Source organism: Brevibacillus sp. M2.1A (genome assembly GCF_013284355.2).
Classification (GTDB): domain Bacteria; phylum Bacillota; class Bacilli; order Brevibacillales; family Brevibacillaceae; genus Brevibacillus.
In genome coordinates this window covers 461,372-519,042 of record NZ_JABSUY020000001.1, presented here as the reverse complement: position 1 = coordinate 519,042, position 57,671 = coordinate 461,372, and the positions used below count along the sequence as shown (strand labels likewise).

The 57,671-nt window shown below is 45.8% G+C and carries 53 protein-coding genes and 5 pseudogenes (2 of these 58 running past the window's edge); 35 read left to right on the top strand and 23 right to left on the bottom strand.

Going from position 1 to position 57,671, the window contains the following annotated elements; translation table 11 throughout:
• From HP567_RS02305 to HP567_RS02285, 4 genes and pseudogenes are all read left to right on the top strand, one after another.
• Positions 1-663, top strand: partial view of a DUF6138 family protein gene (locus HP567_RS02305; RefSeq protein ID WP_229087863.1) — the 3' portion only. It extends 399 nt beyond the left edge of the window; only the last 663 of its 1,062 coding nucleotides appear in the window; its start codon lies off the left edge, out of view; its stop codon occupies positions 661-663.
• A gap of 15 nt (positions 664-678) precedes the next feature.
• Positions 679-1,195 (top strand): annotated as a pseudogene (locus tag HP567_RS29945) (DUF4303 domain-containing protein).
• Positions 1,196-1,223: 28 nt separating this feature from the next.
• Positions 1,224-1,640: a hypothetical protein gene (locus HP567_RS02290; protein ID WP_229087859.1), complete on the top strand. Its 417-nt coding sequence runs from the start codon at positions 1,224-1,226 to the stop codon at positions 1,638-1,640.
• A 52-nt stretch (positions 1,641-1,692) separates the two neighbouring features.
• Positions 1,693-2,115 carry a tetratricopeptide repeat protein gene (locus HP567_RS02285; RefSeq protein ID WP_173611663.1) on the top strand — a complete coding sequence of 141 codons (423 nt, stop codon included), beginning with the start codon at positions 1,693-1,695 and terminating at the stop codon, positions 2,113-2,115.
• 154 nt (positions 2,116-2,269) lie between these two features.
• Here the strand turns inward: HP567_RS02285 and budA are convergent, their stop codons facing one another.
• The 3 genes from budA to HP567_RS02270 form a co-directional block, all read right to left on the bottom strand.
• Positions 2,270-3,127 (bottom strand): acetolactate decarboxylase, encoded by an 858-nt coding sequence (gene budA / locus HP567_RS02280; protein WP_173611664.1) that lies wholly within the window; start codon positions 3,125-3,127, stop codon positions 2,270-2,272.
• A 35-nt stretch (positions 3,128-3,162) separates the two neighbouring features.
• Complete coding sequence (locus HP567_RS02275; protein ID WP_173611665.1) at positions 3,163-5,187, bottom strand: methyl-accepting chemotaxis protein; 2,025 nt, start codon at positions 5,185-5,187, stop codon at positions 3,163-3,165.
• A 229-nt stretch (positions 5,188-5,416) separates the two neighbouring features.
• Positions 5,417-6,256 carry a helix-turn-helix transcriptional regulator gene (locus HP567_RS02270; protein WP_173611666.1) on the bottom strand — a complete coding sequence of 280 codons (840 nt, stop codon included), beginning with the start codon at positions 6,254-6,256 and terminating at the stop codon, positions 5,417-5,419.
• A 172-nt stretch (positions 6,257-6,428) separates the two neighbouring features.
• On the opposite strand from HP567_RS02270, the gene HP567_RS02265 reads away from it, so the two are divergent.
• From HP567_RS02265 to HP567_RS02255, 3 genes are read left to right on the top strand one after another with little or no spacing between them, the layout of a single operon-like run.
• Positions 6,429-7,598 carry an MFS transporter gene (locus HP567_RS02265; protein ID WP_229087858.1) on the top strand — a complete coding sequence of 390 codons (1,170 nt, stop codon included), beginning with the start codon at positions 6,429-6,431 and terminating at the stop codon, positions 7,596-7,598.
• Positions 7,585-7,995: a carboxymuconolactone decarboxylase family protein gene (locus HP567_RS02260; protein WP_173606386.1), complete on the top strand. Its 411-nt coding sequence runs from the start codon at positions 7,585-7,587 to the stop codon at positions 7,993-7,995. The genes HP567_RS02265 and HP567_RS02260 overlap by 14 nt, the downstream gene beginning before the upstream one ends.
• Positions 7,992-8,777, top strand: coding sequence for an amidohydrolase family protein (locus tag HP567_RS02255; RefSeq protein WP_173611667.1), 786 nt, complete (start codon positions 7,992-7,994; stop codon positions 8,775-8,777). The genes HP567_RS02260 and HP567_RS02255 overlap by 4 nt, the downstream gene beginning before the upstream one ends.
• Positions 8,778-8,926: 149 nt before the next feature.
• On the opposite strand, the gene HP567_RS02250 is transcribed toward HP567_RS02255, so the two are convergent.
• The 4 genes and pseudogenes from HP567_RS02250 to HP567_RS30100 all read right to left on the bottom strand — a co-directional run.
• On the bottom strand, positions 8,927-9,445 hold the full coding sequence (locus HP567_RS02250; protein ID WP_173611796.1) for a DUF4062 domain-containing protein: 519 nt from the start codon (positions 9,443-9,445) through the stop codon (positions 8,927-8,929).
• A gap of 282 nt (positions 9,446-9,727) precedes the next feature.
• Entirely contained in the window at positions 9,728-10,318 is a 591-nt protein-coding gene (locus HP567_RS02245) for a TetR/AcrR family transcriptional regulator (protein ID WP_173611668.1), read from the bottom strand.
• A gap of 21 nt (positions 10,319-10,339) precedes the next feature.
• Positions 10,340-10,915 carry an HD domain-containing protein gene (locus HP567_RS02240; RefSeq protein ID WP_173611669.1) on the bottom strand — a complete coding sequence of 192 codons (576 nt, stop codon included), beginning with the start codon at positions 10,913-10,915 and terminating at the stop codon, positions 10,340-10,342.
• Positions 10,916-11,209: 294 nt separating this feature from the next.
• Positions 11,210-11,528 (bottom strand): annotated as a pseudogene (locus tag HP567_RS30100) (IS4 family transposase); the annotation flags it as partial.
• Positions 11,529-11,873: 345 nt separating this feature from the next.
• Here HP567_RS30100 and HP567_RS02230 point away from each other — a divergent pair.
• From HP567_RS02230 to HP567_RS02195, 8 genes are all read left to right on the top strand, one after another.
• Entirely contained in the window at positions 11,874-12,383 is a 510-nt protein-coding gene (locus tag HP567_RS02230) for an SRPBCC family protein (protein WP_173611670.1), read from the top strand.
• Positions 12,384-12,645: 262 nt separating this feature from the next.
• Positions 12,646-13,473, top strand: a complete 828-nt coding sequence (locus HP567_RS02225; RefSeq protein WP_173611671.1) for a helix-turn-helix transcriptional regulator — start codon at positions 12,646-12,648, stop codon at positions 13,471-13,473.
• Positions 13,474-13,560: 87 nt separating this feature from the next.
• On the top strand, positions 13,561-14,544 hold the full coding sequence (locus HP567_RS02220; RefSeq protein ID WP_173611672.1) for an ABC transporter substrate-binding protein: 984 nt from the start codon (positions 13,561-13,563) through the stop codon (positions 14,542-14,544).
• A 29-nt stretch (positions 14,545-14,573) separates the two neighbouring features.
• The gene (locus tag HP567_RS02215) at positions 14,574-14,912 is read left to right on the top strand and encodes a cupin domain-containing protein (RefSeq protein WP_047070248.1); all 339 of its coding nucleotides are present in this window, start codon (positions 14,574-14,576) and stop codon (positions 14,910-14,912) included.
• 287 nt (positions 14,913-15,199) lie between these two features.
• Positions 15,200-15,844, top strand: a complete 645-nt coding sequence (locus tag HP567_RS02210) for a DUF6138 family protein (RefSeq protein ID WP_229087855.1) — start codon at positions 15,200-15,202, stop codon at positions 15,842-15,844.
• On the top strand, positions 15,756-16,160 hold the full coding sequence (locus HP567_RS02205) for an imm68 putative immunity domain-containing protein (protein WP_229087854.1): 405 nt from the start codon (positions 15,756-15,758) through the stop codon (positions 16,158-16,160). Before HP567_RS02210 ends, HP567_RS02205 begins: the two co-directional genes overlap by 89 nt.
• A gap of 71 nt (positions 16,161-16,231) precedes the next feature.
• Positions 16,232-16,654: a tetratricopeptide repeat protein gene (locus HP567_RS02200; protein ID WP_173611673.1), complete on the top strand. Its 423-nt coding sequence runs from the start codon at positions 16,232-16,234 to the stop codon at positions 16,652-16,654.
• A gap of 36 nt (positions 16,655-16,690) precedes the next feature.
• Positions 16,691-16,912 carry a hypothetical protein gene (locus tag HP567_RS02195; RefSeq protein WP_370647950.1) on the top strand — a complete coding sequence of 74 codons (222 nt, stop codon included), beginning with the start codon at positions 16,691-16,693 and terminating at the stop codon, positions 16,910-16,912.
• Between the two features lie 115 nt (positions 16,913-17,027).
• Here the strand turns inward: HP567_RS02195 and HP567_RS02190 are convergent, their stop codons facing one another.
• The gene (locus HP567_RS02190) at positions 17,028-18,074 is read right to left on the bottom strand and encodes a zinc-binding alcohol dehydrogenase family protein (RefSeq protein WP_173611674.1); all 1,047 of its coding nucleotides are present in this window, start codon (positions 18,072-18,074) and stop codon (positions 17,028-17,030) included.
• Between the two features lie 125 nt (positions 18,075-18,199).
• Here HP567_RS02190 and HP567_RS02185 point away from each other — a divergent pair, with 125 nt between their 5' ends.
• Positions 18,200-18,595 carry a winged helix-turn-helix transcriptional regulator gene (locus tag HP567_RS02185; RefSeq protein ID WP_173611675.1) on the top strand — a complete coding sequence of 132 codons (396 nt, stop codon included), beginning with the start codon at positions 18,200-18,202 and terminating at the stop codon, positions 18,593-18,595.
• A gap of 78 nt (positions 18,596-18,673) precedes the next feature.
• The gene (locus tag HP567_RS02180; protein WP_229087852.1) at positions 18,674-19,807 is read left to right on the top strand and encodes a response regulator; all 1,134 of its coding nucleotides are present in this window, start codon (positions 18,674-18,676) and stop codon (positions 19,805-19,807) included.
• Positions 19,808-19,824: 17 nt separating this feature from the next.
• On the opposite strand, the gene HP567_RS02175 is transcribed toward HP567_RS02180, so the two are convergent.
• Positions 19,825-22,896 (bottom strand): hybrid sensor histidine kinase/response regulator, encoded by a 3,072-nt coding sequence (locus HP567_RS02175; protein ID WP_173611676.1) that lies wholly within the window; start codon positions 22,894-22,896, stop codon positions 19,825-19,827.
• Positions 22,897-23,060: 164 nt separating this feature from the next.
• On the opposite strand from HP567_RS02175, the pseudogene HP567_RS29940 reads away from it, so the two are divergent.
• Together HP567_RS29940 and HP567_RS02170 are read left to right on the top strand one after the other, a co-directional pair.
• Positions 23,061-23,153 (top strand): annotated as a pseudogene (locus HP567_RS29940) (hypothetical protein); the annotation flags it as partial.
• Positions 23,154-23,163: 10 nt separating this feature from the next.
• Entirely contained in the window at positions 23,164-23,508 is a 345-nt protein-coding gene (locus HP567_RS02170) for an S-layer homology domain-containing protein (RefSeq protein ID WP_173611677.1), read from the top strand.
• A 98-nt stretch (positions 23,509-23,606) separates the two neighbouring features.
• Here the strand turns inward: HP567_RS02170 and HP567_RS02165 are convergent, their stop codons facing one another.
• Complete coding sequence (locus HP567_RS02165; protein ID WP_173611678.1) at positions 23,607-23,981, bottom strand: hypothetical protein; 375 nt, start codon at positions 23,979-23,981, stop codon at positions 23,607-23,609.
• Positions 23,982-24,033: 52 nt separating this feature from the next.
• Between HP567_RS02165 and HP567_RS02160 the strand changes: the two genes are divergently transcribed.
• The 3 genes from HP567_RS02160 (at position 24,034) to cysI (ending at position 28,691) form a co-directional block, all read left to right on the top strand.
• Positions 24,034-24,837 carry a class I SAM-dependent methyltransferase gene (locus HP567_RS02160; protein ID WP_255675265.1) on the top strand — a complete coding sequence of 268 codons (804 nt, stop codon included), beginning with the start codon at positions 24,034-24,036 and terminating at the stop codon, positions 24,835-24,837.
• 275 nt (positions 24,838-25,112) lie between these two features.
• Positions 25,113-26,936, top strand: a complete 1,824-nt coding sequence (locus tag HP567_RS02155; RefSeq protein ID WP_173611679.1) for an assimilatory sulfite reductase (NADPH) flavoprotein subunit — start codon at positions 25,113-25,115, stop codon at positions 26,934-26,936.
• A gap of 33 nt (positions 26,937-26,969) precedes the next feature.
• Positions 26,970-28,691 carry an assimilatory sulfite reductase (NADPH) hemoprotein subunit gene (gene cysI / locus HP567_RS02150; RefSeq protein WP_173611680.1) on the top strand — a complete coding sequence of 574 codons (1,722 nt, stop codon included), beginning with the start codon at positions 26,970-26,972 and terminating at the stop codon, positions 28,689-28,691.
• Between the two features lie 92 nt (positions 28,692-28,783).
• Here the strand turns inward: cysI and HP567_RS02145 are convergent, their stop codons facing one another.
• On the bottom strand, positions 28,784-30,163 hold the full coding sequence (locus tag HP567_RS02145) for an SMI1/KNR4 family protein (RefSeq protein WP_173611681.1): 1,380 nt from the start codon (positions 30,161-30,163) through the stop codon (positions 28,784-28,786).
• A 155-nt stretch (positions 30,164-30,318) separates the two neighbouring features.
• Between HP567_RS02145 and HP567_RS02140 the strand changes: the two genes are divergently transcribed.
• A complete protein-coding gene (locus tag HP567_RS02140) occupies positions 30,319-30,765 on the top strand; it encodes a DMP19 family protein (protein WP_173611682.1) in 447 nt (148 codons plus the stop codon).
• Positions 30,766-30,803: 38 nt separating this feature from the next.
• Here HP567_RS02140 and HP567_RS02135 read toward each other — a convergent pair whose 3' ends face one another.
• A complete protein-coding gene (locus tag HP567_RS02135; RefSeq protein WP_173611683.1) occupies positions 30,804-31,352 on the bottom strand; it encodes a hypothetical protein in 549 nt (182 codons plus the stop codon).
• 361 nt (positions 31,353-31,713) lie between these two features.
• Between HP567_RS02135 and HP567_RS02130 the strand changes: the two genes are divergently transcribed.
• The 7 genes from HP567_RS02130 to ptsP all read left to right on the top strand — a co-directional run bounded on the left by HP567_RS02130 (position 31,714) and on the right by ptsP (position 40,281).
• Entirely contained in the window at positions 31,714-33,213 is a 1,500-nt protein-coding gene (locus HP567_RS02130) for a malate:quinone oxidoreductase (RefSeq protein ID WP_173611684.1), read from the top strand.
• Between the two features lie 216 nt (positions 33,214-33,429).
• Positions 33,430-34,395 (top strand): ABC transporter substrate-binding protein, encoded by a 966-nt coding sequence (locus HP567_RS02125; RefSeq protein WP_173611685.1) that lies wholly within the window; start codon positions 33,430-33,432, stop codon positions 34,393-34,395.
• A gap of 201 nt (positions 34,396-34,596) precedes the next feature.
• Positions 34,597-35,352, top strand: coding sequence for a DeoR/GlpR family DNA-binding transcription regulator (locus HP567_RS02120; RefSeq protein ID WP_142497324.1), 756 nt, complete (start codon positions 34,597-34,599; stop codon positions 35,350-35,352).
• Positions 35,349-36,260 carry a 1-phosphofructokinase gene (pfkB, locus tag HP567_RS02115; protein ID WP_173611686.1) on the top strand — a complete coding sequence of 304 codons (912 nt, stop codon included), beginning with the start codon at positions 35,349-35,351 and terminating at the stop codon, positions 36,258-36,260. Before HP567_RS02120 ends, pfkB begins: the two co-directional genes overlap by 4 nt.
• A 16-nt stretch (positions 36,261-36,276) precedes the next feature.
• On the top strand, positions 36,277-38,217 hold the full coding sequence (locus HP567_RS02110) for a PTS fructose transporter subunit IIABC (protein WP_173611687.1): 1,941 nt from the start codon (positions 36,277-36,279) through the stop codon (positions 38,215-38,217).
• Positions 38,218-38,233: 16 nt separating this feature from the next.
• Positions 38,234-38,494 carry an HPr family phosphocarrier protein gene (locus HP567_RS02105; RefSeq protein ID WP_173611688.1) on the top strand — a complete coding sequence of 87 codons (261 nt, stop codon included), beginning with the start codon at positions 38,234-38,236 and terminating at the stop codon, positions 38,492-38,494.
• A gap of 59 nt (positions 38,495-38,553) precedes the next feature.
• Positions 38,554-40,281, top strand: coding sequence for a phosphoenolpyruvate--protein phosphotransferase (gene ptsP, locus HP567_RS02100; RefSeq protein WP_173611689.1), 1,728 nt, complete (start codon positions 38,554-38,556; stop codon positions 40,279-40,281).
• An 87-nt stretch (positions 40,282-40,368) separates the two neighbouring features.
• On the opposite strand, the gene HP567_RS02095 is transcribed toward ptsP, so the two are convergent.
• The gene (locus HP567_RS02095; RefSeq protein ID WP_173611690.1) at positions 40,369-43,482 is read right to left on the bottom strand and encodes a S8 family serine peptidase; all 3,114 of its coding nucleotides are present in this window, start codon (positions 43,480-43,482) and stop codon (positions 40,369-40,371) included.
• Between the two features lie 231 nt (positions 43,483-43,713).
• Here HP567_RS02095 and HP567_RS02085 point away from each other — a divergent pair, with 231 nt between their 5' ends.
• The gene (locus tag HP567_RS02085; protein WP_173611691.1) at positions 43,714-44,802 is read left to right on the top strand and encodes an ankyrin repeat domain-containing protein; all 1,089 of its coding nucleotides are present in this window, start codon (positions 43,714-43,716) and stop codon (positions 44,800-44,802) included.
• Positions 44,803-45,189: 387 nt separating this feature from the next.
• Positions 45,190-46,665, top strand: coding sequence for an RtcB family protein (locus HP567_RS02080; protein WP_173611692.1), 1,476 nt, complete (start codon positions 45,190-45,192; stop codon positions 46,663-46,665).
• Positions 46,666-46,863: 198 nt separating this feature from the next.
• Here HP567_RS02080 and HP567_RS02075 read toward each other — a convergent pair whose 3' ends face one another.
• From HP567_RS02075 to HP567_RS02065, 3 genes are all read right to left on the bottom strand, one after another.
• Positions 46,864-47,751, bottom strand: coding sequence for a TIGR01777 family oxidoreductase (locus tag HP567_RS02075; protein WP_173611693.1), 888 nt, complete (start codon positions 47,749-47,751; stop codon positions 46,864-46,866).
• 85 nt (positions 47,752-47,836) lie between these two features.
• Entirely contained in the window at positions 47,837-48,475 is a 639-nt protein-coding gene (locus HP567_RS02070) for a GNAT family N-acetyltransferase (protein WP_173611694.1), read from the bottom strand.
• Positions 48,472-49,041, bottom strand: a complete 570-nt coding sequence (locus HP567_RS02065; RefSeq protein ID WP_173611695.1) for a hypothetical protein — start codon at positions 49,039-49,041, stop codon at positions 48,472-48,474. The genes HP567_RS02070 and HP567_RS02065 overlap by 4 nt, the downstream gene beginning before the upstream one ends.
• A gap of 156 nt (positions 49,042-49,197) precedes the next feature.
• On the opposite strand from HP567_RS02065, the gene HP567_RS02060 reads away from it, so the two are divergent.
• Positions 49,198-49,794: a TetR/AcrR family transcriptional regulator gene (locus HP567_RS02060; protein WP_173611696.1), complete on the top strand. Its 597-nt coding sequence runs from the start codon at positions 49,198-49,200 to the stop codon at positions 49,792-49,794.
• Between the two features lie 52 nt (positions 49,795-49,846).
• Here HP567_RS02060 and HP567_RS02055 read toward each other — a convergent pair whose 3' ends face one another.
• From HP567_RS02055 to HP567_RS29935, 7 genes and pseudogenes are all read right to left on the bottom strand, one after another.
• Positions 49,847-50,476 carry a DUF1266 domain-containing protein gene (locus HP567_RS02055; protein ID WP_173611697.1) on the bottom strand — a complete coding sequence of 210 codons (630 nt, stop codon included), beginning with the start codon at positions 50,474-50,476 and terminating at the stop codon, positions 49,847-49,849.
• A gap of 24 nt (positions 50,477-50,500) precedes the next feature.
• The gene (locus tag HP567_RS02050) at positions 50,501-52,342 is read right to left on the bottom strand and encodes a tetratricopeptide repeat protein (RefSeq protein WP_173611698.1); all 1,842 of its coding nucleotides are present in this window, start codon (positions 52,340-52,342) and stop codon (positions 50,501-50,503) included.
• A 243-nt stretch (positions 52,343-52,585) separates the two neighbouring features.
• Complete coding sequence (locus HP567_RS02045; protein ID WP_173611699.1) at positions 52,586-53,644, bottom strand: LLM class flavin-dependent oxidoreductase; 1,059 nt, start codon at positions 53,642-53,644, stop codon at positions 52,586-52,588.
• Between the two features lie 15 nt (positions 53,645-53,659).
• The gene (locus HP567_RS02040; protein ID WP_173611700.1) at positions 53,660-54,601 is read right to left on the bottom strand and encodes a ring-cleaving dioxygenase; all 942 of its coding nucleotides are present in this window, start codon (positions 54,599-54,601) and stop codon (positions 53,660-53,662) included.
• 52 nt (positions 54,602-54,653) lie between these two features.
• Positions 54,654-55,097, bottom strand: a complete 444-nt coding sequence (locus tag HP567_RS02035) for a MarR family winged helix-turn-helix transcriptional regulator (RefSeq protein WP_173611701.1) — start codon at positions 55,095-55,097, stop codon at positions 54,654-54,656.
• 156 nt (positions 55,098-55,253) lie between these two features.
• Positions 55,254-55,559: a LysR substrate-binding domain-containing protein gene (locus HP567_RS02030; RefSeq protein WP_370648065.1), complete on the bottom strand. Its 306-nt coding sequence runs from the start codon at positions 55,557-55,559 to the stop codon at positions 55,254-55,256.
• Between the two features lie 168 nt (positions 55,560-55,727).
• Positions 55,728-56,034: pseudogene (locus HP567_RS29935) on the bottom strand (hypothetical protein); the annotation flags it as partial.
• Positions 56,035-56,239: 205 nt separating this feature from the next.
• Here HP567_RS29935 and HP567_RS02020 point away from each other — a divergent pair.
• Together HP567_RS02020 and HP567_RS02015 are read left to right on the top strand one after the other, a co-directional pair.
• The gene (locus HP567_RS02020; RefSeq protein ID WP_173611702.1) at positions 56,240-57,391 is read left to right on the top strand and encodes a serine hydrolase domain-containing protein; all 1,152 of its coding nucleotides are present in this window, start codon (positions 56,240-56,242) and stop codon (positions 57,389-57,391) included.
• 93 nt (positions 57,392-57,484) lie between these two features.
• Positions 57,485-57,671, top strand: a pseudogene (locus HP567_RS02015) (Tn3 family transposase); its annotated part runs 272 nt beyond the window's last position; the annotation flags it as partial.

Genomic DNA, 57,671 nt, shown 5'->3' with positions numbered 1-57,671 from the left:
GAAGAGAAAAAGCGGCAGATTCTGGAGCGAATTCAGTCCTATATGGAGGAAAAACTGGAGAAGGGCTCTAACCCGACAAACAGGCTGGAAACCTTCTTTTTGGCGCGTCATCTGCTGGATCCGTATTTGTTCCCCGAACCGGAAGCCGCAAAGACGATAGCTTTATTTGACCGGATTCAGGAGTTGAATAAAGAACAGGTTGAGACTCTCGCGGAGCATCGAAGAGATATCATTAGGGCTTTGACCGACTGGGTCGAGAATGTATTTTTGCCGCGATACTATGATTTCACCCGTTCCGAATACAGGACCAATGAGTATGTAATCAAGTCAGATGCTGTTTTTGAGGACAAGGATGAGCCGAATCAGCCTATCGACCTTTTGTTGTACGGAGCGGTAATGATTATTCGTTACGAGCCGGACTTCAACAAAAACAAGGGTCAGACTTTTCTGGAGCTGGCGAAGCAGCTTGGCAGCGGTAAAGCCGCGCGTATGCTAAAGGATGGCAGCGATAGCTTCTCGCAAGAAGACGTTCATTTGCGCCATGAATTGGTCGAATGCAAGGCTAACGATGTTTTTTCCCTCTTCACAATCGTTATTCGCAAGGAAGAAGCCGGAGGGGGGAAGTCTCCTCCAATCCTGTCGTTACAGGCTCGACTAAAGTAGGACAAAGGAGAGAACATGGATTTTCAAGTGCTGCAATTAAAAATCGAGGCGGCTGCGAAGGCTGCATTCGAGCAAGTAAGAAACAAATATGCAGGACAAAGCTTTTGCGGTTACGCCTTGTATTCCGACTCGGATGCAATCACCGTATGTCCGGCGGTAAACTCAACCGATCACTTGAACAAAATGATTGCTGAAGACCCTGATGATGCGATTTATTATCGCTGGAGTCCAGGTGAATGGGATCATGAATTTGAAGGTGCTGAGTGCTTTAAATATATCCAATCAATTGTATAACGAAGTGATGAGTATGCAGTCGGCGGAAAGACACAGGGACTTTAAAGAGAAGGTTTATGAGTGTTGCGTGGCTGCACTTGAAGTACTGAAAAAGGAAGGTTTTTTCTCCGATATGAGCGAATCGGGAGTATTGGTCTTTACTGTATCGGATGACACAAATGCACTGGAATGTGATTGGATTGCCCGATTGAACCGAAATGAACTTGCTCAAGAATTTCAGAATTGGATTGGCAGTTGAGAATATCCAGTATGATTGGGGAGATATTATGTCCGTAATACATGCCTACCTTGCGAAGTCTTCCAATCCTTACTCCCATGAGCGTCTTGCTTCTGAGTTAAGCGACTATTTTGATTTTGAAAGAAAGAACGGACTGGAAATTGGAGTATCAGCAAATCCGTTTACGAGAGAGAAATACTTGATTCTCCGTTGGCCGGGATGGAATTTTACAGCTCATTTTGAAACTGGCCGTAGTGTAGCTGAAGATGTAAATTACATTGTGAGCGTCACCAAGGATTGTCCGCCTGAAATCAAAGACTGTGCAGAACGCATTCGTTTCGTATTCTCGCCTGATGAAGGACGGGAATTCACGAATCATATCATTTGGGCGATAGACTATTTGGCGGAAATACCAAGCGCAATCATTTTTGATGAAAGTCAAAAAACAATAGTGAGTTGCTGGTAAAGAGGCGAATACCTACAGCGGCTTCAAATCCCACAGGATAGGAGAGACGACAGTGCAACTTTCAGATTCTACCCATATCGAAATTACCTCGCTGTGTAAACAAGGCGATGATTTGGTGAAAGCAGGCAATCTTGAGGAGGGCAAGAATAAGTACGTCGCGGCCCTCCGATTACTCCCGGAAAATCATCGAGAATGGGAGGCCGCAACGTGGATATATGTGGCTATTGGGGATGTCCATTTTCAAATGAGAAATTACGATAAGGCATTCAAGTGTTTCTTTAACGCTGCACAGTGTCCGGAGGGGTTGGGGAATCCCTACATTCATCTTCGGTTAGGGCAATTGTATTACGAACAGGAAAACCTTGAAAAAGCGGCAGACGAGCTGACCCGGGCTTACATGGGTGCAGGGATTGCGATCTTTATGGAAGATGACCCAAAATACCTTGAGTTTTTGGAGACAAAAATAGAGATTTGAAGTTTCAGGATTAGAAAAACACTATTGATACAGGAAAGAGCACCAATTACCAGGCAGAAGTCCAAGCTGAGGGGACTCCTAGATATGAAAAAGCTGGCACTTATAATAGGCCAGCTTTTTCATGTCCTCGCTAAATTTCTCGCATGAGGCTGCTTTATTTTCTTTCTGACTCAGCTTGGTGTACTTGGCTAGTAGTAACTTGTGTCAGATCAGAGTGGGCAAAATCATCTGTGTGCGGCAATTGTACATCAAACTCATGGATCGGAGAAATTTCCAGATTCGCGTTGTCAAATTGCAGATTTAATACGTGTCCGCCACCTGTTTTATCCTCTGTGATGAAGTGGAGATGGAATCCGGGAACATTCAGGGCTGCTGCATAATTTGGCGTATAGAAGCCAATCAGGGTTCCCTTAACATTTTTAAATTCAAACTCGGATTGTTTTTTGGTTACTTCAGTCAGCTGCGGATAAGGTCTGGTTTGTTTTGGAACTGTTCTAGCCTTTACCATCTTAAAGGTACCGGTCAGCTTTACGGCATAAAAGACGTTCTTGTTTTCAAATTTCTCCTCAAGCATTTTTGTTAATTGATTGTAATCTTGCACATTGGTTAATGTAGTTTTTTCTTTCGGCTCGAAATGTGTAGTAACCGCAAATGGAGTTTTCACACTTTCTGGCAGCTCCGATAATTTTCCGGTGCTGTCGATCTGGTAGAATTTTGTACCCATCTGAATCATCTCTCCATCGAGATCATTGATGGTACCAAGCCCCATATCGCCTCGCAGCTTCAGGTCTTTCAAAGTCAAGTCCCCTTCAAACTGTCCAAGCATGAGTGCATTGATCGTTGAGTATTGAAACAGTACATTTTTTGGTGCCGGATTAGCGGCAACCGCAGGTTTGGATTCCTGCTTGGCAGGTGGTGCTGGTACAGTAGCCGTTGTAGCTGCAAAAGCAGTCAAAGACAGCCCGGCAACCAGAGCCAGAGATGTGATAGAAGTGATGATATTTTTTTTCATGTTTTTCACTCCACCTTTATATATAAAATTTGTTGCTAACGAAGTTTGTAGTTTTGCACATTATTCCTGATTTGTTGTGCGGTATCCAGGACAATTTTCACTTGTTCCATTAATTCATGCAAAGATTCTTGTTGTTTTTCAATATTGGACAGAGTATCGCTGGAATCTCTGGAGTTGGAATTGGCAATATTCGAAAGATCTTCAACCGATGCGCTCACTTCCTCGGAACCCGCTGCAACCTCTTCCGAAATGCTGCTGAGATTTTGTATTTCATCATTGATTTTAGCCATATCTTCAATGATATCGGAAAGCAGGGTTTCCACTTTGGAGCTTAGGGTCAATCCGTCTTCAACTTCCTGCTGCACCATCGTCAACGATTCCACAGATTTTCTGGTTTCTTTATTGATCTCCAAAATCAGATTGGTAATTTGTGTAGCAGAATCAGCGGATTGTACGGCAAGCTTTTTCACTTCTTCAGCAACAACGGCAAAACCTCTGCCATGTTCTCCCGCACGCGCTGCTTCTATGCTGGCGTTGAGAGACAAGAGATTGGTTTGATTGGCGATTTCATTAATGACAGTGGCAAAATTATCGATTTCCATTGTTTTTTGCATGAGTGTTTCCACGAGATTGGAAGAGTGCAAAACAGCGGAATTGATTGTCCTCATTTGATTCAGTGAATCTGAAACAATCGAAGTTCCTTCTTTTGCTCTCTGATGCGTTTGTTCCGTAATCTCCCCGATTTCTGAAGCTACTTCGGCAAAATTGCTCACAGCAAGCACGCTTTCTTGCATCGTCCGGGATATCTCCGAAATTCCCTGGGCCTGATCCATCGAACCCTTGGTAACCCGGCTGTTCATTTCAGCGATTTTTGAGGAGGCATTGGCAACCTCAGTCACTTCCGAATTTAACACGTCCGTAACTTGATTAAGATTTTGCGCATTTTTCAGCAGGTCTTCGATGAGTTGGTGCAATTGGAGGGCAAGAGAGTTGAAGGCTTGCGCCAAATCTCCCAACTCATCTCTGTTTTTCACAGTAATGTGGGTCTCTGCAAGGTTCCCTGCTGCCAATTGCTTGGATAAACGCGTCATTTGTTTTAACGGGTGTACAAAAATCCGGTTGATCACGTACAAAATGACAAGCGACAATAAAACGGAGATGATAATCATCCCAACTGTTTGTGTAATAATTGGCTTCTTCAGCTCGTCAAGTTCGCTGTCATAAAGCACGCCGGCGATTTTCCAGCCGGTTATCTTGTTCGTGGTAAAGACGATCCGGGAAGGTTTTCCGTCGATTTGAGATGACAGTACTCCCGATTGCTGCTCATAAAATGATTTGTAGCTGTCATCTTGGGGCACTTCTCCAGCAGCAATGGTTGGATGGGTAATAACCTTCTGACTCTCATCCAGGATAAACGCGAAACCTTGCGTCCCTACTTTTGCCGCATTAACGGTATCAGTCACATACTTTTTCAACGATAAATTTACTACGGCAACTCCATGGCCATCGTCCGTAGTTTTTGCTACCGATACGACAATATTTTTAGAGGCGGCTGATACATAGGGTTTGGAAATAATCACTTGACCCTTCTGTTCCATCGCTTTTGTGTACCATTCTCGCGTGCGAGCATCATACTCTTTTGATAATGGACTTTGCGGCTCCATCGCAAAGCGTCCATCTTCGGTGGCAATTCCAATCACTTCGGTATCATCGGTATGCACAGCTTTAAACTGCTTAAGGGTTGATTGCACCTGTTGATTTGACGCCAAATTCGTCTTTTCATCCTTTATCATGTCTTGATAAACGCTTTGAGGCAGTGATCTTGCTAGAACATCTGTGTCTTTCATGATGGGCACAACTACACGATCAATAATCGTGCTGAGGTTTTCGACCTGTTTATTAGCTGAATTGAGTAGTTGAACATCTAATGTTTGAGTAGCTGAACGATACGAGAAGTAGCCAATCAGAATACTTGGGACCAAAACTAAAATGAGAAAAACCGCAAATAATTTTTGGCCAATTTTCCACTGAAACCCTTTTTTAATGTCCACTCCAGCCATAATGAATTCTCTCCATCCAGATTTGTTTATTTATCTTTATATTTCAGTGTATCGGTATAAAAGTTTACAAAAATTAGACTTTTTTGTATGAAATTTGAATGAATTGTTACAATGTACCAAATTGGATGTCCTCACCGATCTTTTGGTGAGGGTCTAAGGTGTGGGAAGCTACCTTATGTAAAATTCTCATTTTCCTTTATCTCTTCTATGAGGAAGGAAGGCACAGACTTTACCCACCATTCATCAAGAGGTTCAATTTTTTTATTGAATCGTTCTCTTTCAAAGGGCGATAAATGGTTAATTTCAACTCGGGGGCATCGTACACCCGAAATGTCATATGCTCCATCGTCATCGTACCCGCAGTCGGATGATTGATCTGTTTTGTCCCGATGGGAGTACCCTGTATATCGTAACGCGGCCACCATTCTCTGAATTCAGGACTGAGTTCCATCAGTTCGCCGACGAGCTCTTTAAACCAGTCCTCCCCGACGAACGGTGTACTGGTAGAACGAAATTGCCCTAGAAGACGTTTGGCGTGGCTTTCCCAATCGCCCATAAGTTTTCGATAGTCGGTTGACGCGAAACATCGCCAAACTGCGTTACGTTCTTTCTTATTCATTTTTTCAAAATCCCCGAACACCAACTGTGCAGCTTTATTCCACATCAATATGTCCCACCGCTGATCCGTTGCATAAGCCGGACACATTTCGAAATCGTTCATGAAGTTTTGCATGATCTTTGTAATTCCTGCTTCAAATGAGGTTGTTTGTTCAACAGGCAGTTGCCCGTGGGCGAGCATAAACAAATGATTTCGCTCCTCAGTATCGAGCTTCATTACCGTCACAAGACTATCAAGCACCTGGGTCGACACTTGAATGTCTTTTCCCTGCTCCAGCCACGTATACCATGTAAGCCCGATCCCAGCAATCTGCGCTAATTCTTCTCTCCGTAAGCCTGGAACCTTCCTTCTTGGACCTTTGGACAAGCCAAATTGCTCTGGAGAAAGCCGGGAACGCCGCGATTTTAAAAACAACCCCAATTCTTTTCGTTTGTCCTTATCGCTGTTCATCTAATCCCTCCGCCTAATCCTGTTACTTTTAATACTATGATTAATAGGCTTCTATTTGTAGGTTTGTTCGTACTTTAATCTTACAACTGTAAGGTTTACGAATAAAGACAAGGAGCTGATCGTTCTGGAAGACTTAATCAGATCTGGTCCATCGAAAGGTCTGATCGCTCTTATGGTGATAACCTGCGGGTTTACCGTGGCAAACGTTTATTTAAACCAGACCTTACTAGTCGATATGGCGAAAACATTCGACTCAACCGTAGCAGAGATAGGAGGTGTGACGACTCTTACCCAGGTAGGCTATGCAATCGGGAACCTCCTGTTAGTGCCATTGGGAGACATGTTTGAAAGACGTCGAATGATTGTCTTCTTGTTGTTGGCGGTTTCATTGTCGCTATTATCGGCCGCACTATCTAGTTCTTTAACATGGTTAATCGTGAGTCATTTTGCGATAGGCATAACGACGATTATACCGCAGCTTGTCGTTCCATTAGCTGCCAGTATGGCAAATGATCGCAATCGGGGGAAGCTACTAGGGACAGTGGCGATCGGTCTTGTCTGCGGAATATTGGGGGCGAGGATAGTTAGCGGCATTGTTGATAGCATATGGGGCTGGAGAGTGATGTATTGGATTTCCTTTGGCTTCATGTTGTTGCTTACTCTCCTAATTCGGTTTCGGCTTCCCCAAAGCCAAGGTGAGACAGCATTACCATACCGCCAGTTGTTGCTTTCGTTGGGGCCTCTGTTCGTGAAGCAAAAAGCACTCCAGAGTGCCTGTTTGAGTCAAGGTATGGTGTTTGGATCGTTTAGTGTCTTTTTTACTACTATAGGATTCTTGCTTCAATCACCCCCGTACGAATACGGCAGTGCCATTGTTGGATTGGTGGGGTTGGTCGGAATCGGAGGGGCTGTCGCCACTCCATTGATTGGACTGATCATTGACAGGAAAGGGGCAGCACTCGCCAATAAAATTTGCATGCTTGCAGCTATGGCTTCGTTCCTGATCTCCGCGGTTGCAGCTTATTGGCTGCCGGGATTGATTGGCAGCGCATTGTTGCTAACGGTTTCCACACAAGCAAATCAGGTTGCCTGTCAAGCGAAAATATTCGAACTTTCTGCTGCTGCTAGAAGCAGATTGAACGGGTTGTATATGGTTTTCACCTTTATAGGGGGTGCAATTGGGTCCTATGTGGGAGTGTGGGCATGGAGCAACTGGCAGTGGTCCGGTGTTTGCGTGGTTGGATTGATCATGGTCTTTGTCGGAATGAGTACATCGGCGGGCATAAAAAATGTAAACGATACGAAAATTGGAAGGATGAAAAATAAAAATGCAAATTCATGATGATACCTATAATAAAGGAATGGAAATTTTGAAAAAAATAGATAGCGTGCATTACCAGAGCATTGTTGATAGTTTTAAAGACACAGTGGCCCCAGATTTGGGACAGCTCGCTGTAGAATTCAATTACGGCCAAATATTTTCCCGTCCAGGTCTGGACTTGAAATCTAGGCTTCTCGCTACAGTGGCAGGTCTGACGGCGATGGGAAATACGCAGCAGTTGAGGTTTTATATTAACGGAGCATTAAACCTTGGATGGACGGAAGAAGAGATTGTGGAGTGCATGATGCAAATGTTAATTTACGCTGGTTTTCCTGTAGCTTTAAATTCGATTCTGACCGTTGCTGCAGAAGTGTTTGCAGAACGAAAAACAAAATCAAATAAGGGGGGCTCCGAATGATTATTGACAGCCACTCACACGTTCATTCGTCGGTAGAATCTCACTTGAATATCATGGACGAATCGAACATCGATAAAACAGTTTTGTTCTCGACGCTTGTTCATCCGGAAAAAAGCGAGTCGTATTCTGAGTTTGTTGAAGAGATGGGAAAATTGTCAAACATATTGGCCAATCGGATAAATAGCTCAGAGGCACGTATAAAGGCAATGGACGAATTGATTCGGACGGTGCGGCAATATCCCGATCGCTTTATCGGTTTTGGAAGCGTACCGCTCGGTTTTTCCGAGACGGAAACGATGGAATGGGTGGAAACCAAAATCGTCAACAACGGGTTGAGAGGGTTTGGTGAATTTACGTTGGGGTCAGGCCAGATCGGATTGCTCGACCCCGTATTCAAGGCTGCGAACGAGTGGCGTGGCCTTCCGATTTGGGTTCATACGTTCGAACCATTAAAAATGGTAGATATTCGGGACCTTGCCTATCTTGTTCAAAAGAATCCGAATGTGCCAGTCATTTTCGGACATTTGGGTGGTTTGAACTGGTTGGATACAATCAACTTAACGAAGGACATAGACAATGCTTATTTGGATACCTCAGCGGTATATACGGTTTTTGCCTTGAGCCTTGCGATGAAAGAGCTTCCTGACAGAACGTTGTTTAGTTCGGACCATCCATACGGCGATCCTTACTTGGCAAAAATCGCAGTTCAACGTTGTGCACCGAGCAAAGAGGTCGAGAGAAGAGTGCTCGGTGAAACGATAGCGGAATTGCTTGAAATCTAATCTAAGTCCCTATTCATGGTGTACCGTATCGTCTCATTAGCAGGTTGATTGGTAATTATATCCACTACCCCAAAAACCCGCAATATTGTCATTCAAGGAGAATATTACTGGAAGACGGAAGAAAGGGGTTGGTTATGCCAGCCCCTCTTTCATTTCTTTTTCTCCAACTCCGCCTTTAATCTTGCATTCTCTTCCAACAGCTTTTGAACGTCCGGGACATCCTTGCCGGAAAACCAGCCATACAAATCGTCTCTTGCTGCATACTCCGGCAATTGATCACGAAGTACCATTTTAATGTGCCGTACATCTTTAACATAAAAGGTGGGAACTTGTTCCATGACCGATAGCTTAAACTCTTGAAACTTCTGATAGTATTCAATTGCTGTGAAGTCGTATGGCTTTTGTCTCAATGCTTCATCTGTGACAACAAAAGCAAATCTAGGTTTGCCTGCTTCTCCGGCATACTCATATTCCCAATGCGTATAACTCATGGATTCATTAGGAAGCGTTAAACCATAGAATCCTCCGAGAATCAGGATATATACATCCGACTCGTCGATCCATCTCTTCCTCATTTTCATTGGACTTTCCTTGAAAAACTGCTCGGTTCCGGCAGGGATATGACCGGCTTGAAGTACGGCTTCAACAGCGGTGTGTCTTTCCTCAATAAGATCGCCGCTGTTTTTGTTGAACTAGCGCTTTCCGTTACTCCAAAGGATTAGCTTTAAGTATTAGTTGTCACTAGCGAAGTTTGAGTTAAAAATCCCTTGGCTCCAGGATCGATAATATAGTTTTTTACAATGACGTAAAGGACCAATAACATACTGATTCCGACCAATAGTCGGTAACGTGATTTGGTGTTATGCAATGGATCGTAACCTTCTGTTTCAATTTTTGACAAGATGCTGTTCTTCCCGGGGTCAGCGCTCTTGTCAACTAAATGCAGAGGCTTAGGCTTCCAATGTCTTCAAAAAAACAGATACATGATCTTTAATGTAATGAATATGCCGATTATCAGCTTCCAGTTTGCTCAACATAATCCCGCCTTCAAGCGCGGCCATAAGAAAAGAGGCTGCGCCATCTTGATCGATGCTCGATTTGAATTCCCCATTCGTTATGCCCTCATGCAAGATGTTCTTGATAAATGATATAAAGTCTCGCATGTGATTCTGGGTTTTCTCGCGCAGCAATGGATGCCCATCATCGTACTCAATGGCCGCGTTCATCACGGGGCAGCCTCCCACAAATGGAGGAGAGTCAACCACATTGCTGTACAGTTCAAACATACTGATCAGTTTTTCCATAGCAGATTGCCGAGAACTGACAGCTGCTACAAATTGCTCGAATACAGTGTCGGCGGCATATTCAAAGGCTTCCATCGCAATTTCATCCTTATTGACGAAATGTTTATAGATGCCCCCTTTCTGAATTCCCGTAGCATTTATGATTTCGTTGAGAGAGACACCAGCATATCCTTGAAGGTTAAAAAGCTCGGCTGATTTGCAAATGATGTGTCTTCGGGTTTGCTCACCTTTTTTCATATCCTTCACCTCCAGTTTGCATCATTCACTGAAATGGGAGTGATGTTTCGCTGCTTCGATAATCGGAATCAATTTCGTATCGTTTTTTTTCTGAAGTTGGTAAGTAAAATGCTCGATCATTTTTTGATTAATCCCGAGTCGTGGATAGTCTTCGATGATCTGCTGGAGAAGATCCTTTGGAAAAAGATCGACCCGAAAACCTGCATCAACCATAACTCCTAAATGTACCAGAGCAATCTCTGGTTGGTTTTTTTCTGCTTCGACCGTGGCGTGCAGTTCGACCGCTTTTTGTACGATTTCCGCTTTTTCGATTGGATAACCATGTTGAACCAAGAAATGGCAAGCCGCCTCTCCGCCCTCGATTTCAAAAGTACGCTCTCTGTCTGCAAATGGTTCGGTCAAGCCCAAGTCATGCATGATGGCACCGAGATATAGCAATTCCATGTCAATGTTCAGATCATTCTTCTGAGCGATCATATATCCAAAAGCATATGTTCTCATCAAATGATTGAATAGTGTTTGGGTTGAAAGTTCTCGCACATAATGAGTGGCATCAACCGACAGCTTGCTTTCTGGAATAATAAACAGTGAAGTCATGTGTTACTCTCCTTTGTGTTAGAAAAATGTGTGCTTCTGTGCTAACGTAAAAAGATACCGATCGGTCTCTTTTTACGTTAGCACATCTCTATTTCGTTTTCAATAGTTGAGTTGCGTCGTCTAGTATCGCTGGCTTCCACAAATGCTTGCTTACGGAATCTAAGATCGAAAGCCCGGTCAATGTGGTAGAAGCTGCCGCTAGCATCAAAATTGCCGCCATACGCGTTAATTCTCGCTTATGTAATCATAATTTTCTTGTTGCAGCCAGCTATCATGCAACCATTTCTCAGTAACTCAAACTTCGCAGCTTGAAATAGGCAGATAAGCCTTGAGATAACTTGACAAGCCGGCAATCCATTGTTGAAGTTGACTTTGGATCAGTTTTGTAAGCTTCTTGATAGCCTTGGTTACTTCATTGATCAATTCAGAAGTTATTGCAAGGCTACCACCCAATCTAAGGCGCTAACTTCATCGTAAAGCAAATAAAACAACCCTCCGAGTGTACGGTGGTAGATGCTTTGTCGATGCAGCTATGCGAGCAGAATGTAAATCTGGAAAATACGATTGTCGTATGACTGACGAGCAGATTGTATGAAAGTCCTTGAAAGTCTTTGAAACACCCTCCCGGATTTGATCGGAAACAGTTTCATGAGGTGGTTCAATGCAGAAGCATTATATTGATATTGCAGTCATCAAAAATCTATTTGGTCTTACTGTTACATGCTATGCGGTGAGCCTTATCATAAGTAACGGCAAGTATTTACAAGCATTAACAAAGTAGTTGCTTTGAAATAAAGTTCGTAATGATTAGATCTATATATTTAACTGGGTGGGTATGTTTAAAGGTATTAACTTTGTTTAATAATATTGGCGGTGTTAGTAATCGCGGTTGGGCACGGCATCTCGTCCAAGCACTTATATAAATTAAAAGTGAATACTGATTGATGGAGGAATCGATATGACGCCCAACTCGGAAAGCAAAGAGTTAGTAATAACGCGTGAGATTCATGCGCCACGCGAACTTGTATTTCAAGTATGGACTGAAGCAGAGCACCTGAAGCACTGGTGGGGGCCGAAAGGGTTTGAAATAAGTGTAAAGCATCTCGATTTTCGTGAGGGCGGATTTTTCCACTACAGTATGCAAGCTCCTGATGGCAGTCAAATGTGGGGTAAATTTGTGTACCAGGAGATCAAGGCTCCCGAGAAGATTGTCTGGATCAACTGCTTTTCAGATGAGGCAGGAAACATTGTCAGGTCTCCATTCAGTGATTGGATCCCGCTCGAAATTCGCAATGAGGTAACAATGAGCGATAATAATGGTACAACCCAAATAACCCTTTGCAGCAGACCGATAAATGCTACTGAAGAAGAGCGCAACTTCTTTGAGGGGATGTTCGATTCCATGAAGCAGGGCTTCGGAGGAACTTTTGATCAGCTTGAACAATATTTGTCGGAGGAAAAAAACTAGCCAAAGCGTCCAATAGGATGTCTTTTTTGGTCCAAAGTTCCGTGAGCAGAAAAGTTATCTTTACACTTGCCGTTACCCGCTGTTTGAACATTAGTGGGTGCGGCGTTTTTATTGTCTGCACAGATTAATAATGATAATCGTTATCAATAATGCTAAAATAAACAAGAGCCCTCATCTGCTTCTGATCAAGAAGCTGCACAGGATGTACAACGATCGATCTTACGTATTACTGGCAAACGACTATTGAAATGAGGTATGCAACGTGAAAATCGACGTTAATCAGTTAGCGGAGCATTTGGCACACATTCCTTTTCAAGTAGAAGGAGTATATCGATATGCGAAAAATCTAGGTGTACCTTACGCTGAATATACAGATTCTTTTCCGGGGTTTGTGTTTCCACTTACAGGGAAGGTACAATTTCAATTTAATGGAACGCCTTATATCTTTTCGCCAGGAAAAGTTGTGCATGGCGGTGCAAGAATGAAACTAGCTCAAAAAATGTTCGGTAACACAAACTGGGAATATATCCTTGTTTTATACCGGATATATAACTCAGAACTAGAAGAGACAAGCTTTTCCCATCAGCATTTTGAATTATCAACGGGTCAATCTCCTCGTCTGATTGAATTAATTATGCGTCTTTGGCATGTGTATAATCAGCCTGGTGGCATTTCGATGTTTCAGACCGAAATGCTGTTTCGTGATGTACTGAATGAAACCTTATTATGTGTTGTGAATAGGCAGAATAGCTGTGAATCACAAACTTTGTTCGAACGGGTATCTCATTATATTCATGAATACTATGATCAAAGCCTTACAATAGCATCGCTTGCAGAACAATATAACGTGAATCGAAATCGACTGTCTTATGTATTTAGAAGACATGCAGGTATGGGACCAGCGGAATACATATTAAAACATCGTATAAACATGGCGCAAGAAATGCTATTTACAAGTGAAGCGTCTGTACAACAAATTGCACAAACGGTTGGAATTGCTGACCCGTTTTATTTTAGTAGAGTGTTCAAGAAACAACTTGGTATCTCTCCTACTGAATATCGAGAGAAGTTCATCAATAATCCATGCTAATTTCAACAGGCATCCATTCTCATCTAAAAATTCCTTTTCTATACTAATGGCAAACGAAAGATAACATGATGTTGGAGGAATTTTCGTATGCAAAAGATGAAAGGCCTGCTAATCTCCATGTTATTAGTAGCAGGCATACTGGCAGGTTGTAATGAAACACCTGCTGAAAATAAAGGATCAACGACAGAAGGCGCATCTACAACAGCAGGTAAGGTAGATACAACTGAATGGCCAAGAACATTTAAGGATGCCTTAGGTAAAGAAATTGTTATTGAGAAAAAACCAGAAAATATTGCTTCATTATGGTATTTTTATCCTGAAATACTAGTTGCATTAGGTGAGTCGCCTGCTGCTTCTACTGAAAAAGAGTATCTATCTTCTTTAACCTATTTAAAAGGAAAGCTGGATTCTGCTGATGAATTAGGAGAAAAATTATCACCTAATATTGAAAAAATCCTATCGATAGAGCCTGACATTATTTTAGCAACTGAGAATCATGAAAAAATGTATGATTCACTAGGAAAGATTGCGCCAGTCATTACGTTAAAATCCAAGGACATCTATGACGATTGGCAATATGGACTCCGAACAGTAGCCGAGATTATTGGAAAAGAAGATGAAGCGGAAAAAGTCATTGATAAAATGATGAAAGAAATCATAACTGGGCGCGAAGCATTAAAATCGATTGAAGGAGAGTCAGTAGCCCTTATATTGTCGTGGGATGGAAAAACGTTTAATGTCCTGGGTGAAGGAAATCCGGTCTATATACTTGCGTTTGATAAAGAGAAGGGACTGGGACTTACACCAGACCATATATTTAAAGGTACGACTAATAAATTTACTACGTTTGAAGGAATATCAACGGTTGAAGCAGACCATATTTTCCTTATCGGTGACATTACCAAAAAGGAAAAATTAATGAATGACTTAAAACAAAGCAATGTGTGGAATAATCTCAATGCCGTTAAGAAAGGAAATGTTCATTTAATGGATACGTCCGCTATTACTGGTGGCCCATTAGCTATCGAATACGCTTTACAAAATATAACAAGTGCCTTGCGTAAGCTCTAAAAAGTCGAGAAAAATGAGGAGGGATTCACATGCATTACCAAGCTATTAATCTGAATGAGAAGCTATCTACATTCAACGATCTCTGGTCTCCGAAAGTCGTTGCTGAAATAAATGACTATCAATTTAAGCTCATTAAGATTGCTGGGGATTTTATGTGGCACGGGCATCAAGGGACGGATAAGGTATTTATTGTGCTCGAAGGTGAGATGTTCATTGCTTTTCGTGATGGCCAAGTAAAAATTTCCAAGGGTGAGATGTTTATTGTCCCGGGGGGAGCCGATCATAAGCCTTTCGCCGAAAAGGAATGCCATATCATGCTGGTGGAGCCTAGAGGCGTAATAAATACTGGCGGTACTGAGTCCGAATGAACAGCAGCCAATGCGAAAACGCTATTCATAGACACACAGCTAAAACTACTTTTGCTGGAATGAGAAGCTCTGTGGCAGCTCCTTCTTACTTTTCGCCGATAGATCCGTTAAGGTGAGCCTTATCATATGTCAGATAAACTAAAGGGAGAACGACCATATGGCCTTCTCCCTTTTGCTATTGAGCTTTAGCCAACCCAAGGCAGAGGTATACAATTCCAACAAAGTTTTCCATTCTCATAGTATGATTATATTGAGCTAAGATCGAACACGCAAAAGGGCGGGAGACAATGAACGAATTACAAAAAGAAGCGCTGGAAGAGATGAAAACGGCGATTCATAAATGGTTTGATGAACAAGAGAATCGAAAGAACGCAGAAGAACTGGTCTTACGCACCACGCTGCAAGTAGGCATCTTTAACTTTATCCAGCTGGATTATCGGCCGGGCAGGACTAGGGTTGAGAGTTCGAAATCTGTGGGGAGTGCCGCAGGCAAAAAGTCGATGAAAGCTTCACCCTTTACGCGGGAGCAGATATTGCATGAAGTTCATCCCCTGCTGGTGGAAATCGTAAGGGAGAGGCTGGACAAGCTGGAAACGTTGCCGTTGATCAACTACCGTTTTACCTTGCAAGGAACTTTCGCAACGACGGACGGGCTGGTGGAATTAACGGTGCTGGAAACTGTATATGAAGAGAAAAAGCGGCAGCTTCTGGAGCGAATTCAGTCCTATATCGAGGAAAAACTGGAGAAGGGCTCTAACCCGACAAACAGGCTGGAAACCTTCTTTTTGGCGCGTCATCTGCTTGATCCGCATTTGTTCTTTGGAACAACTGGACTCAACCCATGTGACGCTCAATCAGATTTTAAAGGACTTGGGTCTGGATGTTCTGCTTTCCGAGGGAGACTTGAAAAACGGCGGAAGTATTGGATTTGATATAAAAAATGCTAACGGCACGTTTCGAGCAGAAATTGATATTGCCTGCTCAGCTCTAATCGATCTTTCAGCCATTGTGTTGGAGTCTCAAAAATCAGGCTATGTCGATTTGCATGATTTGGATGAGGATAGGCAGCCGCGCAAACTTTATATAGATGCCTCCGAAGAAAAAAGGAACCTGCTTCGGGATGAATTGTACAAGTTTTCCCGTGACCCGCTGGCTTACGAATTAGCCGAGCTTGTTCCGGCCGATGAAATGAGAGAGCTTGCGGAAAAGGCAAAAATGATCGCAGATGAGCTGGCACCGTTAAGCTGAACCATACCACAAGTAACGGCAAAATTTTTGATACAGCGGCTTCAAATCGCACAGGATAGGAGAGAATTACGGTGCAACTTTCAGATTCCACCCATGACGAAATTACCGTGTTGTGCAAACAAGGCGATGATTTGGTGAGAGCAGGCAATCTTGAGGAGGGCAAGAATAAGTACGTCGCGGCCCTCAGATTATTGCCGGAAAATCATCGAGAATGGAAGGCCGCAACGTGGATATATGTGGCTATTGGGGATGTCCATTTTCAAATGAAGAATTACGATAAGGCATTCAAGTGTTTCTTTAATGCTGTACAGTGTCCGGAGGGGTTGGGCAATCCCTACATTCATCTTCGGCTAGGGCAATTATATTACGAGCAGGAAAACCTTGAAAAAGCAGCAGATGAACTGACCCGGGCTTACATGGGTGCCGGGATTGCGATCTTTATGGAAGATGACCCAAAGTACCTTGAGTTTCTGGAGACAAAAATAGAGATTTGAAGTTCCTGGATTAGAAAGGAGCTGCACCACAAGAGAATGGATCATCCCTATGTAATCTTACCTGAAGAACAAGCGCCCAATGGTATAGAGCATTGTGAGATTTGCGAACTATCCAAGCAGCGGAATCGTGTCATCTGTGGTGAAGGAAATCCGAAGGCTCCACTTATGATGATTCTGGATAATCCCGGAGCACGGGAGGATCGAGAAGGAAATTCAACACGGCAGGATATAGTTGACGAATTGCCGTATCATAAGTAAAGGAAAGTTTTTACCGTTGTATTCAAAAAGGCCCCATAGTAGCAAGGGGCCTTAGCGTTGTTTATTCACATTACTGCTTTTTGGAACCAAACATACCTACTTCGCCTTCATAGTATCAGAAGTTCTCTAATACAATTTTTCCAATAGCCCGTCCAGATTCCAACTTCTCATGCGCGAGACGCAGGTTTGCTGCATTGATAGGCTCCAGTCGTTCAGTCAGCGTAGTTTTTATTTTTCCATCATCGATGAAGTCTGCCAGTTCATTCAACAAGTCGTGTTGTTTGATCATGTCATTGGTTTGAAGCAAGGACCGTGTAAACATGAACTCCCATACAAACGTTACACTTTTAGAAAACAGCAAGTCCATTTTCAAGCTCCCTGCCCAGGTAGCCTTATTTGTAGGAACAATAGAGCAAATTTTACCTTGGGGGACAATGACTTCCGCCATATTTTCAAGATGTTGAACAGTATCATTCAAGCAAAAGATATAATCGACGGCGTCAATACCAACTTCTTTGAGTTGAGGGAGAAAAGGGTTGTTGTGGTTTATGATAAAATCTGCGCCGAGACCTTTAGCCCATTGAATTGACTCTGGACGTGAAGCAGTACCGATGACGGTCAAACCTGCTAATTTTGCAAGTTGAATAGCAATCGATCCTACTCCTCCAGCTGCACCGATAATCAGTATGCTTTTGTTTTCACCTGCATTATTTAGGCTAATTCCTAAGCGATCAAAAAGGCCCTCCCATGCAGTTATCGAAGTAAGTGGTAATGCGGCGGCGGCAGCGAAATCCAAGCTTCGCGGCATATTTCCCACAATTCGTTCATCAACTAAGTGGAATTCACTGTTGCTGCCTGGTCGAGACACACTGCCCGCATAATAGATTTTGTCCCCAGGTTTAAACAATTGGCAGTCAGGACCGACTTGTTCTACGATTCCAGCGGCATCCCAACCAAGAATTTTCGGTGAATCGGCTTCGTAGTTATGACTTTCGCGGACGCCTACGTCTGCTGGGTTGACGGAGATTGCTTTTACCCGTACAAGCAAATCGCGGCCTGTAGGTTCCGGTTTATCCAAGTGCAGATCAACAAGGCTTTCCGGATTGGATATAGGGAGGTACTGGTAAGCACCGACAGCTTTCATCTTTTGGTGAGTATTCATGTGTATTCATCCTCTCAAATAGGAAATGTTGTATAGTTGCATTGTAAATCGATTCAATTACTTTAAGTAAGTACGCATATTTTTATGGTATAGTATTAAAAATCAAACCATTGGGGGATAAGCTGATGGGAGACCGAAGAAAGAAATATGGAGCAAGTCCAGATATGCAAGCATGTCCGGTTGAAACAACGCTGGATGTTATTGGTGGGAAGTGGAAGGGGATCATTCTCTATCAGCTCCTGAACGGAACGAAAAGATTCAATGAATTCAGGCGCCTCAATCCGGGAATCACGCAGTTTATGCTCACATTGCAGTTAAGAGAGCTTGAACGGGATGGCATTATCCATCGCGAAATATATAAAGAGGTTCCTCCAAGAGTGGAATACTCCCTTACTGATTTCGGAAGGACTCTGGAACCAGTCATTATGTCAATGAAAGTATGGGGCGAGTCCTATAAAGTCCGGCTTAATGAAAATCCAGCGATACAAGAGGAAGAGAGTGAAAGGCAAGTTGAGCAGTAACCGAAGAGCGGGAATGTTTGAGTAAAAGTTCAGGGAGGGAATAGTTTAGAAAATAGGTAGAATATTAAAGTGGGGAACATGATGAAAGCGATCTTAATCGACGATGAAGAGTTGGCACTAAATTATTTAGAGCATCAGTTATTAAATATCGGCGATTTTGAAATTGTTGGCAAGTTTACAGATCCGATGATTGGTAAACGTGAGATTGAAAAAAATGAGATTGATATTGTCTTTTTGGATATTCAAATACCAAAGCTAAACGGTATCGAGTTGGCCGAACAGCTTTTGGAAGTGAAACCTCAATTACAAATTGTCTTCGTCTCCGCATATGAGCGATATGCGATTAAAGCATTTGAGCTGAACGCCCTTGACTATGTCTTAAAGCCAGTAGGCAAGCAACGTCTGCAAAATACAATGAAACGAATTCAATCGATGATGGAGGAACAGGCGACCTTCTCCCTTCAGAAATCGGAGAATTTACAAATGACTCTGTTTCAACAAGTAACGATTGTAGATGGAGGCCAGGAAATCCCACTTCGTTGGCGAACTGCCAAGGTGCAGCAGTTGTTTTTATATTTGGTTCAACACAGGGGAACAGCGGTTAATAAAACGGCGATCATTGAGTTGCTTTGGCCAGAGCTTGAACCGGAAAAAGCCTATCATCAATTGTATACGGCTATCTATCATATTCGCAAAACGTTGGCGCCATTTAGTAAATACTTCCAAATCAGCAATACATCAGAAGGGTATAAGGTAAGACTAGATCAAACCATCTTGGATGTGGATCAGTTTGAGCGTTTTTTTCGCTCAGATTTATCCTTATCTGCGGAGACGATTGGCGAGTATGAACAAGCCATAGCTTTGTGCAAAGGAGATTATTTGCAAGAGCATCATTACATATGGGCAGAAAGCGAGCGTCAAAGATTACAACTGCAATGGGTGCAAACCGCCGTGAAAATGGTGGATTGGTATTACGCCAATGATGAATGGGACAAAGCCATCACGCTATGTTTGGACATTTGTCAGCGTTATCCGCTCGAGGAAGAAGCTTATTTTTTCCTTATGAAAATATTTGCTGACATGGGAAGGCACTCTTCCGTTCACAAGCAATATGATCAATTAACGAGTGTGTTATGGAACGAATTGCAAGAACAGCCTAATCCGGCTATTACAGAATGGTATGAACTTTGGAAGCAGAAAAATAAGGAATAAACCAAGTGGCTTATTCCTTATTTCGGGATTCTAAAAGTGACGTTCGTACCTTGTTCAGGTGAACTATCAATCATTAATCCCTGGTTATATAGTTGTTTTAGACGCCGTTCAATATTTCGCAGACCTACGCTTGCTCTTTTTTTGCCATGCCTTGTTTGGCTGAAAAGTTGATTCAGATCTTCCTCTGTTATCCCTTCCCCATCGTCTTGGATTGAAACTTCGAAATACTCCTCTTTGTCTTTGATGTGAATCGAGAGTGTTCCTCCACTTGTGCGTTGCATTAAGCCGTGTTTGATTGCATTTTCGACTAGTGGTTGTATGGATAAGGGCGGTAAGCCAAAATCAAGATCAGGGTCCAGATCCCATTCCACTTGCAATCGATCGCCAAATCGTTGCTTCTCGATATACAAATAAGATCGAACGAGATCAAGTTCATCGTGAAGCGAAATAATGGGTTCAGAATTATGAAAGTCGAAGCTCAAACGCAAATAGTTGCTAAACTCATCAAGCAGTGCCTGCATTTTCGTGAAGTCCTGGAGTCCCAAGGCGGCAATTGAATTCAATGCGTTAAATAAAAAATGAGGTTCGATTTGTGATTGTAACCATGCTCCTTCCATACGCAAACGTTCATCGAAGGATATTTTAAACTCTGTTAAGGCTTTTACTCTCGCCTTTAATTCCCAAGCATCGACGGGTTTCTTAACATAGTCGTTCGCCCCTGCTTGAAAGCCGGCTACAATATCCTCGGAGCGATTGCGCGCGGTCAAGAGCAGGACAGGCAGTTCTAAAACAGAGAATCGTTCCCGGATGATGCGTGTTAGTTCATAGCCGGATACGTGAGGCATCATGACGTCTGAGATGACCAGATCCACCGGTTTGCGTTCCAGTATGGACAGGGCTTGCTGAGCGCTGGTTGCCGTACTTACTTCATATTGATCTGATTCAAGCATTTTGCGGAGGATGTTCAGGTTAATACTGTCGTCATCCACAACGATAATTTTTGCTTTTCTATTCATAGAAGAAACCGTTTCTATCGGTGTCGTGATTCGATCCGTCGTTGCAGCGACCATTTCTAGGGAAGTCTGCATCCATGTCTGAGCGCTGTTTTCTTCTATTGGAACGGAATCTGTAGCTAGTGGGAGTGTAAAGGTAAAGGCAGAGCCTTTTCCCAGGGTGGACTGAACCGATAGCGTACCGCCGTGCAGCTCGACCAACTGTTTGGAAATATGTAAGCCAAGCCCGAATCCGCCACTTGCTCTGATTGAATTCAGTTCCGCTTGTTCATAAGGTTGAAAAATGGTTTGCAAAGCTTTTTCCTCGATACCAACCCCAGTATCCTCTACTTGGATATGCGCAAATCCGTTAGACGTTGTCGCGCGAATTGTGATGGTTCCTTCATCTGTAAATTTAATGGCGTTATGCACCAAATTGAAAAGAATTTGAATCAGCCGGTTTTCATCTCCCCGAACAGAAGGAAACGAATCGTCTATTTCCACTTTTAAAGCAATCGGCTTTCCGTCCAGCATCAGTTTCGCCATATCGAAAACACCAGCGAAGATAGACTGCAGGTTTAATTTTTTCTCATGCAGGCGAATGGTGTTCTCTTTTAATCGGGTTACATCCAGCAGATCATCTAGCATGAGCGTCAGACGTCTACTGACATGCAGGAGAATATCCAGACGCTTTTTGTGTTCTTCATGAAGGGGATTGTTTTTATCCTCGATAATCGCTTGTGTGATATTGATGATGCCGTGTAATGGGTTTCTCAGTTCATGAGAAGTATTCACCAAAAATTCGTCCTTGCGCTTATCCTCTTGCTGTAATTTCTCAGCAAGATGTTTCGTCTCAGTCGTTGCCCGGAAAAATCGTCTAAACCAATATGCCGCAAAAGCAAGTACGGCAAAGATCAGGTTGAAGGGGTAGTGAATAAATTCTAAGCCTAATATGCCATAAGCAATTGTCCAGATCACATTCACCCCTACAAACAAGCAAGCTAGCAGGAGAAATATAATGTCTTCCTTGTCCCGAATGGCTTTCCAGAGTATGTAGGCAGAAAGAATGACGGATAGAAGCATGACGATAGAGAGCATTCTCACCGCTAAGATAGTTCCAGCAGGTACGAAGAGGATGAACATGGCGTATAAGCTGCACAAGCCACCGAAACCTTGTAAAATCCTTCTGTTCAGATAGGCAGGAAGTAGATGATGAAACAAGGCAGGTATGAAGGCGACTGCACCAACATAGACGAGATACGTCAACTTAACTGTCCAATCATAATCGAGTTGCAACCAGACAAATAACAACTTGTCATCGGCTGTCACCACAGTCAATATTCCACAAATCATGACCAAAGAGAAATATACCAAGCCTTTATTTCTGGCACCCAAGAAGTACAGGAGCAAGGCATATAAACTATGGATCAGAAACACGACGAGTAATAATAGTTGCAAACTGATGGAGAGGATCGTCCGCATCTGTACAGCTTCTATCGTACCGAAGCGAATAGGTTTTGTGATTCCTCCTGCCCCGGCATCATTGGAAGCATGGATAACCAACTCTATTTGGCCTTGTTCTGGTGTCAGTTTGACAGTATAGGGAATATTGCGTGATTGATGCTCTATGAAGCTGGTTGCCGGGTGTCCCACCTGAGAGACTAATTTCCCATTGGCATAGATGGCCGAGGCAGTTCGAAGCTCATTGATCCTGATCCCAAGTGTCTGTTCCTGTTCCGGATCAAGCAAGATGCGTAGTCGATATGTACCGAAGTGGAACGAGTCTGGTATACCTTCCTTCTCAACAAATGCTTCATCCCATCGATTGGGCACTTGGAGGTATGTCTTTTCCTCAGGTTTCTTCAGATCGTTTCCCTCTATGAACTGAGAAGGGAAGAACTCCCACTCCCCATCCAACCGTAATGTTTGGTATCCCGAGAATTCCCACCCGCGTAAATCAAGCACCCCTTGTACAGCGACTGGTTTTTCAGCGTAGTCAAAGGTGGTGAGAAAACTCATCCAGAGTAAGCGAATGGCTGTCACCATTAGTAGAGCAACAACGATCATTTTCGTCCATTTCCAGGCGACTGTTTTCATATCATTTTGTACCCTCAATTCGTAATAGTAGCAACCTCTTAATCCCCCAATTATGGATGTAAGTCATGCCCCCCTCTAGGTTCGGTTATTAGCAAGTTGAAGAACAGGTTGGCAATAAACAATACTTGTCTATGTTTGGGACAGTTTCATTATTCTCATAAAGAATAGTTTTCGACAAGATATTCAGGACACCTCTTAAAAACAATCCTTGGGCGGCAGATGCGATTAGAAGAGCGAATGAAGCAGGGCTGATGAACGATTTTTCGAATGGCACGTTCAATCCGGGAGGCGGAATCACGCAAGGAAATGGCGACCATCGTATACAAATATCTGGGATTAAATGGAGACGGCATGCCGAACAACTTCTACGATGTGCCAGCAGATCACTGGGCAACTCAGATTATTGCGGCAGTAAGTAAAGAAGGCTACTTGGCCGGCTATCCTGATGGTACATTCCAACCCCAAAAGACATTGACTCGAGCAGAAACGGTCACCATCATCAATCGTTTGCTGAACCATTCGCAATTAAGTTCAGTAATAGGACAAAGCTGGCCGGATGTACCTCCAACTCATTGGGCGTACAAAGATATTGAAGCAGCAACCAAAAAGTAAAAAGAACTCTCTTTCCTAATCCAAGAAGACCGGAGTGCATATTTTATATGCTTCTCCGGTCTTTTTTGACTACTCTCATAATCGCTATGTATGAAGATTCATTCACATATACTGCAATTCGGGAAATTCCCTTGCAGGTAGGAATCCCATAGGTTATTGATAAATTCAATATTGATCTTGTTTTCAAACGCCTTGGAAATAAGACCAAAGTCATCTGACGCATACCCTGCCAGCTCTGAATTCTGGGTTATCCGAAAAGTTTGCTTGAATACAAATTCCCTAATTTCTCTGATCACAGTATTTTCAGAGGGGTCAATTTCATCAACTTTTTTGTAACCAGAACTCCATGCCGTATCAAATTCAACAGCATCCCTAGCGTCTAATTCAGCGTCCCAATCAACATCTTTATGGAAGACATTCTCTAAAAAACGGTCATGACTGATGATCGAAAGTATCTCACTCGCTGTTTTCAACGGAATTCTACCCCCTTCCATAATATACTAATGGGGATCGCTTTGTAGCACAATGGGATGTGACTCAGTTTTTGCAAACCTCAACAGGATCATTCATGGGTATCCGGCTTCTTTTACGTACTCGTTGCCGCGATCTGGGACATGGCAAATTCCCCTTGATTATAAGGGGAGCACTAGCGGATTTCGAGCATCTATTGTGGCCCGTGCTCGTTTTATTGAGGATTTGGTCACCGAACAGCTCGGGCAAGGCGTCACCCAGTACGTCATCCTCGGCGCTGGCCTCGACACCTTTGCTCAGCGCCGACCGAAAATCGCCTCTCAGATGCGGATCTTCGAGGTCGATCAGCCAGACACGCAGGGTTGGAAGAAGCAACGCTTGAGCGAGCTGGGCTTTGGCATCCCCGAGTGGTTACGATTTGTGCCTGTTGACTTTGAGGCAGGCTGGTCCTGGTGGGAGCAACTCAAGAACTCCGGCTTTGATGCTAGCCGACCAGCTGTGGTAGCATCCACTGGTGTCACTCAGTACCTTACCCAGGATGCGATTGTGGCTTCGCTGCGTCAAGTAGCGACGCTTGCTCCGGGCTCCACGCTGGCTATGACGTTTTTGCTCCCCTTCAACTTTACAGAAACTAAGGAGCGGCCCGAAGTTGAAGAGGCAGAAAAGGGAGCGCGGTCAAGCGGCACGCCTTTCATTAGCTTTTTCACACCGCCGGAGATGCTGGCGCTGGCCCGCGAAGCAGGTTTTCGAGAAGTCCGGCATGTTTCCTCCGCAGAACTTAACCAGCGTTACTTTACTGGCCGCACCGATGGTCTTTCACTGCCAAACGGAGAAGAATTCCTGATCGCCACTACATAGAGTCGAGACTTATTTTGGTAGGGGATAGAAAACTGCATATAACTCTATTTGATTAGCTACGGTGTCTTTCAGATAACCGTAGCTTTTTCTATGGTACCACCCCGGTTCCTACTCTGTGGACCGGACCTTTTTATGCTGTTTTCCAACGATTAGTAAAACTTATGATGACAATAACGAATTCCAATTGCTCGGATTCTACTCGCTGTGGTAGCTTAAAGTAAATAATCATATAAGATTACTCGGAATTAATTTTTTCTCGTGTGAGGTGCATATCGTTGGTACTTAAGGTGACAGACAGTCCTTTCAGTCAGGAACAAGTAGAGCTCCTAAATCGGTTGTTGCCTACGCTTTCGGAGGTGCAAAAGGTTTGGCTGAGCGGGTATCTTGCAGCTCTTCACAAAGTGGAAGCACCGATGTCCGCTGGGTTTCAAGCCACTTCAGCTACGAATGGGCAAGTCATTTCCAAAGAGGTGACAGTGCTTTTCGGGTCTCAGTCCGGGAACAGCCAAAAGCTGGCCAAGGTGCTGACTGGAAAGCTTCAGGAGCACGGCTTCCACGTAACTCTTTCCTCTATGAGCGACTTCAAGACGAATGCGTTGAAAAAGGTTGAAAACCTGCTTGTCGTGGTAAGCACACACGGGGATGGTGAACCACCCGATAACGCCATCTCCTTCCATGAGTTCCTGCACAGCAAAAGAGCGCCTAAATTGGAGGGCCTGCGTTTTTCCGTGCTGGCATTGGGCGATACCTCCTATGAATTGTTCTGCCAAACTGGCAAAGAGTTCGACAAGCGGTTGGAAGAGCTAGGCGGCAAGCGTCTAACTCCACGGGTCGATTGCGATGTGGATTACGATGAACAAGCCTCTGAATGGATGAATCAGGTCCTGGCCTCTCTGAGCGAAACTACGGCGACCCAAGTTGCTGCTGCAAGCGCAATCGTGAGCGGTGCAGTGGGGTCAGGGTCACAGACCGAATATTCACGATCCAATCCATTTCAGGCTGTGGTCTTGGAGAACTTGAATCTGAACGGACGGGGATCAGATAAGGAAACCCGTCACTTGGAAATCTCCCTTGAGGGTTCCAATCTCGAGTATGAACCGGGTGATTGTTTGGGGATCTATCCTAAAAATCATCCTGGCCTTGTCCGTGAGCTGATTGACGCAATGGGTTGGAAGCCGGAAGAGCTTGTTACGATAAACAAAAACGGGGAAGAGCTCCCGTTGGAAGAGGCCTTGTCCAGTCATTTTGAAATCACGGTTCTCACCAAGCCTCTCTTGGAACAAGCGGGAAAGCTATCATCAGGAACCGGGTTACAGGAACTGCTTGCGGAAGGACAGGAGCAAAAGCTTCGTGATTATGTTCGAAATCGCGATTTGCTAGATCTGGTGGAGGACTACGATTTGAAGGGCGTGCCTGCCAAAGAATTTGTCTCCATCCTGAGAAAGCTACCGCCGCGTCTCTATTCGATCTCAAGCAGCTTAAAGTCCTACCCGGACGAAGTCCATCTGACAATTCGCAATGTTCACTATCAGGCTAATGGCCGAGATCGCTACGGCGTTTGCTCCAGCTATATCGCGGATCGTTTGGAGACGGGTGATACGCTGCCAGTATTTGTTCAGCATAACCCCAACTTTAAGCTACCGGCTAACCCGGACATTCCGCTGATCATGATTGGTCCCGGAACGGGTGTCGCTCCATTCCGCGCTTTTCTGGGGGAACGGGAGGAGCTTGGAGCGACGGGCAAGACATGGCTTTTCTTTGGCGACCAGCATTTCTCCACAGATTTTCTTTATCAGCTCGAATGGCAGCGTTGGCTCAAACAGGGCGTACTGACGCATATGGATGTCGCGTTCTCTCGAGATACGAGCGAAAAAGTGTATGTTCAGCACCGGATGCTTGAAAAGAGCAAAGAGCTTTACCAATGGCTGCGGGATGGGGCGCACGTTTACGTATGCGGAGACGAGAAAAAGATGGCGCACGACGTTCACGCTGCCCTGGTCAGCATTCTTCAACAAGAGGGCGGACTTGATTCAGAGGAAGCTGTTGCGTATTTGAAACGGATGCAGCAGGAAAAACGCTATCAGCGAGATGTCTACTGAGTGTTGAGAAAGAATGAGAGGGGAGATGTAACCATGTCAGAAAATCATTTGCTTTCGCCAAACAGTGCTCCTCACAGCGATGTAGAGGACATTAAACGCCGAAGCGATTACTTGCGGGGAAGTCTGGCGGAAACGCTGGAAGACAGGATTTCTGGGTCGATTCCTGAGGATGATAATCGCTTGATGAAATTTCATGGCAGCTACATGCAGGATGACCGGGATCTTCGCAACGAACGGAGCAAACAGAAGCTGGAGCCGGCCTATCAATTCATGGTGCGTGTGCGTGCCGCTGGTGGCGTTGTCACGCCAGAGCAATGGCTCATGATGGACGATATCGCCCAGCAGTTTGCGAATGGGACGATTCGCCTGACGACTCGTCAGTCTTTTCAACTGCATGGCGTGATTAAGTGGAATATGAAGCAGGTGATTCAAGAAGTAAACGAGGCCTTGTTAAGTACATTGGCTGCTTGTGGGGACGTCAACCGCAATGTCATGTGCAATCCAAATCCGTACGAGTCGGAAGTTCATCAAGAGGTTTACGAGTGGGCCAAAAAAATAAGCAATCATCTGGACCCCCGAACCCGCGCCTATCATGAAATCTGGCTGGATGAGGAAAAGGTTGTCGACAGTCGGGATGGGGTAGAGCAAGAACCGATCTACGGCCCTGTCTATCTGCCGCGCAAGTTTAAGATCGGCATCGCCGTACCGCCTGCCAATGATGTTGACGTTTTTTCACAGGATTTGGGCTTTATCGCCATTCATGAGGAAGGTCGATTGTTAGGCTTCAACGTTGCGGTCGGAGGCGGAATGGGAATGACCCACGGCGATCCCAAAACGTATCCGCAGGTGGCGCGGGTAATCGGCTTCGTTACACCGGAACAAGTATTGGAGGTCGCCGAGAAAACGGTCATGATCCAGAGAGACTACGGGGATCGCGCGGTACGAAAGCACGCTCGGTTCAAATATACGATCGACGACCGCGGTATTGAATGGTTTATCCATGAACTGGAGCAGCGACTGGGCTGGGAGCTGGAGCAGGCACGCCCCTATCGCTTCGAGCATAATGGCGATCGCTACGGTTGGGTAAAAGGGAGCGACGATAACTGGCATTTTACCCTTTTCATTCAGAATGGCCGTGTAAAAGACGAGGACAACTACCTCCTGAAGTCCGGACTGCGGGAAATTGCCAAGGTGCATACAGGGGATTTCCGCCTGACGCCGAATCAGAATCTCCTCATTGGAAATGTCACCAGTGAAAAGAAGCCGGAAATTGAACAGATCATTCAAGCATACGGGCTCACGGATGGAGCTGCCTATTCTGCACTGCGGAGAAACTCCATGGCTTGTGTTTCGTTGCCGACTTGCGGACTCGCGATGGCTGAGGCAGAGCGTTATTTGCCTACATTGCTGGATGAGATCGAGCTGATCTTGGATGAGGCGGGTTTGCGCGATGAGGAGATCGTCATTCGCATGACAGGATGCCCAAATGGATGCGCAAGACCTGCACTCGCGGAAATCTCTTTTATTGGGAAGGCTGTCGGTAAATACAACATGTATTTGGGCGGTGGTTTCTCCGGGAATCGATTGAACAAGCTGTATCGTGAAAACATCGGAGAAGCAGAAATACTGAATGAACTGCGGCCGATCTTAAATCGGTATGCGAAAGAACGTGAGGAAGGCGAACATTTCGGAGATTTCGTCATTCGGGCAGGGTATGTGAAAGAGGTCAGATCAGGGCTCGATTTTCATGAGTAGTACGGCATAGCAATCAGGGATTTGCTCGCAATCAGTGGAAAAAAAAAGAAGAGCCCGCGACCATGTGGGCTCTTTGTTGCTTCCCAAGTATTTTAGGCTTCCCGTATCTGCTGAATCACTTCCGCAGCGAACTGATCTGTAAAACGGATGTGTCCATTTTCCTGTACGATCCGGCCTTCCTCCTTGCGACGATCCAGCCATTCGCTAATCCAGCCCGGAGCATAGCCGCCTTGACCGAATTCCCCGCCAAAGGCAATCATTTTCTCATAGACAGCGAGGTACTGTTCACGAGTGGTATCGGGGTATGACTTTGTGTATAGCCAAAACTGCACATCGTACATCAGATACGAAAGTTCATCTGCATGAAAAGAAAAAAAGCCTTTTTCCTCTACAATCCGTGTACAAATGCTGCGTATTTTCTGTTCAATTTGTTCCACTTCCGATACGGGAGTGCACAGCTCCTCCAGCAAAGAAGAGAATTTCCCGTGGGCTACTTTGTAAAGAGCCGCTTCCTTGTCCTCCTCGGAGGTATCGTATTCTTCTTCGTTCACCAAGCCTCTGATAAACGCCTCGAAATTTTCAGCCAAGAACGTAATTTCATAATCGCTTTCCTGATCGACGTGGATGACTTCGGGTTCACCATCTCTACCGCATGCCCGGTAATCCAGCATCACTACGTCATGACCTGCTGAAGGACAATCGCAGATGACAACTCCAATGTCGGGATATCCCCATTCCTCAATCATAAATCGACTGCCAAGATCCCCACAGAGCGAATAGCTTTTCTCTCGACCAATGCCCAGAATACCCGTAATGGCAATGTGATCCTCAGCCCAGGAGGTAGGGTCTTCTGTTGGAAAGCACGTGTTCTTCGGAACGCCGCCATTTTGTTGCTTCATTAGTGCAAGATAGGAGGCAGGGAGTTTGTATCCCAGCTCTTCCTCAATCGATGCGATCAGTTCATCCGTGGGTGGCGCGGATTGATATGCCTTTTTCGCGTACTCGCTGTCATCCCAAAAGTCTTCAAGTGACATGTTTGAAAAAGGAACTTCCTCCGATGCTGAACCTTCAACAGCCGCTGCCCTTTTAGCAGCCATCCGAAGCTCTTGTCTTTGCTGCTTCTCCGCTTTTTGCAAGCTCCACCTTAACCATGATTCAGTATTCTGATTACCGGTTTCTAACTTGTCTGAGGTACGGAATGACTGTGCCGCCTCTTCAAATCGTTTCAAATGATAGAGGGCATAGCCTACCCGAAAGTGCCAGACTGGGTCTTGTTGACCTGCTTCAGCAATTTTCTTTAATTGGTTGAGAGCTTCTTCATATAGACCCAAGTTGTTATAAGCTCTTCCCAGTCGGCTGACCGCCTCATACTCTCGCTCCTCCTCAGGAACGGTTAGCAGCAAGTCCACAATTTGCTGGTGTTCGTCTTCTTCATGCCAGCAATTCAATTGTTCGATAAGTACCTGATCCATTGCAAACCTCCTAAACGATTCTTTTTCTTAGATCCCAGCCACGCGAATCTACCACCATCTACCAAATCATTATGTATTCATATAAGATTAATTTATTTCGTGTGATTTGTGCACATCTAATCTTGAAGGGATTAAACATTTAGGGGGCGTACATTTTGAGCAAGTTGGATATCCATGACGTATGGTTCGATTTTGCCGCTGCCTTTGTGCAGAAAAAGAATGCTTCGGGTTGGAACACACTGACCTCACAGGAACAAGAGATTGCCGCCTTATGGCTGTTGGAAGCTGATGTATATAACGGCGGGTTTTTGCAGTTTTTTTGCAACTGGGGAGAAGAGGCATATATCTACGCGGTACGGGCCTTACAAGCCATCGGGGCAGTCCATGCACTCGAAATCGTCCAGTCGGGATATGCCTGCATCGAGCATCTATCGGAGGACAACCGCCTCACCCAACTCTGGGATATTCCACGGTTCCTTACAGAGGAAGAGGAAGAACGGCTGGATCAGCTTGATCAGAGCTTCTGGGAAGACCAGGATCGCATTGCAGAGGTTGCCCATCGATATTATGTACAGCAGCTAGGAATACCCACCCCATCATAAGGTGACGGGGGTGGGTACTATCAAAGAGACTCCGATACCTATTCGACAGTACTAACATCCTTTGACTGGAGCATAAGCAGCAGCTCTTGAATAGCGGGAGCGAGCTTATCATTCCCTTTCATAATCGCGGTAAAAACGGGAATGGCATCTTTTAGCAGCAAATAACTGAAGGAATAATAGCTGAAAAATGCTTCCTGCTCATAACCCCGCGGCTCCTCTTCTTCCCACCATAATTCATCGTCTTCCTCGTCCTCTGGCCACAAGTACTTTTCGTCCAATAGCTCGTTCATGGTCTTAATCGCATTTTGCGAATCCATTTCGTCCACGTTTATAGCAGAAGCTACAGCCAAGTACAACTGAATTTCCTGCGAAGAAACCTGCTCTGGTTGCTGTTTGGCAAGCTCCTGCAAGAGTATTAGCAGCACCCACGGCGTCGTCTGCCACAAGGTGCTTTGGTGCTCGATTAGATTGGCCAACTCCTCATATTGCCCGGTCTCTATAAGCCGAGGAATGTCCGTACCTCTGCCATAGGCTGTCGTCAAACGCGGCCACGGAATGTTGTCTGTTAGGTGGGTCAAAGAGTTCATCTCCAGCTCTCCTTAGATATGAGATTAAGGCATCTGTTTTGCCATGTTTTACCACTGGTAACGGGAAATTTATATGGTAAGCTCCTCACTGGTAAGAACAAACCAAATTCTAACTCCCTGCAAGAAACTGAGGCAAGACCATGATTTTTACGGGTTTATCAGGCACTGTTTGCGGAATCCTCCCTTTTTTACCAACATTAAATAGTTATTAATCCTCTAATTATAATAGATAATTGAATCAATAAATAATTTCTATGATATAGTTATAGTTGTGAAAGGTAAGATGTTTTCGTAGCGTCTTGCAACGGGGCAAGGAGCTACTACTTCTTTTTTACAAAAACAGTAGATAAGGAAGGGTATTATGAGCTCCATACAGCAAAAAACAGACGTTATTTTGATTGGTGCAGGTGTCATGAGCGCAACTCTGGGAGCATTACTGAAAGAATTGGCACCGGAGTTGGAAATCAAAGTTTTTGAGAAACTCGCAAAAGCAGGCGAAGAAAGCTCGAACGAATGGAATAATGCGGGTACTGGCCACGCGGCACTCTGTGAGCTGAACTATACATCCGAGAAAGCTGACGGGTCTATAGATATTAGCAAAGCCATTAAAATCAATGAACATTTTCAGCTGTCCAGACAATTCTGGGCTTACCTAGTAAAAAACAATCTCATCCAAAATCCGCAAGACTTTATTATGCCAATACCTCATATGAGTATGGTGCAAGGCGAAAAGAATGTAAGCTTTTTGAAAAAGCGTTTTGAAGCGCTGGCAAACAATCCTCTCTTTCAAGGGATGGAATACTCCGATGACCCTGAAAAACTGAAGGAATGGATTCCGCTCATCATGGAAGGCCGCGCATCGAATGAACCAATAGCTGCAACCAAAATCGACTCTGGTACGGATGTCAATTTTGGTGCTTTGACACGTATGTTGTTTGAATACTTGAAGACGAAAGACGTCTCGATTAACTACAACCATGCTGTTGAGGATATCAAACGTACGAGCGACGGCATGTGGAAATTGAAAGTGTACAATATGGGCACTGGTAACATCGAAGAGCATATTGCCAAATTCGTCTTTATCGGCGGTGGCGGCGGAAGCTTGCACCTGCTCCAAAAAACCGGTATTCCAGAGTCCAAGCATATCGGCGGTTTCCCGGTAAGCGGATTGTTTATGGTTTGTAAAAATCAGGAAGTGGTAGAGCAGCACCATGCAAAAGTGTACGGTAAAGCAAAGGTCGGCGCTCCTCCAATGTCGGTACCGCATCTGGATACCAGATACATCGACAACAAAAAATCCTTGCTGTTTGGACCTTTTGCGGGATTCTCGCCAAAGTTCTTAAAAACAGGTTCCAATATGGATTTGATCACTTCCGTAAAGCCGAACAACGTTATGACGATGTTGGCGGCAGGCGTAAAAGAAATGGCATTGACCAAATACCTGATCGAGCAAGTAATGTTATCGCATGAAAAGCGCATGGAAGAACTACGAGAGTTCATTCCAAATGCGAAAAGCGAGGATTGGGATATCGTGGTAGCGGGCCAACGCGTGCAAGTTATCAAGGATACACCAGCGGGTAAAGGTACTCTTCAATTTGGTACAGAAGTGGTTAGTGCCGCTGATGGCTCCGTAGCTGCATTGCTCGGCGCATCTCCGGGTGCTTCTACAGCTGTTCAGGTTATGCTTGAGGTATTAGAAAAATGCTTCCCGCAACGTATGGCAGAGTGGGAACCGAAAATCAAAGAAATGATTCCTTCTTATGGCGTGTCACTCATGCAAAACCAAGAGCTTCTCCACGAGATTCAACGTTCGACAGACGAGGCGCTGGGTCTAAGCAAAAAGGAACTGGCTTATAGTTAATTAGTTAATAGCAATCTTACAGTGAACCTTCGATCCGTTTTTGGATTGGAGGTTCTTTTTTTCATAGGAGGCTAAAGGACAAAATTCAAGAGGAAAGCAGAGCAAGGATGAAAAGCTTGAAAAAATAAAAAGAAATAAATATACTATACTGTGCTACGATATAACGAAAATGATTATCATTACCAAAAAGAGAATAGGAATGGGAGACACTGATTTATGAAAAAGAATAGCACTAATTTGTTCGCAGCACTTTCTTTCATTCTGGCAATCTGCTTGTTCCTCACCGGCTGCGGTGCTAGCCAGGAACAAATGTCTACAGCCGGTAACAATCAATCATCTGCACAGCGGGTCATTGAACACTATTCCGGAAAAACGACGATAAAAGGGGAGCCAAAGAAAATTGCAGTGCTTGATTATCGGCTGGCTGACTCTCTTTACGCTCTTGGCATCAAGCCCTATGCCATGGCATCCTACCAGGGAGAAACGAACTTGGAATACATGGAGGGGAACCCGTTTGAAGGAGTGAAAAATCTGGGAGATGACCCGAATCTGGAAGCGATTCTGGAGGCAGAACCTGATTTGATCATAGGCAGGGAAGTCCATGCTAAAATTTATGACGAAGCATCAAAAATAGCTCCCACAATCATTTTACCAGACCAGGATGATTGGCGACTTGCTTTCCGTGAATTAGCGAGCATGCTTGGCAAGGAAAAGGAAGCTGACACATGGTTGGCACGCTATGATCAAAAAGCCGAGGAAGCCAAGAAAAAGCTGGCGAAAAAAGTTGGCAAAGATGAAACTGTGCTCTACATGCGGGTCATGGCAAAAGAATATCGGGTTTACGGACCGAATCAACTGTTTGGCGCGACGCTTGCCAGCGATTTGGGATTGAAGCCGCTGCCGCAAGTGGAAGCTATGAAAAAGTTTGAAGTTATTTCTATGGAAAAATTGCCGGAGCTGAATCCAGATCATATTTTCATTCAGGTCGGAAATTCAGCCAAAGGTCCAGACAAAGAATCCGATAAGAGATTCCAAGAGTTGACTAACAGCGCTTTATGGCAGCAGTTAAAAGCAGTCAAAAACAATCATGTATATGTCGTTCCTCACTGGATCATCAGTGATTTCCCCCACATCAAGGAGAAATCGATAGAGCTTGTCCTTGAAAAAATGAAAGCAGAGTAAGTCAGGACGGCGTTCATTCGGCAAGCTAAGTTTATGCATAGATTCATATGGAAGCCACTCCGATGATTTGGGGTGGCTTTGTCTATTATCCGAAGGAGTGAACGATCCCTGACTGATTATGACTATTAATGATTGTTTTTGATTGAATTTGGATGTATAATCAAAATCAATCCTGGTGCAACTAGGAGAAGGGAGGATACGATGCTAACCCCTGAACGTCATCAACTGATAGTAGCTTTAGTGAAAGAAAAAGATATTGTGCGCATTCATGAGCTTGTGGAAGCGACTGGGGCATCGGAATCGACGATCCGGCGAGATTTAAGCGAATTGGAAGAACAGCGCTTGCTTAAACGCGTGCACGGAGGGGCGTCTGTGCTACAGAGCAAAATCGAAGAGCCGACGATTCTGGAAAAATCGGTCAAACATGAGCGGGAGAAACTGGCGATTGCCAAATATGCAGCCAGTTTGATAAAACCACACGACTCTATTTTCATCGATGCGGGAACTACGACGTATCAGATGCTGCCCTATTTACCTTACGAAAATATCATGGTCGTTACCAACGGGGTGGACATTGCCCTTCAGCTTATCAAACGAAACATCAGAACGATCCTGCTGGGCGGAGAATTGAAAGCGGCTACACTGTCGATGGTGGGGCGTGATGCGATCACTGCGCTCAGTCAATACCGATTCGACAAATGCTTTCTCGGAACCAACGGCATTGACCAGCATCACGGTCTGACCACACCTGACCCAGATGAGGCATACGTCAAGCAACTGGCCTTGCAGTTTTCTGACGAGCGATTTGTCTTGACCGACTCTGACAAGTTTTCCAGGGTCACCTTTGCCAAAGTGGGAGACCTGCAAGGCATCACGGTAATCACGGATGACGGTTTGAGCGAAGAGGAACAACAAGTTTACGGCAGACTATCAACTCTTAAAGTGGTGAAAGCATGATTTACACAGTAACCCTGAACCCATCGATTGACTACCACTTGTGGATCACTGCTCTGTCGCAAGGAACCATTCATCAGGCGCAAAAAGAGTGGAAGGTCGCTGGCGGAAAAGGCATAAATGTATCAAAGGTTCTCCGCATACTCGGGGAAAACAGCACGGCGCTGGGGTTTGTCGGTGGGTTTACGGGAGCGTTTATTCAACAGCAGATCGAGCAAGCCGACATCTCTCATGACTTGATCCAAATCGGACAGGATTCCAGAATCAATTTAAAAATAAAGGCGCAGACCGAAACGGATATCAGCGGAGTCTCGCCGGACATCCCGGAAGAAGCGCTCCAAAAGCTGATGCAACAGATCGACAGCTTGCAAAGCGGCGATTATCTGGTACTCGCGGGAAGCGTGCCGAAAAGCTTGCCGACTGATATGTACCAGACGATCATGAACCGGCTGCGTGGCAAGGGCGTACGTATCTTCCTCGATGCAAAGGGGAAAGCGCTTGAAACCGGTTTGTCGGAAGAGCCGTTTCTCATCAAGCCCAATCATCATGAGTTGGGGGAACTGTTTGGGGTGACGATTGCCACACCAGCAGAGGCGATCGACATGGCGCGTAAGTCTTTGCAAATGGGCGCACAGAACGTCATCGTGTCGATGGCTGGTCAGGGTGCTGTATTTGTCAATCGGCAAGCGGCCTATGTCGCCCAGATTCCGCAGCGCAAACCAGTCAATTCAATCGGTGCCGGAGACTCGATGGTTGCCGGTTTCCTTTATGGCTATAGGCAGGGAATGGATACGGAAGCGGCGTTTCGTTTTGCTGTCGCCGCTGGGAGCACGACTGCCCTGTCGGAAGGCTTCTGTACACATGAAAAGATAAAAGCATTTCTTCCGGAAATCACAATAACCGCCATTTGATAAAGGGGGTTCAACGATGAATAACGAGATTCGCATTGCCGATTTGCTAAAAGCTGAAACGATTCTTTTCCCTCTGTCTGCTTCCTCCAAGGAAGCGGTCTTAGATGAGTTGATTGAAAAATTGGACGAAGCTGGACGGCTCAACAGCAAGGAAGAAATGAAGCAGGCCATTCTCGCCCGCGAGGCACAAGGCTCCACCGGAATTGGAGAAGGAATCGCCATCCCGCATGCCAAGACAGCAGCGGTCAAAACTCCTAGCATTGCGTACGGTTTTTCCAAAGAGGGTGTTGATTTTGACTCGTTGGATAACCAAAAAGCACATCTTTTCTTCATGATTGCGGCTACCGAGAACGCCAACCAGGCCCATCTCGAAACGTTGGCATTGCTTTCTCAGATGCTCATGGATGAAGCATTTCGTCAGGAGCTGACGCGCGCAGAAACCAAGGAACAGGTTCTCGAGATTATCACGCGCAAAGAAAAAGAAATCCAGGGCGAAAATGAAAGCGTTGTAGAGAGCAAGGAGCTAGAAGAGCAACAGGAAAGACAAGAGACCTCAAAGAAACAGCCGATAAAAGTAGTTGCGGTAACCGCTTGCCCGACCGGGATCGCCCATACGTACATGGCCGCCGATGCGCTGAAGAAAAAAGCAGCAGAGCTGGGGATTGCCATCAAGGTAGAGACGAACGGTTCCGGGGGTGTGAAAAACAAGCTTTCTTTGCAGGATATTGAGGAAGCGACAGCGGTGATTGTAGCTGCTGACAAGCAAGTAGAGATTGAACGCTTTGCTGGCAAGATCGTGATTGAAGTGCCGGTTGCGGAAGGGATACGCAATACCGAAGAACTGCTTCAGCGCGCAGTAGAGCAAAAGGGAAGCATTTACCGCGGAGGCGGGACCAGCTATCAGGACGATATCCAAGAAGCAAAGGCGGAGAAAAAAGCGAAGCAGCCTGCTTTTTACAAGCACCTGATGAACGGTGTATCCAACATGCTTCCGTTTGTCGTGGGTGGCGGGATTATCATTGCGCTAAGCTTTATGTTTGGGATCAAGGCGTTTGATCCAAACGATCCGTCTTTCCATCCGCTGGCTAAAGTCCTGATGGATATCGGTGGAGGAACTGCATTTAAGCTAATGATCCCGGTATTGGCCGGGTTTATCGCTAAGAGCATCGCTGACCGCCCTGGTTTTGCTCCCGGTATGGTAGGAGGCTTGTTGGCGGCTACTTCCGGCTCGGGCTTCCTCGGAGGAATCATCGCAGGGTTCCTGGCCGGATATATTGTGGTCGGATTGAAAAAAGTGTTGGCTGGACTACCCGAATCGTTAGAAGGTATCAAGCCGATGCTGTTGTATCCGCTGCTTGGAATTTTGCTTACAGGCTTTGTCATGGTGTACGTAGTATCTGACCCGATCGCTGCCGCCAATACGGCGCTGAGTGACTGGCTGAAAAACATGGGCACTGGTAACGCCGTCATCCTTGGTGTGATTTTGGGTGCAATGATGGCCTTTGACATGGGTGGCCCTGTCAACAAAGCAGCATTTACGTTTGGGATTGCGATGATTGCTGATGGAAACTATACCCCTCACGCAGCCATTATGGCGGCAGGGATGACTCCACCGCTCGGAATCGCTTTGGCGACGACGTTGTTCAAGAAGAAATTTACCACGGAAGAGCGGCAGGCGGGTAAAACCGCTTACGTCCTGGGAGCATCCTTCATTACGGAGGGGGCGATCCCGTTTGCGGCGGCTGATCCGACACGCGTCATTCCTTCGCTCGTAGTTGGCTCTGCCGTAGCTGGCGGGTTATCGATGCTGTTTGGGTGCACATTGCCAGCCCCTCATGGCGGAATATTCGTTTTGCCGGTAATCGGCAACTGGCCGCTTTACCTTGTTTCCATTCTTGCCGGAACAATGGTTACGGCACTCATGCTAAAAGTTCTGAAAAAAGATGCGGTAGAGTAAAAGGAGCTGGAACCAGATGTTAACCAAAACTTTCACCATTCAAAATCCGACTGGACTGCATGCCCGTCCGGCAACGTTATTTGTACAAAAGGCTACTTCGTTTCCTTGTGAGGTAAACGTGATCAAGGGCACGAAAAAGATCAATGGCAAAAGCATCATGGGCTTGATGACACTGGGTGCAAAGATGGGGGAGCAAATCACCCTTGAAATCACTGGAGAACAGGCAGAGCAAGCAATGGAGGAGCTTGGCCAATTGCTTATGTCAGTTCACGGGTAACATGACAGGAAGCCCCCTCTGGACACCAGGGGGTGCGGCTTCGATAAGGAGCGATTGTAATGCTGCAAAAAGGGATCGCTGCAGCTCCCGGAATCGTGATTGGACGAGCTGTTGTACAAAAGGAAGAGATGGTTCGGTATGAACGACGCATTCTTGACCAAGATGAGGTGGCCGCAGAACTTGCGCGATTTCGGGAAAGTGTGAGAGCGGCAGATCTGGAGCTCGAGCAAGTCAAAAAGAAGGTCCGCCACGAGATGGGCGAAGAAGAAGCGAGAATCTTTGAAGCCCACCAGCTTTTTTTGCAGGACCCGGAGTTTATTGGTGCCATTGAGGAGAAGCTGGAACGCGAAAGAGTGAATGCGGAAGCAGCTTTGGAGGAGGTTCGTGACAGCTTTGTCGCCATTTTTGAAAGCATGGACGACGAGTATATGCGGGAGCGGGCGGCGGATTTGCGCGATGTCAGCCAGCGTCTGCTGAAGAATCTGCTCGGCATACACGATCAGTTACAAGCGGATTTCACTGAGCCGGTGGTGCTGGTTGTACATGATCTGACGCCATCTGATACGGCACAGTTGGACAGGGAAAAAGTAAAAGGATTTGCAACGAATATAGGCGGCCGCACGTCTCACTCCGCCATCATGGCACGCACCATGGAAATCCCGGCGGTGGTAGGCATGTCGGACATTACAGAGCAGCTGCAAACCGGGGATCTGGTCATCGTCGACGGCCTTGAGGGCGAGGTACACATTCGACCGGACGAAGCTGTCGTCGCAGCCTATGAAGCCAAGCAGCAGGCCTACTGGAAACAAAAAGAGGACTGGGCTCGTCTGGTTCATGAAGAAAGTGTTACCGCCGATGGGCACCGCGTGGAATTGGCAGCCAACATCGGGAATCCGCAAGACGCCGTGCAGGCCGTTGAAAACGGCGCCGAGGGGATCGGACTGTTTCGTACTGAATTTCTCTATATGGGGCGGGAGCAGTTCCCCACGGAAGAAGAGCAGTTTGCGGCTTACAAAGCAGTAGCAGAAACCATGGGCAAGGATCGACCAGTTGTCATTCGAACATTGGACATCGGCGGGGACAAGGAGCTTTCCTACCTCGATCTGCCGAAAGAATTGAATCCGTTTCTAGGCTATCGAGCCATCCGGCTTTGCCTGGACCGCGTGGAACTGTTTAAGACGCAGTTACGCGCCTTGCTCCGGGCAAGTGTATACGGAAACATCAAGATCATGTATCCAATGATCGCCACTATAGCCGAGCTGCGTCGAGCGAACCAGATCCTGGACGAAGTGAAGGTAGAGCTGCGCAACCAAAGCATTTTGTTTAACGATCATTTGGAAGTAGGAATCATGATCGAGGTGCCAGCTGCCGCGATGATCGCAGACCAGCTCGCCAAGGAAGCCGATTTCTTCAGCATCGGGACCAATGATTTGATTCAGTATGTGATGGCAGCGGACAGGATGAACGAGCAGGTCGCCTACTTGTACGATCCGTACCATCCCGCCATTTTACGGCTGGTGAATCAGGTAATCAAGGCGGCCCATCAGGAAGGCAAATGGGTCGGCATGTGCGGAGAAATGGCCGGGGAGGAATTGGCGATCCCGATTCTACTCGGGCTGGGACTGGATGAATTCAGCATGAGTGCCACTTCCGTTCTCCGGGCCCGCGATTTACTGAGAAAGCTGGATTACAAGTCGCTACAGGAAACAGCTCAACACGTCCTCACCCTGGAGAGCGGCGAAGAGATCAGAGCCTTTATCAAAGAGGAAATTTTGAACAAGCTGTAATGGCCGGTATAGTTGGCAAAATGATAAGGCTCCGCCATGATGTGTGGCGGAGCCTTCATTCATCCATCTAAAAACGTTAAACCAACACTACTCTACTACCGCCTCTAATGTCACATCCACCTTCACAGTCCGCGTAACCGACTCATCTTCCTTGGAAGTAATCGTCACATACAGCGTAACTGTCTCTTCACCTTCGGCAGGCAGCTCCTTTAAAATCCCTTCATCGTCGATAAACGTCTCATCAGAGCTCTTCGTCACCTGATAAGTCACATCATCGCTTTCTTCCGGCAGGGAAAGCACTGGTTGATCGAGCTCTGTGGTGTTCGCAACCTCAAATTCAAATTGCTCCTCGGCTTCTTCCACTACCTTGGACAAGACTGCGTTTTTATCAGATGTCTTAATCATGAAGGATTTCCAAGCCTCGTATTCTTTTACAATCTGTTCACCCTTCGGCTTGTTTTGGTCAACGACTCGACCGACGAGCTTCAGCTTGTATTTGCCTGGATCAAGCTTTTTCGCTACTTGGGTACCATCGTAGTAAGTACCATCAAGATTAGAGAAGGTGATAGGGCCTGGCGCAATCAGCGCGTAATTGTTGAATACAGATGCGAGCGTACCGACGTATTTATCGTCCATGTCCCATGCCTCAACGGAGATCTGGTTCACGTCTTTGGCTTGCAGCTCGGCTTCGAGTGTGAACGAATCCTCATTGCCATCACCATCAGGCGTGATTGTCGTATCGGACAGCTTCAGGTTGTCGAAACCAAAGTTAGTATCCTCACGCTTGTCTCCCACGTGTACAGCAAACGGCAGGCGCAGGTCAGGGTTGCCTTTCGCTGTCAGCAGGACTTCCCCTTCATACACGCCGTCTTTTGCATCGGAGTCAACGGACAGGTTGAGCTCAAATGTGGTCGCATCGCCTTTTTTAGCGGAGATGGAATCATCGGAGATTTCCACATTGATGTCATCGACATCTGGCGTTTTGGAGCCTGGCTTGTACGGATCTGTCGTGACGGATGGATGCATGATCACTTTTGCATCGTAAGAAACTTCCTTTTTGGACAGGTTTTTCAGCTGGAGCGTTTTCGTGACGGTATTGCTGCCAGCCTTCAGCAAGCCAAAGGAAACATTATCCGCATAGTACGGAATGGTTTTCGGCTCAAAATCTTCGCCCAAAATGGTGAGCTGCTCTACCGTTGTCAGAACAGCAGGTGTTTTCGATGCGGCGTAGCCGTTTACGCGGCCAGCACCTTGGGAGTATACATCGTACAGTGTGCCGTCTGGGCTATAGAGCGGCTTGGAGGTGTTCGCGAGCGCTGCCTTGATATCGGCAGGTGTCCAGTCCGGATGTGCCTGTTTCAACAGCAGGGCAAGACCGGAAACGTGCGGAGCCGCCATGCTTGTACCGTTTAGACGGGCGTATGCCTTGTCGTACTTGGCGTCAGGGATCAGCTTGCTCCAAGATGGATAGCTGGACAGAACAGCTACACCTGGCGCAGCCAGATTCGGCTTGATGCTGTAATCGTCGCCCATGATCGGGCCGCGTGAGCTAAATCCGGCGATGCGGTCGCCCGGATCATTTGTGCTTGGGTAGTTTCCTGAGAACGTAAACGTCAGTGTTTTCGCTTTTTCAGGGTCAGCCAGCAGCTCTTTTGCCAGTGTCCGGCCTTCCAGACCTTTCATGTCAAAGGTAGGGATCGCTTCGATTTGGTCACCCAGGATCGTGTTGACATAGCCCTCGCGATCACGGATATCCAGGTCAGCTACGCCATCCCCGTCGGCGTCGTTACCGTTAAAGACCACGATAGCGACAGCGCCAGCTTTTCGGGCATTTTCGATTTTTTCCGTGAAGCCGAGAGTACCACGGGAAACGAGCGCGACTTTGCCTTTTACATTTGCCTTTTCAAAATCGCTGCGCGAGCCAAGGTTAGCATAGACGACTGGCAGTGGTTTGGTTCCGATGATAGAGGCGAAGTTATCCTTTCTCACCTGCCACGCCATCACAGGGAATTCGTAATTGGCTCCAAAGGACGAGGTTGCGGATCCGTCATATTGCACGGTAGGAGAGTCTACCGCTGCAACTGTGATCGGCAGCCTCGCGCCAGAAGGGGAGCCAGCCGTATAGAAATGTCTGCCGCGCTCATCGTCGGCTGAATTTCCACCCGATACAACCGTAATCACACCAGACAGCACTGCGTTATTCACAGCGATGGCATCTGGGGAGTCAGAGTTCTTCTCCATAGCGGAGCCAAGCGACAGGTTAATGACATCCATGCCGTCTTTCACCGCTTTTTCGATACCGTCGATGACCTGAGCGGAGCTACCGCCTCCCCGGCCCAATACGCGGTAGACGTAGAGGTCTGCACCGTAGGCTACCCCTTTTACCTGCACGTCCGAGGTCTTGTTTTTGGCGCGTCCTACGATGGTACCGGAGACGTGAGTTCCATGGCTGGAGCCTTCATATCCTTTTCCATCGCGGTCATCCTCCACAGGGATTGGTGCTTCTTCATAAGGGTCTTTATCATTGTCGAAGGAGTCATATCCGCCTTTATAAGCATCCTTGAGATCAGGGTGCTTGTAATCGACACCGGTATCGATGACGCCGACCTTCAATCCTTTCCCTGTCAGACCTGCTTTCCACATATCGAGAACACCGATTTGTTGGAGAGGGGCTTGATCCCATTTGGTAGACGATGCTTTCTCGCTGACGGCATCAATTTCGGGAAGCTCATAATACGTATTTTGATAAATGCGTTTCACCTGTGGCAGTTCAGCCAGCTCTTCCAACTCGTCTGCTGACACCGTTACTTCCATCCCGTTGAATACATGCTCAAACTTGCGCTTTACCTTCAGTTTGACCTTGTTGTCTTTTGCCTCGTCGAGGAAGGAGGCCTGCTCGTCCTCTACTTTCGCTCGCAATGATCTAACGGAAGATTCTGAACCTTCACTATGTTTAGCTGTGATCGAAGGTTCACTTTGCAGCTCAATAATGACACTGACGTTTTTGCTGGAACTGGTGTTCAGCAGGGGGGAGATTTTCGAGACTTCGGAGCCAAGCTCTACTTCCGCGTTGGTATACTCGTTTACTTTTTCCCAATCCCGTTCGCTAAACTCCGCAGCTGCCAAGGCATTGTAAGGAAGGCCACTCAGTATGAGTGTTGCTGCAAGCGTAAGAGAAGCGAGAGTACGCATCTTCTTCATCAGACCACTCTCCTTAAAAAATATGTATAAGACGATTTGCATAAGTATTTCTCTTCTCGTAAAATTACTCCTTTTATTGGGAAAAAACTTTTTATCGAGCAGATTCGTCAAAAATAGACAAAGTTGACTGTATTTTCAATCGAATAAAAGGGAATCAAGTAAATATTTGTTGTTTCCTGCCATTTTATTTTCTATATTTTTCATAAGACATAGGGCAGGAGAGGGTAATGGATGATCAAGTTGAAAGATATCGGGAGTTTCGAAGAGCTGCCAGAAATCGCGATGCATATTTATCAAGGAAATGTTCCGGCTTTGCAAGATGCGATTGCGGCTGGCTGGGATATAGAAAAGGGCATCGTGCTTAGCAAATATACGACGCTAAGTCCGTTGGATCTGGCGATTTTATCAGAGAAGCTAGGAGTTGTTAAGCTGCTGGTAGAGCATGGCGTTAATCTGAATGTCAAAAATAATCCAGCTTTTTTGATGGCCGTACGTTATGGCAAGGAAGAGCTCGTTCGTTATGTGGTAGCGCAAGGCGCCAAGCTGGAGATGGTCAATCAGGTGCGCTCAAACGCTTATTCGGAGGCCTACTACGGCAACAAAAAGAACATCCCGCTCATTCAAGAGCTGGGACTGGATATAAGACTGCATGGCGGCGATGTATTGCGTAAAGCCGTGTCGGATCATGATCTTACAACCACGGCCTATTTTCTCGATCATGGAGTGGACATCAATTATAACAAACCGAATATGGTGTATCCGTACCAAGCGACCCCATTAACAGTTGCCACGCGCATGGGGAATGCCGCCATGGTCAAGTATTTGGTTGAACGTGGTGCGGACGTTATGGTAGCAGAAAGGGGTGGGGAGCGACCTTATACCATCGCGGTCAGCAATAAAGATACGGAGTTGGCTGCGTATTTGAAATCGCTGGAACCTGCCGAGCTGCATGATGTGGAGAACAAAAAGTACGAGCTGCAAAAATTTAAACTGACCGAAGAACTGATTGGCTTCCTTACCGGAGAAGAGCTGCGTCTTGAGCTGGCAGAAAACGAGTATGACATCGCGTATATCGACTTTTTCACATTGACCGATACGATTGAAATGAAAATCGGTCGGCAAAAGCTACTGCGCTTGTCTGCCGAAATCGACAACTACTCCCATCTTCATCTTGTGTGGAATCCGAAGAAAAAAGGAAGCATAGGCTGCTATGATGAGGAGCATAAGGAGTATGCGGACTTGTGCAGCTTTACGGAGTTCCTCGCGCAGCCGGAGGTGTACCTGATCAAGTTTATGGAAGGCGAATTAGATTCGATGTAAAAGGGAAAAATCACACGGGCCCTCGATCATTTGGGGGCTTGACAGTAAATTTTATCCAATGATAAGATCGTGAGCAAGAAACGAAAGGAGGAGGATTCCAACATGTTCGCATACGTAACCAAGCATGAAACAAAGCCATGTAGCGATAAAATCCAACTCCATAGGTATGCCTTTTACGCAATTGCGCTGTTTAAGGGTGAGCCAACTCCGTTTCCTATAGACTGCGGATAACGCCCTTGTGATAATCCAATAGCCCCAAGCGTAAAGGCTGCAATTCCATGCTGCATTTTTTCATCCAGGAAGGAAGAAATGAGCATGAAAGCGGCTTTTTTCTATTCATAAATAAAGAACATATGTTCCTGTAAAACAATTAAAGGTGGTCTTCTTTTGAGCAACACTCCGATTAAGTATTTCATCAATCCGGAAGTAAAAGTAGAAAACAATGCGGTAGAGGAGCTTCATCGACTTTTAGAGGTAAATGAAACCATTGCAACACTGCAAAAGCATTCACCCGATTATTTTGACGATCCCGATTCCGGGGTTTTGGAAGTAGCCATTACTCCCGACTTTCACAAAGGAAGCGGCATTCCTGTAGGCACGACGCTGTTTACGCGTGGTTTTGTGCTGCCGCAAGCGATTGGCAACGACATTAACTGCGGGATGCGTCTGTATGTCACGGATTTGTCCGAGGAGCAGATTCGCACAAATCTGGATGCGATTGAGCGGAATGTGCGCCATGTTTTTTTTGAAGGGGGCCGCAATATTCCAATGACGCGGCATATGCGCGAAAAAATGTTCAAGGAAGGCCTAATTGGCATACTGGACAGCCACAAGGAAGCGAATGGCGAGGGAATTTGGCGTTATTACAACGAAAAGCAGCAGGAACTGGATTTGAACCATGTCAATAAAATGGGGTCTTTTATCGCGGAATCGACGATTGGCCTCGATGATTTTCTCGGTCCTGCCGAGCTTTCCCGGGATGCACAAATTGGCTCCCTTGGCGGTGGGAATCATTTTTTTGAGATTCAGGTGGTCAAAAAAGTCCACCAGGGTTCTATCGCCAGTCAGTGGGGGCTGAAGGAAGGGCAAGTTGTCCTTATGATTCATACCGGCTCTGTTTCCATTGGTTATAACAGCGGTGCATGGATCAAAGAAATGCTGAAAAAGATGTACCCGACTTCCTTGAAGCATCCGGATAACGGCATGTATCCGCTGCCACTTTCGGAGCGTTTCGAACCACAGTGGAAAATGTTTTGGAGTCTCCTGCACAATGCGGCGAACTTTGCATTTGCCAATCGATTGATGCTGGGGCTGATGATGTACAAATCGATTTCCGATGTGTTGGGCGATTTTGAACACAAGCTGTTGTACGATGCGCCTCATAATTATTTGTGGGAGGAACAGCTCGAGCAGGTGGGTGGATTTTTGCATCGAAAAGGGTCGTGTACGGCAAAATCGGCCGAGCAAATGATGGGCACGCCGTTTCAGTATACGGGCGAACCTGTGTTTATCCCTGGTTCCATGGGCTCGCACAGCTTTATTTTGGCGGGGCTAGGCAATCGGAATAGCCTGTTTAGCGCAAGCCATGGAGCAGGTCGAGCGCTTTCTCGCGGCGATGCTGTGAAAGTGGACGATGACCGATTTCGCGAGTTTCTTGCCAACTTCCGCGTGATCAATCCGATTGACCCGAAGCGGGCGGATTTGCGTGGACGGAGCGATATTTTGAAGAAATGGGAAGAAGAGCTGAAAAAAGAGGCGCCGTATGCCTATAAAGATATTACTCCGGTGATTCAGTCGCATGTGGATCATGGGATGGCTGAGATTGTGGCTGAGGTGGCGCCGATTGCTACGGTGAAAGGCTAGATAAGAACCTCCGAGCATTCGGAGGCTTTTCTTCTTGTTAGGAATAAAAAAGAGACCGTTCAGAATTAAACGGTCTCTCCTAGTTCTTCACCACGAAGACATGCGTTTGCCCCATTTTGGCTACAAGATGTAGCTCGTCGATAAAGGTAACGCTCCTATTTTTTGCCTCGAGAACATAGTTCCTAGAAGGCTTGTCGGTCATTTCAAGATATCCTGCAACGTCTTATCGATATGGGCAAAACGAAACTGGTACCCTTCACGCTCCAGCCTTTCCGGAATGACCCAGCGGCTTTTCAGCACCAGCTCTGTTTCCGTCCCGATCATCATGGCCCCCATTTCCAGCATCCATTTGGGAGAAGGCAGCCCGAAGCTCCGATTCATCACGCTGCGAAAATGCTGCATGAATTCACGGTTTGTGACGGGATGAGGAGAAGAACAATTGAATACGCCGCTTAGGTCCGTTCGCTCTTTCAAAAAGAGAATGATCTGGAAGATATCTTCAACATGAATCCAGCTAAAACGCTGGTTCCCAGACCCTTGTACACCCCCGAGTCCAAAGCGAACGAGATTTTTGTATGGATCGATAACCCCGCCGTTTTCCCCCAGCACGATCGCCATACGTAAGGCTACTTGTCTCGTATGCGGCAAATCAAAGGAAAAGAAGGCAGCTTCCCATTGCTTGGCGACATCAACGGAAAAGCCTGTCCCAATCTCCCCGCTCTCTTCCGTCATGGGACGATCCTCCGCATGCCTATAAATGGTGGCTGTGCTGGAATTGAGCCAGAGCGAAGGCGGGTTTTTACAAGCCAAAACAGCATTGCCAAGTATGTGAGTGGTCTCTGTCCGGGATTTCAGGATTTCAGCCTTGTTCTTCTCATGATAACGACAGTTGACGGATTTGCCCGCCAGGTTGATGAGCAGCTCGGAATCTTCCAAAGCTTCCACGATTTTTGCGTGATTGTCCCATGTTATATGAGGGGAAGTTCTTGCGATGATCAAGACTTCGTAGCCAAGTTGATTGAATTTGTCTGCCAGATACTTGCCGATAAAGCCAGTGCCGCCGGCCAGGATCACTTTCTTTTTCATAAGCTCAACTCGCTTCCATCGATGTACATATTTCTTACAATAATTGTAACATAATGCGAAGTGGCGGCAGCATGTATCCGTCATTCTATCGATTTTTTTGATAGACCATACAATACACAGGGACATCATCGATTTTGGTTTGTTCTTGTAACGTAAATCCGAGCTTTTGATACAAACCCACATTCTCTTCCTTTTCCGTATCTAGCGCGACTCCCTGCGATTCGTGGTCAGCCTTTATTGTTTGAAACAGGTGTTGCATTAGGGTTTTGCCGACTCCCTTGCCCTGAGCCTCTGGTTTTACGCCAATCATAATGAGGTAGTGATGCTTCCAGGGAGGAGCGGCAGAACGTGTGATGCGCATATAGGAATTAAGGAGTATCAGCGTTTTTCCAGAAAGTCGAAATACTAACGGGATCAATCTACCGATTAACAGGAATCCCCCTTTTATATTCGAATGCTTGTTTGTTTGTGGCTTCTCGACGACGTAAGTGCCGAGCAAGCTGTCTTCGTCAAAAATGCCCCACACTTCCTCGTGAAATAGAAAGCTTTTATCAAACAGAAAAGACAGAAAAGCTGTAATGCTTTTTCTTGCTGTATGATCGAGCTCTGAATCCCCAAATACATGCAGAAAGAAAGGATCACGCGAAAATGCCCTACTCATAAGGGATACGAATGCGGGTTTATCTGACTTTGTGAGTTTGGAAAGGCGGTAGGATGTCTTCATTTTTCTTTACCTGTGTCGTCGATTACTTTCCCATAATGATTGACAGCAAAGCTAAATAACACTTTTACCATAAAGAATAAGCAGGTGATCAACAGAAACGGATGCATGCCCGGCAGCAATGGTATCCAGCCAAGACCAACAGACAGGAGAATGCCTGCGACAAACAGCTGCGAACGATGCCTAAAAAGTGCATTCACAACAAAAGCTCCTACAATCGTATAAGCCCATACCCCTATGGAATACGCGAGGTTTTGCTGTAAGAGAAGGGCAACCAGGATGATATGGACGTGAATGGCGATGAAGACGAGGCGATTTTTTTTACGTGCGGCATAAAAATTGCTGGTTGAGATCGTAAAATTCGCTAGGCAGCCAGAAAATATATCGAATACAAGCAACAATGCAAGCGTGCTACGCCAAATGGGCAAGCTCTTTGTGAGTTCAGGGAATCGCAAATAGAGAGCAGTGGTCAGGACTCCGCCGAACAGCAGGATAGCTGCGATCGAGCCAATGCTCTGCTTTTCACCGAAGACGTCATGCAAAAAAGATGGAATCCGTATTTGTTTCATGATAAATTCACTCCTATCCCTTAAAATATGTAGTAAATATATTCATTTACTACAAAATCATTATAACTATCGAAGTCAGTTCATTTCAATCGTTTTGTAGTGAATTCGTTGAATTGCTCTAAATCCTGAGCTACACTACAAAAAGAGGTGGAGAAGATGAACGGATTCGAACGACGAAAACAGAACAAAATCGATCAAATATACAGCGCCGCTTTTCAATTGTTCTCTAAGCATGGCTTTCAAAAAGTCAGCGTAAATGAAATTGCGCAGAACGCGAAGGTTTCTCCGGCGACCATTTATAACTACTTTGGGACAAAAGAACAGCTCTACGCGGACATGCTAATGAATTGGATGGACAAGCAGTTAGAGCAGTACGAGAGAATTCTCGATTCGGGGAGTTCTTTTCCTGAAAAGACAAAGGACATCATGCTGTTGGAAGCCAAGAATTTGCATACCCTCACGGACGAGCTTCAGAACGCCCCCTTTTCTGAACTCAGTGGTTTGCTGCAACGAATTGAAAGCGAATACGAGCAAAAAATCAGGCATTTTTTTACGAGGTTTGTCGCGCTTGGGAAGCAGGAAGGTTATATTCAGCGTGATTTGACAGAAGAAATGATGATGATGTACTTCACGATGTACAAAAATGAGCTGGGACGCCATTGGGAAGCGTCGAATCGTGATCGAGTAACGCTGAGTATGGAGCAATGGGTGGATATGTTTTTCTTTGGTTTGGTTGGACAGAAGCAGAAGTAGGACGAAAGTAAAAAAGCTCTTACCCAAAAATTGGGGAGAGCTTCTTCTTTCATCAGAGATCGTAAAAGTCTGTATGCCAATCCGTTTTTACAATTGTGCTGTGCTTAGAAACAAAGTAGCGTGTAAATTCCCACTCATTTTCGCGCAGGTAATCCAGCGATGTCTGTGCAGTCATAAATTGATAGCCGGCGATATATCCCGTAAAAAACTCGCCCCAATTGTTATAGGCTTGTTGTGTTTGTCGGACTGCTTGTAGCTGAAACTGTCTCGCTTCTTCTTTGCTGATATAGCCGTAGTCCCCTTTCCCACGACTTAAAAAGGAAGCCCAGGTATAATCATAGGCGGCGATCCCTTCCGCCGGGAGCCTACGCATATAGAATTGAACAACCTTCGCCTTGGCGATGCGTTCCTGATCTGATTCCAAGGAGTCGATATATTCCTTTCGCCCTGATTCCGACAAGGCAGTCATGAAATGGTGAAGCCGGGCAAACTCTTTGCGCTCCCCTTCTTGCAGCATCCACGTTAATCTAGCTCTCTGGCTTGCTGCGTCCTTCATGCCCCATTTGGTGTAGTTATCCTTTACATCGATTAAACGAGTGCCTGATCCGATTGTAATGGCTGCATGCATGCTGTAAGTAAATAAAGTAAATTGCTTTTCCTTCTTACTGGTAAAGATGAACATGTGCGAAAGTTCACTCCTTGTTTTTCAGAATCGAGTGAGGAGGTATATCTTGTACAGGGAACGAAAGAAGACGCGATACAAGAGCAGCAGAATGATCCCATAGAAAACAGCAGAAAACGGTGGCCACGAGAGCTTATGCTGCTTCGCATCGATCAGATGATCTGTTACGAGATAGTTGGCATCGTATGTAGACGTAAGGCCTGGCTGCTGTAGAATCTCCTCTGCGTCATCCAGTACTTTTTTTGGCATTTCTTGTATGTTTCCAAGCTCGATCTCAAGCGTTTTGGTTTCATTCATCTTTACCGCTTGTTCTGCTGTAGCCAAGAGTATGACCGGTGCCCCGTCCAAGTGGCCAATGTACACCCAGGCTGAGGGGGCAATATTAGGGCCTTTTTTGGCGACCGACATGTACGATTCATACGTAATGGTGCTGTTTCCGTCTGCATCCGTTTGTTGATACTGAAAAATCCCGAGAGGATGAGCATCCGTTATCTTGGTAGTGATGAATTGGTTGGGCTCCATTCGGTCGAATTCGTATGCAGATGTGATGTGGATAGGTCCATTCACAACATGCTTAACGTAGGAGATGGGTCCCAATCCCGTATGATCCTCAAACGCCTCTGAGAAAAGAAAATGGAAAAGCACGATGAGAGCAAGGATCACCGTTGTAAAGATTACTTGAAAACGAAGAGCTTGCTTCGTTTGCGTGTGCAAGCCTTTTCGTTCTCCCAGCTCAGCAATCAGCGGTTGCAAGGCCAGCTCCCGATCTTTTGCTGGCAGAGTCTTCGCCTGCTTCACCATGTCTGCACGAAGCTGCGTGAGCATGATTAGCGCCTGATAATCTTCTGGATTAGCTGCCAATAACTGCTGAAAGGTGGCTTTGGCCAAAGCGGCGTCACCCAGCTCCAATTGACATTTTCCAAGCAGGCTGAGTGCTTCTGCGTGACTCGGGACCTGAGATAGAATGTATTCACATTCATTCCGAGCCTCGGTGAAGTGCTGATGATTGTACCAGATATAGGCCCGGGCCACGTAGTTGTCGATAGCGTCAGGCTGAAGGCTGATGATGCGGGAAAAAGCGTCAATCGCGCCATCCATGTCGCCGATGCGCTGGCAATACTCCCCCAGCAGTCGAAGCAAATCAGGATCATCGGCAAATAAAGCAATAGCCGCGTGGAGTGAACGGTCGGCCAGCTCCAATTGATTTTCTTTCAATGCTTGATAAGCTGCATCGCGATAAGACAAAAACAAATCACGATCGATATCGGTTGCTTGGAGCAAAGTGTCAAAACGCAATCCGGGCTCGTCTAGCTGTTTTCGATAATAAGTACAAAATTCTTCTGAGTGGTCGTCCATATAGTAAGGTTTTTCAATGAGTTCTCGCCAATGAAAGCATTCCTCCAGCTTCACCCACACGCTTTTTGGCAGTCGGCTCTGTTGGATATCCCAAACCAGGTCAGAATGGAGCAGCCTCGTCCAGTTTTCGGGATTGATTCTGGAGGGAAAGTCGTCGTACAAAGCTTGTACCTGCTCTATAAAAGCGTCGATTGAGTCCACCTGATCATCACTGTCAATTTGCTCGTGAACGTCGTCTATGTGCAACACGCGCTGAACAGTCAGCGTGGGAACCTCTTCGTCTACTTCCTCTTCCTCTGGTGTAGAAGGATCGACCGGAATTGGCTCCATCCGCAGTTTTCCCTGGCCCTGCTTTGCCATTTTAATAGCAAGATCGTATGCTTCTCGCAGTTGTTGGTAGCCCCCCGGATCATCTTCCGGGTGATGCAGCTTTAGCTTTTTCGCATAGGCTTTTTTAATCGTCGAAATATCTTCGGTAGGATCAATGTCCAGTATCCTCCAAATATTCACAAGTCGTCACGCCACCTTTTACGTGTGATTCATCTGTTGTTTCATGATTATAATCCACTGCGGATAATTTTAACTATCAAGGAAAAATAAAAAAGACGCAGACCTTCTTTCCTTATGAGAAGAAGATCCGCGTCTCGGAAGCTTTCAGTCAGCAGGCTGTGTCAACAACAGAACTGCATTGTGTCTAGTATCTCTAATTTGAGATAACCGTCATTGAAGACGACGATTTTCATAGGCTTTTTATTACGATTTGATCGTATGCTTTTTCACCTCTGGCAAGATTTTCGTTGCGATCAGTTCAATGTTTTTCGCAATTTTATCAAAAGGCACGCCGCCAAAATCGATTTGCGCCATGAAGCGTTGTTGTCCGTACATTTCGTATTGGTAAAGCATTTTTTCGATGATGACGTCAGGGCTGCCAATCATTAATGCATCACGATAATCGACAGACTGTGCAAACTGTTGCTTCGGATAGCCACCGCCACGCAATGCGATAAACCCACCATTTAGATGCGGATAGAACTCGCGAAGCGCATCCGAAGTTTTGTCGGCTGTATAAAACAAACTCGTTGTCGCTACCGGCAGAGTCGCTGGGTCAAAACCATTTTGCTTCGCAGCCTCCCGGTAAGCATCGACGGAACCTTTGAAGTTGATGGCTGGACCTCCGAGTGTGGTCAGCATCATAGGCACGCCAGCTTGGCCGGCTTTAATCGCGCTGGCAGGTGGCCCACCTACTGCACGCCAGATAGGAAGACGTCCTTGTAAAGGCTGCGGCAGGATCGTAGCGTTTTGTAGCGGTGCACGGAACTGCCCTTCCCAGGTCACGCGATCCTCGTTATTTAGTTTGAGAAGAAGGTCCATCTTCTCTTCAAACAATTCCTCATAGTCGCGCACATCGTAGCCGAGGAGGCTATATGCTCCTACTCGGGAACCGCGTCCGGCAACAATTTCTGCCCGGCCATTGGAGATCAGATCCAAGGTAGCGAAATCCTCATACACGCGGACCGGATCGGATGTACTCAATACAGTGGCGGAGCTAGCGATTTTAATGTTTTTCGTAGCTTGTGCGATCGCTCCCAGAATGACGGTATGTGCTTGTGTCGTAAAATACGTCTGGTGGCTTTCGCCGACAGCGAATACATCAAGCCCTGCTTCATCTGCCAGCTTACTTGCCTCAATTAATTCCTTGATGCGCTGTTCAGGAGAAATCTTGGAGCCGGTGTGTGGATTCGGGACATGGTCGCCAATCGAATACAAACCGAATTCAAGCCCCTTTTTGGTATCGATACGATATTGTTCCATGTTGATTCACTCCTTTTAGTCTATAGGTGTCAATTTCGCTTCAATTTCTGCACGGCGTTCTTCGAGGAATGGAGGTAAGTCCAAAGCTTTTCCGAGCTCCTCGACGGTGGAATCTACTGTGAAGCCAGGACCGTCTGTTGCGATTTCGAACAAAATGCCGTTTGACTCACGGAAATACAAGCTTTTGAAGTAGAATCGATCCACGATCCCTGTTGAGCGGAAACCGCGTTTTCGTACGGCGTCATCCCAGTATTGCAGCTCTTCATCGTTTTTCACGCGAATTGCCAAGTGATGAACACTTCCTCGACCCGGTTTTTCAGGGGCCCCCTCTTCTTGCTTGATGACAATTTCACCGAAAGATTTTCCTGGGACGGATTGATAAATGGCTTCTTGTTCCGAGCGTGATACTTCGGTATAACCGAATGTGTCTGTCAACAGATTGGCTAATTTGTCCAAGGAGCGGACGGTAATCTCGACCGTGCCGATTCCCAAGATGCGATGCTTTTCTTCGATCACGGATTCGTCCCATGGAGCCCAATTCGCTGGAACTCCTTCGCCGTTGTTATTGATCAGGATCAGTCGCAGCCCTTCCGGGTCTTCAAAATGCAAGGCATCACGGCCTGCGTACTTGGTAATCTCGCCATGGTGAACATTCAGTTGCTCAAAACGTTTTTTCCAAAAGGTCAAGCTCTCCAGTGACGGAACGAGCAGTCCGATTCGAGTGATCGCGTTCGTGCCGCGTACGGTTTTTCCTACCATCGGCATTTCAAAAAACGACAACTCTGTTCCGGCGCTGCCTGTCAAATCTCCGTAAAACAGGTGATACATCGACGGGTCGTCCTGGTTGACGGTTTTTTTCACTCTGCGCAGTCCCAATACGTTTTGGTAAAAGTGATTATTCGTTGGAGCATGCTTGGTTAACATAGATACATGGTGATGGCCTGGAATGGTGTACATGGCAGTTTCCTCCTTGTTTAACTTGACTAATCAAGTGAGTGTGCAAAAAAAATTACACAGGTGGTAATTCTTTTTTTTGGCTATTCTTATGAACACGTGTCATCAAGGCGTAAAGTGTTTTTTGTTCTTCTTCACTTAGTACCTCATCGAAGAATGACGACTGAAACGCTAGTTGTTCAGGAAAGGCTTGTTCCAGAACAGCTTGCCCTTTTTCGGTAAGGCTGATCGTTTTTGTTTTCCAATCCTGCTTGCGTACAATGTAGCCCTCTTTTTCAAGTCTGACGAGCATCCGAGAAATACCACCCTGTGTAACGGTTACCTTCTCAGCTAACTCCGACTGGGTGAGAGGCTGGTAGACGCTAATTTGCATCAGGACATCGAATTGTGCTGTTGTTAAGTCGAAGCGTTTGAGAAACTCATTTGATAGCTGGTTGCTCTGGGTGGTAAACCGCATCAAGCGTAACCAGATTAATGAACCTATGGTGTTATTACGCATGTTAGTTTGCCTCCCTTCGCTGAGCTTATTATCACTTTACTACTCAAGTGATAAAAAAGCAAGCAATCTCGTTTGTCTGAAAAAAAGAGATAAAAAGTAGGCTGTTATCCAGGAAAGGATGACAGCCCTGTTTTCTAGCTGGAACGAAAGTGTAGACTAAACCGTCTTTTTCAACGTTTCAATCAATGTTTTCAGGTGAGGAAGATTCCGATTTTTCACCTGGTAGGGCAGATACAAATCGTTATGAACCGTGTAGGACGGGTACATGATCTTTACTTTGTTTCTGGACAAATGGTCATCCAGCATGAACGTGGGCAACAGGCTGATGCCAGCGCCATGCTCGATTGCCATCAGCACACTGTGCAAATCCGGTACGACGTGTGTCGGATGCGTTTGTGAGCGCTTTTGGAAATGCTCGCGCCAAAAACGGCGGATGATCGGCAAATCCAAATCATAGTTGATCCATGGCTGGGAGCATAACTGCGCTTCATCATGACCAGTAGGCTCATAACCGGGGCTGATCCACAGGCTACTGAATGAGCGAACTGCATTTCTTCCGATGAGGGTGTATATACTTCATGGAGCTCTTTTGAAGTAGGGTTTCTTTTAAATCGCGGGTAGGCAGTACGTTCAATAGATGCTATGTGTTCCTCTCCTCATAGGATCTATCTGATTTTCATATTCCTTTACACGTCGATAAAAGGTATTGGATTTTAGGTTAAGGCGCTTCATACATTCGGTGGCTGTGATTGAACCGGACTTCCATTCCCCATACAACTGAATGAACTCTGCATTAATCTCGTGCTTACGTCGTCCGAATTTCACTCCGTTATTTTTGGCAACTTCTATTCCTTCCGCCTGCCGTTGCTTATTTTTTTTTTCGTTCCTGTTCAGCTACGTAGGAAAGAAGGCTTAAAAATTGATTCTCCATTAACTTTCTGTGATTTTCTTCCATTCTCTATTGATACGATCATAATCCCGTCCTAATCGGGCGATAAGCTGTCATATGACAGTAAAAACGCATCATGGTGACATAATGGCATCTTGGCAGTATGACAATTACTTTGCAATACTCGGGGAGACAAATCGCTTCGCAACGAATGAATGAATAATACGATTCTTTAATCAAAAGGAGAAACGAAATGAACAAAATTTCTATGCTCACTGTATCGACAATGATTACCGCGACTCTATTACTGCCATTACAAGGAACTGGTTTTGCAAAGCAGGCGGATCCCCTCGTTACTACTTACAGTCAAGATTCGCAGACCAAAGCCAAGCAACTTATCGATGAAGCTGCTAACCATCAAAATATACCGGGCATAATTGTAGCTTCCTCAAACAAAGGATCAAAATGGGCATATGCTTCCGGTGAAGCAAGCATTTACGGTACTGATCCGGTTAAGACGAACTTTACTTTCCGGATCGGTAGTCTAACAAAGACGTTTACTGCAATGGTCGTTCTTCAGCTTGTTGATGAACAAAAACTGAGCCTGGATGACACGATAGAAAAATGGCTGCCTGATGTTGTTAAGGGTACTGAATATGAAGGGGATCATATCACGATTCGGCAACTATTAAACCAAACAAGCGGTATTCCTGACTATTCAGAACACAAGGATATTCTCGATAAATTACTCCCAAACCCGTTACATTCCTTTACTGCTGACGAATTAGTTCGTACTGGACTGAACATGAAGGCGACCTCTAAGCCTGGAGAGAAATGGGTTTATTCCAATACGAATACGGTACTGGCAGGGATGATTATTAAGAAGGCTACTGGAGAAACATACGGGGAACATATTAGGAAACGTTTCATAGCTCCCCTTAACCTAACGAGTACTTATGTACCCGACGACTACTCGTTTATTCCAGGTGAACATGCACGAGGATACTTCGTACTCGACGGTCAATTCATAGACAGAACCGAAATGAATCCCTCTTGGGCAGATGCTGCGGGATCTATGATCTCCACAGCGGATGATATGAATACATTCTTCAGTGCTATACTTAGTGGCAAGCTATTAAAACCAGCTACTTTAGATCAGATGTTAACTGGGGTTGAAACTCCAGTAGGTGAATACGGCTTGGGGATCCTTGGAACAAAGCTGACGAATGGTATTACGATTTGGGGGCATGGCGGCAACTGTCCAGGATTCGCAACGTTCACAGGTGGAACTCGCGGCGGGGATTATGTACAAACCCTTAATATCAATGCGATGCCTTCTGAAATTAATACGTTGACTCTTTCCAAAAGCATTGCCGAGCAACTCATTGGCTCTTCATCACATTAAGAACACCAGCAAGCTGGCACTGGAAATTTCCTATTCCGGTGCCAGCTTGCTGCCATCTCGGAGCCCAAACATCCCAAACATATGCGAAGTTTAGTTACACCCCATATGCTCTCATTTGTAAACCGCCGACATGTAACTGCCCAGAAGATCGATGCAGCCATACGTGACATTCTGAATCAATACAATACACTAAGCCTGCCTAAACTATGGGGAGACGGGAAGACAGCTGCTAAAGACGGAACGAAGTTCGATTTGTACGAAGAAAATTTGTTATCTGAAT

Excerpts from the sequence above, each read along its gene's own strand:
- HP567_RS02160 (WP_255675265.1), top strand. The coding sequence starts at position 24,034 with ATGGGATGTGACTCAGTTTTTGCAAACCTCAACAGGATCATTCATGGG.
- HP567_RS02265 (WP_229087858.1), top strand. The coding sequence starts at position 6,429 with ATGGTGATAACCTGCGGGTTTACCGTGGCAAACGTTTATTTAAACCAG.
- pfkB (WP_173611686.1), top strand. The coding sequence starts at position 35,349 with ATGATTTACACAGTAACCCTGAACCCATCGATTGACTACCACTTGTGG.
- HP567_RS02070 (WP_173611694.1), bottom strand. The coding sequence starts at position 48,475 with ATGAAGACATCCTACCGCCTTTCCAAACTCACAAAGTCAGATAAACCC.
- HP567_RS02185 (WP_173611675.1), top strand. The coding sequence starts at position 18,200 with ATGGGAGACCGAAGAAAGAAATATGGAGCAAGTCCAGATATGCAAGCA.
- HP567_RS02230 (WP_173611670.1), top strand. The coding sequence starts at position 11,874 with ATGACGCCCAACTCGGAAAGCAAAGAGTTAGTAATAACGCGTGAGATT.
- cysI (WP_173611680.1), top strand. The coding sequence starts at position 26,970 with ATGTCAGAAAATCATTTGCTTTCGCCAAACAGTGCTCCTCACAGCGAT.
- HP567_RS02270 (WP_173611666.1), bottom strand. The coding sequence starts at position 6,256 with ATGAACAGCGATAAGGACAAACGAAAAGAATTGGGGTTGTTTTTAAAA.
- HP567_RS02075 (WP_173611693.1), bottom strand. The coding sequence starts at position 47,751 with ATGAAAAAGAAAGTGATCCTGGCCGGCGGCACTGGCTTTATCGGCAAG.
- HP567_RS02260 (WP_173606386.1), top strand. The coding sequence starts at position 7,585 with ATGCAAATTCATGATGATACCTATAATAAAGGAATGGAAATTTTGAAA.
- HP567_RS02215 (WP_047070248.1), top strand. The coding sequence starts at position 14,574 with ATGCATTACCAAGCTATTAATCTGAATGAGAAGCTATCTACATTCAAC.
- HP567_RS02170 (WP_173611677.1), top strand. The coding sequence starts at position 23,164 with ATGGCACGTTCAATCCGGGAGGCGGAATCACGCAAGGAAATGGCGACC.
- HP567_RS02275 (WP_173611665.1), bottom strand. The coding sequence starts at position 5,187 with ATGGCTGGAGTGGACATTAAAAAAGGGTTTCAGTGGAAAATTGGCCAA.
- HP567_RS02040 (WP_173611700.1), bottom strand. The coding sequence starts at position 54,601 with ATGTACACCATTCCAGGCCATCACCATGTATCTATGTTAACCAAGCAT.
- HP567_RS02290 (WP_229087859.1), top strand. The coding sequence starts at position 1,224 with ATGTCCGTAATACATGCCTACCTTGCGAAGTCTTCCAATCCTTACTCC.
- HP567_RS02255 (WP_173611667.1), top strand. The coding sequence starts at position 7,992 with ATGATTATTGACAGCCACTCACACGTTCATTCGTCGGTAGAATCTCAC.
- HP567_RS02240 (WP_173611669.1), bottom strand. The coding sequence starts at position 10,915 with ATGACTTCACTGTTTATTATTCCAGAAAGCAAGCTGTCGGTTGATGCC.
- HP567_RS02175 (WP_173611676.1), bottom strand. The coding sequence starts at position 22,896 with ATGAAAACAGTCGCCTGGAAATGGACGAAAATGATCGTTGTTGCTCTA.
- ptsP (WP_173611689.1), top strand. The coding sequence starts at position 38,554 with ATGCTGCAAAAAGGGATCGCTGCAGCTCCCGGAATCGTGATTGGACGA.
- budA (WP_173611664.1), bottom strand. The coding sequence starts at position 3,127 with ATGAAAAAAAATATCATCACTTCTATCACATCTCTGGCTCTGGTTGCC.
- HP567_RS02065 (WP_173611695.1), bottom strand. The coding sequence starts at position 49,041 with ATGAAACAAATACGGATTCCATCTTTTTTGCATGACGTCTTCGGTGAA.
- HP567_RS02190 (WP_173611674.1), bottom strand. The coding sequence starts at position 18,074 with ATGAATACTCACCAAAAGATGAAAGCTGTCGGTGCTTACCAGTACCTC.
- HP567_RS02055 (WP_173611697.1), bottom strand. The coding sequence starts at position 50,476 with ATGTTCATCTTTACCAGTAAGAAGGAAAAGCAATTTACTTTATTTACT.
- HP567_RS02020 (WP_173611702.1), top strand. The coding sequence starts at position 56,240 with ATGAACAAAATTTCTATGCTCACTGTATCGACAATGATTACCGCGACT.
- HP567_RS02110 (WP_173611687.1), top strand. The coding sequence starts at position 36,277 with ATGAATAACGAGATTCGCATTGCCGATTTGCTAAAAGCTGAAACGATT.
- HP567_RS02035 (WP_173611701.1), bottom strand. The coding sequence starts at position 55,097 with ATGCGTAATAACACCATAGGTTCATTAATCTGGTTACGCTTGATGCGG.
- HP567_RS02060 (WP_173611696.1), top strand. The coding sequence starts at position 49,198 with ATGAACGGATTCGAACGACGAAAACAGAACAAAATCGATCAAATATAC.
- HP567_RS02120 (WP_142497324.1), top strand. The coding sequence starts at position 34,597 with ATGCTAACCCCTGAACGTCATCAACTGATAGTAGCTTTAGTGAAAGAA.
- HP567_RS02095 (WP_173611690.1), bottom strand. The coding sequence starts at position 43,482 with ATGAAGAAGATGCGTACTCTCGCTTCTCTTACGCTTGCAGCAACACTC.
- HP567_RS02105 (WP_173611688.1), top strand. The coding sequence starts at position 38,234 with ATGTTAACCAAAACTTTCACCATTCAAAATCCGACTGGACTGCATGCC.
- HP567_RS02180 (WP_229087852.1), top strand. The coding sequence starts at position 18,674 with ATGATGAAAGCGATCTTAATCGACGATGAAGAGTTGGCACTAAATTAT.
- HP567_RS02130 (WP_173611684.1), top strand. The coding sequence starts at position 31,714 with ATGAGCTCCATACAGCAAAAAACAGACGTTATTTTGATTGGTGCAGGT.
- HP567_RS02135 (WP_173611683.1), bottom strand. The coding sequence starts at position 31,352 with ATGAACTCTTTGACCCACCTAACAGACAACATTCCGTGGCCGCGTTTG.
- HP567_RS02045 (WP_173611699.1), bottom strand. The coding sequence starts at position 53,644 with ATGGAACAATATCGTATCGATACCAAAAAGGGGCTTGAATTCGGTTTG.
- HP567_RS02210 (WP_229087855.1), top strand. The coding sequence starts at position 15,200 with ATGAACGAATTACAAAAAGAAGCGCTGGAAGAGATGAAAACGGCGATT.
- HP567_RS02220 (WP_173611672.1), top strand. The coding sequence starts at position 13,561 with ATGCAAAAGATGAAAGGCCTGCTAATCTCCATGTTATTAGTAGCAGGC.
- HP567_RS02245 (WP_173611668.1), bottom strand. The coding sequence starts at position 10,318 with ATGAAAAAAGGTGAGCAAACCCGAAGACACATCATTTGCAAATCAGCC.
- HP567_RS02085 (WP_173611691.1), top strand. The coding sequence starts at position 43,714 with ATGATCAAGTTGAAAGATATCGGGAGTTTCGAAGAGCTGCCAGAAATC.
- HP567_RS02145 (WP_173611681.1), bottom strand. The coding sequence starts at position 30,163 with ATGGATCAGGTACTTATCGAACAATTGAATTGCTGGCATGAAGAAGAC.
- HP567_RS02195 (WP_370647950.1), top strand. The coding sequence starts at position 16,691 with ATGGATCATCCCTATGTAATCTTACCTGAAGAACAAGCGCCCAATGGT.
- HP567_RS02125 (WP_173611685.1), top strand. The coding sequence starts at position 33,430 with ATGAAAAAGAATAGCACTAATTTGTTCGCAGCACTTTCTTTCATTCTG.